At 33.4% G+C, this 56926-nt stretch carries 46 protein-coding genes, 9 tRNA genes, 1 rRNA gene and 3 pseudogenes; 8 read left to right on the top strand and 51 right to left on the bottom strand.

What is annotated here, in order from left to right; genetic code table 11:
* The first annotated feature begins 171 nt into the window (after positions 1-171).
* On the top strand, positions 172-327 hold the full coding sequence (locus V7056_RS06840) for a glycine zipper domain-containing protein (RefSeq protein WP_499700486.1): 156 nt from the start codon (positions 172-174) through the stop codon (positions 325-327).
* Positions 328-565: 238 nt separating this feature from the next.
* Here V7056_RS06840 and V7056_RS06835 read toward each other — a convergent pair whose 3' ends face one another.
* From V7056_RS06835 to V7056_RS06820, 4 genes and pseudogenes are all read right to left on the bottom strand, one after another.
* On the bottom strand, positions 566-1321 hold the full coding sequence (locus V7056_RS06835; protein WP_499700484.1) for an SDR family NAD(P)-dependent oxidoreductase: 756 nt from the start codon (positions 1319-1321) through the stop codon (positions 566-568).
* A gap of 281 nt (positions 1322-1602) precedes the next feature.
* Positions 1603-2442, bottom strand: a complete 840-nt coding sequence (locus V7056_RS06830) for an aldo/keto reductase (protein WP_499700482.1) — start codon at positions 2440-2442, stop codon at positions 1603-1605.
* 13 nt (positions 2443-2455) lie between these two features.
* A pseudogene (locus V7056_RS06825) lies at positions 2456-3414 on the bottom strand (LLM class oxidoreductase).
* A 31-nt stretch (positions 3415-3445) separates the two neighbouring features.
* Complete coding sequence (locus tag V7056_RS06820; protein WP_499700481.1) at positions 3446-4666, bottom strand: MFS transporter; 1221 nt, start codon at positions 4664-4666, stop codon at positions 3446-3448.
* Positions 4667-5108: 442 nt separating this feature from the next.
* Here V7056_RS06820 and V7056_RS06815 point away from each other — a divergent pair, with 442 nt between their 5' ends.
* Positions 5109-5477 carry a winged helix-turn-helix transcriptional regulator gene (locus V7056_RS06815; RefSeq protein WP_499700480.1) on the top strand — a complete coding sequence of 123 codons (369 nt, stop codon included), beginning with the start codon at positions 5109-5111 and terminating at the stop codon, positions 5475-5477.
* 60 nt (positions 5478-5537) lie between these two features.
* On the opposite strand, the gene V7056_RS06810 is transcribed toward V7056_RS06815, so the two are convergent.
* From V7056_RS06810 to bcbE, 5 genes are all read right to left on the bottom strand, one after another.
* On the bottom strand, positions 5538-5834 hold the full coding sequence (locus V7056_RS06810) for a cupin domain-containing protein (protein ID WP_499700479.1): 297 nt from the start codon (positions 5832-5834) through the stop codon (positions 5538-5540).
* A 122-nt stretch (positions 5835-5956) separates the two neighbouring features.
* Entirely contained in the window at positions 5957-6640 is a 684-nt protein-coding gene (locus V7056_RS06805) for a DUF4352 domain-containing protein (protein WP_499700477.1), read from the bottom strand.
* 89 nt (positions 6641-6729) lie between these two features.
* Positions 6730-8097: an alkaline phosphatase gene (locus V7056_RS06800; protein WP_499700475.1), complete on the bottom strand. Its 1368-nt coding sequence runs from the start codon at positions 8095-8097 to the stop codon at positions 6730-6732.
* 374 nt (positions 8098-8471) lie between these two features.
* Complete coding sequence (locus V7056_RS06795) at positions 8472-9824, bottom strand: Nramp family divalent metal transporter (protein ID WP_499700473.1); 1353 nt, start codon at positions 9822-9824, stop codon at positions 8472-8474.
* Positions 9825-10048: 224 nt separating this feature from the next.
* Positions 10049-11287, bottom strand: a complete 1239-nt coding sequence (gene bcbE, locus V7056_RS06790; protein ID WP_499700471.1) for a bacillibactin exporter BcbE — start codon at positions 11285-11287, stop codon at positions 10049-10051.
* Positions 11288-11589: 302 nt separating this feature from the next.
* Between bcbE and V7056_RS06785 the strand changes: the two genes are divergently transcribed.
* Entirely contained in the window at positions 11590-11763 is a 174-nt protein-coding gene (locus V7056_RS06785; RefSeq protein ID WP_088003923.1) for an asparagine synthase, read from the top strand.
* A gap of 33 nt (positions 11764-11796) precedes the next feature.
* On the opposite strand, the gene V7056_RS06780 is transcribed toward V7056_RS06785, so the two are convergent.
* Positions 11797-12351: a helix-turn-helix domain-containing protein gene (locus V7056_RS06780; protein ID WP_499700469.1), complete on the bottom strand. Its 555-nt coding sequence runs from the start codon at positions 12349-12351 to the stop codon at positions 11797-11799.
* Positions 12352-12467: 116 nt separating this feature from the next.
* Here V7056_RS06780 and V7056_RS06775 point away from each other — a divergent pair, with 116 nt between their 5' ends.
* Positions 12468-13049 carry a LysE family transporter gene (locus V7056_RS06775; protein WP_499700468.1) on the top strand — a complete coding sequence of 194 codons (582 nt, stop codon included), beginning with the start codon at positions 12468-12470 and terminating at the stop codon, positions 13047-13049.
* 57 nt (positions 13050-13106) lie between these two features.
* Here the strand turns inward: V7056_RS06775 and V7056_RS06770 are convergent, their stop codons facing one another.
* The 7 genes from V7056_RS06770 to V7056_RS06740 form a co-directional block, all read right to left on the bottom strand.
* The gene (locus V7056_RS06770; protein ID WP_499700466.1) at positions 13107-13865 is read right to left on the bottom strand and encodes a metallophosphoesterase; all 759 of its coding nucleotides are present in this window, start codon (positions 13863-13865) and stop codon (positions 13107-13109) included.
* Between the two features lie 759 nt (positions 13866-14624).
* A complete protein-coding gene (locus V7056_RS06765; protein ID WP_499700464.1) occupies positions 14625-18143 on the bottom strand; it encodes a S8 family serine peptidase in 3519 nt (1172 codons plus the stop codon).
* 602 nt (positions 18144-18745) lie between these two features.
* Positions 18746-19864 (bottom strand): GerAB/ArcD/ProY family transporter, encoded by a 1119-nt coding sequence (locus V7056_RS06760; protein ID WP_499700462.1) that lies wholly within the window; start codon positions 19862-19864, stop codon positions 18746-18748.
* A gap of 230 nt (positions 19865-20094) precedes the next feature.
* Positions 20095-20799 carry a Ger(x)C family spore germination C-terminal domain-containing protein gene (locus V7056_RS06755; protein WP_499700461.1) on the bottom strand — a complete coding sequence of 235 codons (705 nt, stop codon included), beginning with the start codon at positions 20797-20799 and terminating at the stop codon, positions 20095-20097.
* Positions 20800-20835: 36 nt separating this feature from the next.
* Positions 20836-21147: a Ger(x)C family spore germination protein gene (locus V7056_RS06750; protein WP_499700459.1), complete on the bottom strand. Its 312-nt coding sequence runs from the start codon at positions 21145-21147 to the stop codon at positions 20836-20838.
* Positions 21137-22192 carry a GerAB/ArcD/ProY family transporter gene (locus tag V7056_RS06745; RefSeq protein ID WP_499700457.1) on the bottom strand — a complete coding sequence of 352 codons (1056 nt, stop codon included), beginning with the start codon at positions 22190-22192 and terminating at the stop codon, positions 21137-21139. The genes V7056_RS06750 and V7056_RS06745 overlap by 11 nt, the downstream gene beginning before the upstream one ends.
* Before the next feature lie 299 nt (positions 22193-22491).
* Positions 22492-23109 carry a TetR/AcrR family transcriptional regulator gene (locus V7056_RS06740; protein ID WP_499700455.1) on the bottom strand — a complete coding sequence of 206 codons (618 nt, stop codon included), beginning with the start codon at positions 23107-23109 and terminating at the stop codon, positions 22492-22494.
* Between the two features lie 123 nt (positions 23110-23232).
* Here V7056_RS06740 and V7056_RS06735 point away from each other — a divergent pair, with 123 nt between their 5' ends.
* The gene (locus tag V7056_RS06735; protein ID WP_499700453.1) at positions 23233-25461 is read left to right on the top strand and encodes an MMPL family transporter; all 2229 of its coding nucleotides are present in this window, start codon (positions 23233-23235) and stop codon (positions 25459-25461) included.
* Between the two features lie 368 nt (positions 25462-25829).
* Here V7056_RS06735 and V7056_RS06730 read toward each other — a convergent pair.
* Both V7056_RS06730 and V7056_RS06725 read right to left on the bottom strand, forming a co-directional pair.
* A pseudogene (locus V7056_RS06730) lies at positions 25830-26684 on the bottom strand (TnsD family Tn7-like transposition protein); the annotation flags it as partial.
* A 154-nt stretch (positions 26685-26838) separates the two neighbouring features.
* A complete protein-coding gene (locus V7056_RS06725) occupies positions 26839-27177 on the bottom strand; it encodes a hypothetical protein (protein ID WP_499700452.1) in 339 nt (112 codons plus the stop codon).
* Between the two features lie 164 nt (positions 27178-27341).
* Between V7056_RS06725 and V7056_RS06720 the strand changes: the two genes are divergently transcribed.
* Positions 27342-27950 carry a LysE family translocator gene (locus V7056_RS06720; protein WP_499700451.1) on the top strand — a complete coding sequence of 203 codons (609 nt, stop codon included), beginning with the start codon at positions 27342-27344 and terminating at the stop codon, positions 27948-27950.
* Between the two features lie 240 nt (positions 27951-28190).
* Here the strand turns inward: V7056_RS06720 and V7056_RS06715 are convergent, their stop codons facing one another.
* The 8 genes from V7056_RS06715 to V7056_RS06680 all read right to left on the bottom strand — a co-directional run bounded on the left by V7056_RS06715 (position 28191) and on the right by V7056_RS06680 (position 38704).
* A complete protein-coding gene (locus tag V7056_RS06715; RefSeq protein WP_499700449.1) occupies positions 28191-28499 on the bottom strand; it encodes a hypothetical protein in 309 nt (102 codons plus the stop codon).
* A 124-nt stretch (positions 28500-28623) separates the two neighbouring features.
* A complete protein-coding gene (locus V7056_RS06710) occupies positions 28624-29064 on the bottom strand; it encodes a DMP19 family protein (RefSeq protein ID WP_499700448.1) in 441 nt (146 codons plus the stop codon).
* A gap of 200 nt (positions 29065-29264) precedes the next feature.
* Positions 29265-29720, bottom strand: a complete 456-nt coding sequence (locus V7056_RS06705) for a hypothetical protein (protein WP_499700446.1) — start codon at positions 29718-29720, stop codon at positions 29265-29267.
* Positions 29721-29849: 129 nt separating this feature from the next.
* Positions 29850-30506: a DUF4272 domain-containing protein gene (locus V7056_RS06700; protein ID WP_499700444.1), complete on the bottom strand. Its 657-nt coding sequence runs from the start codon at positions 30504-30506 to the stop codon at positions 29850-29852.
* A gap of 188 nt (positions 30507-30694) precedes the next feature.
* On the bottom strand, positions 30695-30949 hold the full coding sequence (locus V7056_RS06695) for a hypothetical protein (RefSeq protein WP_499700442.1): 255 nt from the start codon (positions 30947-30949) through the stop codon (positions 30695-30697).
* A 603-nt stretch (positions 30950-31552) separates the two neighbouring features.
* Entirely contained in the window at positions 31553-31717 is a 165-nt protein-coding gene (locus V7056_RS06690; protein WP_499700441.1) for a Spo0E family sporulation regulatory protein-aspartic acid phosphatase, read from the bottom strand.
* A 352-nt stretch (positions 31718-32069) separates the two neighbouring features.
* Entirely contained in the window at positions 32070-36449 is a 4380-nt protein-coding gene (locus V7056_RS06685; protein WP_499700439.1) for a S8 family serine peptidase, read from the bottom strand.
* Positions 36450-37462: 1013 nt separating this feature from the next.
* Positions 37463-38704 carry a helix-turn-helix domain-containing protein gene (locus V7056_RS06680; protein ID WP_499700437.1) on the bottom strand — a complete coding sequence of 414 codons (1242 nt, stop codon included), beginning with the start codon at positions 38702-38704 and terminating at the stop codon, positions 37463-37465.
* Between the two features lie 616 nt (positions 38705-39320).
* Here V7056_RS06680 and V7056_RS06675 point away from each other — a divergent pair.
* Positions 39321-39746, top strand: a complete 426-nt coding sequence (locus V7056_RS06675) for a spore germination protein (protein WP_499700435.1) — start codon at positions 39321-39323, stop codon at positions 39744-39746.
* Between the two features lie 11 nt (positions 39747-39757).
* Complete coding sequence (locus V7056_RS06670; RefSeq protein WP_499700433.1) at positions 39758-40195, top strand: spore germination protein; 438 nt, start codon at positions 39758-39760, stop codon at positions 40193-40195.
* A gap of 201 nt (positions 40196-40396) precedes the next feature.
* Here the strand turns inward: V7056_RS06670 and V7056_RS06665 are convergent.
* The 24 genes and pseudogenes from V7056_RS06665 to rrf form a co-directional block, all read right to left on the bottom strand.
* A pseudogene (locus V7056_RS06665) lies at positions 40397-40630 on the bottom strand (DUF8617 domain-containing protein).
* A 403-nt stretch (positions 40631-41033) separates the two neighbouring features.
* A complete protein-coding gene (gene arsC, locus V7056_RS06660; RefSeq protein WP_499700431.1) occupies positions 41034-41441 on the bottom strand; it encodes an arsenate reductase (thioredoxin) in 408 nt (135 codons plus the stop codon).
* 24 nt (positions 41442-41465) lie between these two features.
* A complete protein-coding gene (gene arsB / locus V7056_RS06655) occupies positions 41466-42521 on the bottom strand; it encodes an ACR3 family arsenite efflux transporter (protein WP_499700429.1) in 1056 nt (351 codons plus the stop codon).
* A 12-nt stretch (positions 42522-42533) separates the two neighbouring features.
* Entirely contained in the window at positions 42534-42884 is a 351-nt protein-coding gene (locus tag V7056_RS06650) for an ArsR/SmtB family transcription factor (protein ID WP_499700427.1), read from the bottom strand.
* 237 nt (positions 42885-43121) lie between these two features.
* Positions 43122-44384: an MFS transporter gene (locus tag V7056_RS06645; RefSeq protein ID WP_499700426.1), complete on the bottom strand. Its 1263-nt coding sequence runs from the start codon at positions 44382-44384 to the stop codon at positions 43122-43124.
* 60 nt (positions 44385-44444) lie between these two features.
* Entirely contained in the window at positions 44445-45812 is a 1368-nt protein-coding gene (locus tag V7056_RS06640; RefSeq protein ID WP_499700425.1) for an NAD(P)-binding domain-containing protein, read from the bottom strand.
* A 12-nt stretch (positions 45813-45824) separates the two neighbouring features.
* Entirely contained in the window at positions 45825-46322 is a 498-nt protein-coding gene (locus tag V7056_RS06635; RefSeq protein WP_499700423.1) for an arsinothricin resistance N-acetyltransferase ArsN1 family A, read from the bottom strand.
* A 14-nt stretch (positions 46323-46336) separates the two neighbouring features.
* Complete coding sequence (locus V7056_RS06630) at positions 46337-46786, bottom strand: MarR family winged helix-turn-helix transcriptional regulator (protein WP_499700422.1); 450 nt, start codon at positions 46784-46786, stop codon at positions 46337-46339.
* A 14-nt stretch (positions 46787-46800) separates the two neighbouring features.
* On the bottom strand, positions 46801-47934 hold the full coding sequence (locus tag V7056_RS06625) for an NAD(P)-binding domain-containing protein (RefSeq protein WP_499700420.1): 1134 nt from the start codon (positions 47932-47934) through the stop codon (positions 46801-46803).
* Positions 47935-48755: 821 nt separating this feature from the next.
* Positions 48756-50558, bottom strand: a complete 1803-nt coding sequence (gene glmS, locus V7056_RS06620) for a glutamine--fructose-6-phosphate transaminase (isomerizing) (protein WP_499700418.1) — start codon at positions 50556-50558, stop codon at positions 48756-48758.
* 538 nt (positions 50559-51096) lie between these two features.
* Positions 51097-52440 (bottom strand): phosphoglucosamine mutase, encoded by a 1344-nt coding sequence (gene glmM, locus V7056_RS06615; RefSeq protein WP_499700416.1) that lies wholly within the window; start codon positions 52438-52440, stop codon positions 51097-51099.
* A gap of 13 nt (positions 52441-52453) precedes the next feature.
* Positions 52454-53737 carry a CdaR family protein gene (locus V7056_RS06610; protein WP_499700414.1) on the bottom strand — a complete coding sequence of 428 codons (1284 nt, stop codon included), beginning with the start codon at positions 53735-53737 and terminating at the stop codon, positions 52454-52456.
* Positions 53730-54548 (bottom strand): diadenylate cyclase CdaA, encoded by an 819-nt coding sequence (gene cdaA, locus V7056_RS06605; RefSeq protein ID WP_499700412.1) that lies wholly within the window; start codon positions 54546-54548, stop codon positions 53730-53732. Before cdaA ends, V7056_RS06610 begins: the two co-directional genes overlap by 8 nt.
* A 192-nt stretch (positions 54549-54740) precedes the next feature.
* Positions 54741-55640 carry an arginase gene (rocF, locus tag V7056_RS06600; RefSeq protein ID WP_499700410.1) on the bottom strand — a complete coding sequence of 300 codons (900 nt, stop codon included), beginning with the start codon at positions 55638-55640 and terminating at the stop codon, positions 54741-54743.
* Between the two features lie 232 nt (positions 55641-55872).
* Positions 55873-55948 (bottom strand) — tRNA-Ala (locus V7056_RS06595).
* A 20-nt stretch (positions 55949-55968) separates the two neighbouring features.
* Positions 55969-56043 (bottom strand) — tRNA-Gly (locus V7056_RS06590).
* Positions 56044-56057: 14 nt separating this feature from the next.
* Positions 56058-56130 (bottom strand) — tRNA-Lys (locus V7056_RS06585).
* A gap of 45 nt (positions 56131-56175) precedes the next feature.
* Positions 56176-56250 (bottom strand) — tRNA-Gln (locus V7056_RS06580).
* A gap of 8 nt (positions 56251-56258) precedes the next feature.
* Positions 56259-56343: transfer RNA gene (locus tag V7056_RS06575), tRNA-Tyr, on the bottom strand.
* Positions 56344-56360: 17 nt separating this feature from the next.
* Positions 56361-56436: transfer RNA gene (locus V7056_RS06570), tRNA-Val, on the bottom strand.
* Positions 56437-56446: 10 nt separating this feature from the next.
* A tRNA-Glu gene (locus V7056_RS06565) sits at positions 56447-56521 on the bottom strand.
* A 20-nt stretch (positions 56522-56541) separates the two neighbouring features.
* Positions 56542-56614: transfer RNA gene (locus tag V7056_RS06560), tRNA-Thr, on the bottom strand.
* Between the two features lie 8 nt (positions 56615-56622).
* Positions 56623-56697: transfer RNA gene (locus V7056_RS06555), tRNA-Asn, on the bottom strand.
* A gap of 10 nt (positions 56698-56707) precedes the next feature.
* Positions 56708-56823: ribosomal RNA gene (rrf, locus tag V7056_RS06550) — 5S ribosomal RNA — on the bottom strand.
* Positions 56824-56926 lie beyond the last annotated feature (103 nt).

Below are 56926 nucleotides of genomic sequence, written 5' to 3'. Positions count from 1 at the left end.
TGTCAGTATCGTTGTTATAATATATTATAGAGTGTATTTAACATGTTGAAATGAACCTTAGCATGAATTTTTGTAAGACTTAAGTCTTATGAATAGGTATTTTCACATCTATTATAGATAATTGACTACTTGTTGAGCAATTATTTAATGGTGTAGGATTGGAGTGATTTAATGTCTAGACAAAACTGGCAGTCTAGTGGCAAATACATTGCACTAGGTATCGCACTAGGAGCCACATTTGGAATTGCTTTTGACAATCTATCACTAGGTATTGGATTTGGCGTTGTCTTGGGTGCTGCATTTAGCTATATTTATAAAAAGAAATAATTACCTAAAAAATAGAAACGGGAGTAAAAATAGGATCAAACCTACCTCCACTCCCGTTTTTTACAGTTAGCGCTATTAAAGAAGTTTTTAATTATACTGTAGATTCATTACAGTTATTCTACATTTAACATAAAAATGCCTTTTTTCTTCAAAAAAAGCATTGTATTAAAAACTTTTTAACAATTATATCGACATCTTACTTGGTTTAACTGTTTGTCAGATGGCTCAATAGAAATCTTTATATAAGGTCTTTAATTGAATAAATATTACCATTCATTAATTCTTCATTTAATAGTAAATCAATCAATGCTTTACTTACTACTTCAGGTGATCGTAATTCTCCATTCTTTTTATAATCCAAAAATTTGTTAATCTCAGCAAATGCATCCTCTTTTGCTCCACGTATTACACATTGCATATCAGTATCCATAATGCCAGGATTAAATCCAATAATCTTGTGAGTTTTATCATCCTTTTCTTGCTCAAGTCCTGCAACATTTGTGTGCATATTAATAGCCGCTTTTGTACTATTATATACACTCCATCCGTGAATTGAACGGTCAGCAGCACCTGAAGTTACATTTACAATCACGATTTCAATGTTATAAGGTCTTAACTCCTTTATTAATAAATTATTAATAATCATAGGTGCTAAGTAGTTTAGATGTACTGCTTTTTCAATCAAGTTAGCATCTAAGAATCCTAATCGTTCAATTGGTTCAACCATCCCGGCATTATTAATTATATAAACTTTTTTAGGCTGTTTCATAATCAATTTCTGAATGATTCCTTTAAAGATTGTTTCGATTTCCTCCCTATTACAAAGATTTATTTGAAGGTGAGTATATATATTATTTTTCATTTTTTCATAGTAATCTACATGATCATTGGTACTTCGTGATAAGCCAATTACCTCTACGTTAGAATGTACAAGTGTTTTCGATATTTCAAACCCTAGTCCTTTTGATGCGCCAGTCACAATTGCAATATCCATTTCATAACCCTCCGCTTTTTCTTAATATCATTAAACATAAAAGGCTGATATCATCCGTTTGATACCAACCTTTTAAAATTGTAAGCACGTGTTTGGTTATCAATACGTCGCGCTTTATTAACTGTAATTCTTTCATTACCAACATATGATTGTTACTTATATTTTAAAATACGGCCACCTATAAAACAAATTAGAAAACAATTATAATTCGCTCCAAATTAGCAATACATGAAAAAAGTGGAGTCAGACCAATGGTCACTCCACTTTTTATTCCATTCAAATTAGAAATCAAAATTATCAGGGTCTGGACCTACTCGGTGATTTTGATTTAAAGCATCAATTGTTTTCATTTCTTCAGCTGTTAATTTAAAATCAAAAATATTCGCGTTCTCTTGAATTCGGTGCTCTTTAACTGACTTCGGAATGATCACAATTTCGTTTTGTAAATGCCAACGTAAAACGATTTGTGCAATTGATTTATCATGTACTTTTGCTATTTTTATCAGTGTTTCATTTTCAAATAACTGTCCTTGCATTAGAGGAGCCCATGCTTCCACTTGAATTGAGTTTTCTTTTAAGAAGTTTCTTAATTCTACCTGACTTAATAAAGGATGTAATTCAACTTGGTTAACCATTGGTTTGATTTCTGCAATTTCCAGTACATCTTGTAAATGATGAATTTGAAAGTTACTCATACCAATTGCCTTAACTTTTCCTGTTTTATAAAGTGTTTCTAGAGCTTTCCATGATTCTACATATTTGCCTTCAACTGGCCAATGAATTAAATATAAATCTAAGTAATCAAGACCCAGTTTCGTTAAACTTAGTTCAAAAGCATCTAATGTTGATTGGTAGCCTAAGTCAGCATTCCATACTTTTGATGTAATGAATAAATCTTCACGGCTAATGCCATTTTCTACGATTGCTTCTTTGATTCCTTGTCCTACTCCTTCTTCATTTCCGTAAATCGCTGCAGTATCAATACTACGATAGCCATTTTTAATAGCTGCTTTCACAGAATCGATGACAATTTGTCCATCTTCAACTTGGAATACTCCTAAACCAACTACTGGCATTTCAATTCCATTATTTAATTTCACTCGACTATTTAGATTATTCATTTTTATTTCTCCTTTATAATTTGGTTTTTAAAGTAGGAAAATGAGGAAGAACTTCTTCACCTAATTCTTGAATGACTTCTTCAGCAGGTCTTTGACTGTCAAACAACGCAAAGAATAGATGATTGACCCCAATTTCTTTATAGATATCTAATAAATTAATTAATGCATTTCTACCAATCCGATAACCTAATCTGATTGGCGTGGGACCTTCGTTTGGATTTTCCGATAAATCTAAGTGCATCGGTTGCGTAAAAGGTTTAAATGTACCGGGATGATAATGATTTACTAGACTTCGCCAATGCGAAATAGCTCCTTCTTGTTGAAATGGTGACCTAGGATAATACATCCAACCATCTCCATGTTCAGCAAACCATTCCATATCTTGTTGACTAAATCCTGTAATCATGGTTGGAATTCTTTTTGTTGGTTTTGGTACTAGATTCGCTCCATTAATTGCTCCCATTGAAGAATTGGAAAATACTTGTATAAAACATTTTGAAGATATTGAAACGACTCAACAAAACGATTTCCTCTATCCTCATGAAGTATACCCAGTCCCATAAAATCTGCTCTTCGATCACCAGAAGATACACCTATAATAAGTCTTTCAGGAAACAAGTTTTCTATTGTTGCAATCTCTTTCGCTACTCTTAACGGATGTCTCAATGATAAAACAACAGCTGACGTTCCTAACGCAATCTCTTTCGTTTTGCTTGCAAGATACGTAAGATATATGAACATATCATAAATTTGTCCCGCTGCAGGATCCCCAAATGAGGGATCTTGCAGTAGAACATCACGAAACCATAAGCTTGAAAATCCAAAATTCTCTGCAAGTTGAGCTAACTCTACTTGTTTTTCCATTGTAGGTGATTGAAATTGGTAATTTTCCAATGGTATATGCAGTCCGAGCGTTAGTTCATTCTCTTGATACATACGTTGGTAAGCATGATGATCATGAAAGTTGTTCATCAGCTTCACATCCTAACGTTAATTTCAAATATCATGAATTTGATTTTCTACTATTTCTTTTTTCTAAAGATGCACTCCATAAACTTAGTAGTACAGCACCAAATACCATTACTCCACCAATCCAAGGTGTATGAATTAACCCAATTGAATCAACAATCAATCCACCTACAAATGCGCCAATTGCAATGCCAATATTAAAAGCTGCAATATTCAAAGCAGATGCGATATCAACAGCTGATGGAACATATTTTTCAGCTAATTGAACGACATAAATTTGAAGTCCTGGAACATTCATAAATGCTAATAAACCTAAGAAGAAAATTGTTACAATACCTACGATTTTAAACGGTGCTGTAAACGTTAATATCACTAATACAATTGCTTGAATAACAAACATCCAAGTTAATGCTTTTAACGGATTACGATTTGCCGCTTTTCCTCCTAAAGTATTACCTATTGCAACTGCAATCCCATAAACTAATAAAATTACACTCACCGAACTAGGAGCAAAACCTGTAACCTTTTCTAAAATTGGCGCTAAATATGTGAAAGCAACGAATGTACCGCCATAACCTAAAGCCGTAATTGAAAAAGCTAATAATAACGGACCATTTGTTAATATTTTAAAGTTATCACTTAATTTTGAAGGTGGAGCTTGTTTTAACGTTTTAGGAACAAGAATCGAGATTGCAATAATTGCAATTAGACCTAATATCGCTACTGCCCAAAAAGTCGATCTCCAACCAAAATTTTGTCCAATGAAGGTACCTAAAGGAACCCCGGTAACAGTAGCTACTGTTAATCCTGTGAACATAAATGCAATCGCACTTGCTCGTTTATTCTCCGGTACCAAATCCGCAGCTATTGTTGAACCAATGGAAAAGAATACTCCGTGAGAAAACGATGTAATAATTCTAGCAACTAGAAGCAAACCAAAGCTTGTTGACATTGCTGCAACACTATTACCGACGATAAATATTACCATTAACAACATTAAAAGTGTTTTTCTACTCATTTTGTTTGTAAGAGCAGTAATGATTGGTGCACCAAATGCAACCCCCATTGCATATCCAGATATTAATAATCCAGCTAATGTGATCGAAATACTTAAATCATCAGCTAATGTAGATAAAAGACCTACAGGAACAAATTCAGTGGTACCAATTCCAAATGCGCTTATAGCTAAAGCCATTAAAGCCGGAGTTCCACCTTTATTCTCTTGAATATTTATCGTAGAAGTAGTTGAACTCATAAAAGAATCCTCCTTATAAAATTTTATTTTGAAATAAATGACCTAAAGAACACGGCGCCAGATATTATGTGTTCTCGGATGATATACGCAATTATGAATCAAATGAATCATAATTAGAAGTACGTACTTAAAAGTATTGTAGGTACTAAAAAGTAACCATTGTATAAATAAAGCTAAACAGGTGATCTAGAAACATCTTGTGTTCAAATTGATGATCACATTTGCCATTATGAGCGATAGTTATAGAAAAAAGAAGTATGCACTTTCAAGTGATATAGTTACTTTTTAGTAACATTTAAGTACTATAAGTGTTTTCCTTGAAGAAATTTTCATAATGAAAAAGAAAACTACACACGTCAGACATACAGTGTTATGATATGTAAATCACTTTGACGAAATAAAATAAACATAGAAAAAGTAGATCATTTTTGGAGGAAACAGTATGAAAAAATATAACATTCCTGTTGAAGCTTCATTAGATGTTATTGGAGGCAAATGGAAAGTTGTAATACTTTGTCATTTAATGAAAGGTAAAAAAAGGACGAGTGAATTAAAGAGACTAATGCCAGATATCACTCAAAAGATGCTAACTCAACAATTAAAAGAGTTACAAGTAGACAATATCGTAAATCGTGAAGTATTTAATCAAGTACCGCCAAAAGTTGAGTACTCTTTAACTGAATATGGTTGGTCATTAAAAGAGGTATTGGACTTACTTTGTTGTTGGGGAGAGCTTCATATTGAAAAGAAGTATCCAAATAAATGTGATGTTCTGCTTTCACCAGTTGAAGAAGAAAAAGAAACAGTATAAATTACGTGCAAAATAAAAAAGCCCCTTCTTTTTCAATAATAGGGGCATTTCTTATGTTATTTATCCGAATGCAACTAAAATTAAACCATCACTTTCTTTCCCAAATCGATGCTTAACACCTCTTGGAACAGTAATCATTGATCCTTCAGGGATGATGACTTCCTCTGACTCAGTCTCTAAGATAAAACTTCCTTTAAAAGCAATAATCATTTCGTCTACATTATCATGCTGCTCGTATGCATATTCTTGAGGTTTAAGATTGATCAGTAATAAACTTCCTTTTTGGAACTCTTTTAATACATGATCCTTGTCTACTTCTAAAGCTGAACCCAATTCAAAGATATTCGTTATTCTCATTCAATTTATCCCCTAATTTAGTATTTTCCACTTATGTATTGCGATTAAAACACTTAGTCCAAACATAAAAAAAGAGAAAGCCTATGTCAAGTTTATGCAACTATGCCAAGGCGATCTCTTTTCTATTTATCTAGATTAACTTTAATTTTTTGTGCCTTACCAACTACTTTTTTGTTTGAATCTAATACATCACTTGTCGTCAGTTCTAACCACTCAAGACTTGGGGTTGTTTTTTCTACAATAAACCCTAAAGCACCTTGTTTTGAAGCATTTGGCTCAATTTCTCCACCTAAATATTCAATATAGAAGTCATCATGAAATGCTTTTACTTCATTATTGCTTGTTTTTAGATGGGACACTGGTCCAAAGTTTACTTTTTCATCTGAATTGTTCACTAGTTCAACCTCTACCTTTACAAATTGGAAGTTCTCATAATTCTCAGTGTAGTAATGAAAATAATCCATCAAAGAATAGGTTGGAGAGTTTTGTATGAGCTTAACATTTTTAATTTTCATTTCAACAGAACCAATCGTAAATGTCTTATTCAGAGATGCTTTTCCTAGCAACGTTATTTCTCCTTTTTCATCTTTTAACTTTTGTCCTACCTTTAACAAATTTGTATCATCAGAAACTTGTGGGTTAGATACATAAATATCACTTAAAGATTTGGCTCTATTTTTTTCTATATTAGATGCAATTTTTGTCTGTTGGCTTTCGGTTTTCACATCGCCATTATTAGCTTTTTGCATATCACTACATGCAGATAACAACATAATACTCAGTAAAAGTGGAATATACTTTTTCACTGAAAATCCCCCTTCATCCATTACGATTCATTAAAGTAAAAGAGTTCCCATCAAACACAACATTCAATGGGAACACTATTCAAATTTTCCTATTTGCCATTCTTTAAGATCGAAAAGATATTTTTTGCTTGGTCTGTATTATCGATTTTCCCAGCAAAGTACTGACTACCAGGTCCATATGCATATACGTTTACGTCCTCACCAGTGTGTCCGCCTGTTGTCCAACCTGTTACAGAGCGACTATCAAAAATTGTTTCAATTGCATTATCGATTGTTACTAAGTCCTTCTTTTGTGCAGCTGCTTTAACTGACTGAATCTCTTCTGGCTTTAAAGGAAGATCAATATATGATTTAAGCGTTTGTTCTACATCCGCACCTTTTACAATTTGTTCTGCCATAAAATCAGGCGTACGTTTAGCAGCAGAAATTGGTGCACCAAACCAGTTATAGTCCCCTTTTGCACCAACTGAATAACCACCAGTAGAATGGTCAGCTGTTGCAACAACTAATGTATGTTTGTCCTTTTTCGCAAATGCAATCGCAGTTTTAAAAGCCTCTTCGAAGTCTTGCATCTCACTCATTGCAGCTACAATATCATTATCATGACCAGCCCAGTCAATTTGGCTACCTTCTACCATTAAGAAGAAACCGTCTCTATCTTTTACTAGTTTATTAATTGCAGTATTTGTCATGTCTCTTAATGAAGGCATTGTTGCCTCACGATCCATCATCTTAGGCATTCCACCAGGTGCAAATAATCCTAACATTTTCGAATTTTTATCTTTTAACATATCTTGTTTATTTGTAACATAAGAAAACCCATCTTTCTGGAATTCCTTCGTTAAGTCACGGTCAGCTCGTACAAAGTTAGATAAACCACCGCCCAGCATGACATCAATTTTATGACCGCCTTTAATCATTTCATCATAGTAATCATCAGCAATTGCATTCATGTTTTTACGACTTACATCATGTGCGCCATAAGAAGCAGGAGTGGCATGAGTTATTTCTGAAGTAGCTACTAGACCTGTTGATTTTCCTTTTTCTTTTGCAGCTTCAAGTACTGTCTTGACAGTAGAGCCGTCATTATCCACACCAATTGCAGCATTATATGTCTTAACCCCAGCTGACATTGCAGTTGCCGCAGCTGCAGAATCTGTTACGTTTTGTGCAGGATCTTCGGGATATGTCATTTGTTGCCCAACAAGATAATGGTCAAATTCTGTTTGCTCTACTACTTTTGTAGCAGGGTTGTCCTTTAAATAACGATAGGCAGAAGTATATGAAACGCCCATTCCATCGCCAATTAAAAAGATTACATTTCTAATTTCGCTTTTCTTTGTTACTTCTTTTGCTTGCACTTCATTATTAGCAAATGACCCAATCAAAGCACCAGCTGTAATTGTAGAAAGTACAGCCACCGGTATTAATTTCTTTTTAAGTGTATTCTTTAACAAAAGAAAAACCTCCCATACATTTTTAATTTATTTACTATTTAACAGTAACTAAGATTTATTAATCTGTTGTTTAACTGATGTAAACAGTAAATAAAAGAATATGTAGATGAGGTAAAAAATTAAAAGATTTTAATATTAGAAAATACGAAAAATAAGCAAAATATGAAGTATAACTTAGGTTTCCAAATCTCTTTTCCTTTAAGGCATTATTTAATAAACATTAATATTCGCATCAATAATTAACAATTCATTAACATTTAAAATACTTTTCGCTAAAGTCTCATCTTTTCTTTGTAAATAAAAAAAGATTGAGCTCATGTATGAAACTACATGCTTTCAATCTTTTTTGCTATAAACTTGAAAGTTTGTGTTATTTAGTTGAAAAATGTTGCCCAAAGCAAGTAGGCATTTAATAGTGCAATTACAGCTGCGATAATCCATGCAACTACTTTTAGCCAACCCCTATTAACAAATGGACCCATTTTCTTTGCATCACTTGTAAACATGACCAGTGGTATAACTGCGAATGATAATTGTAATGAAAGAATAACCTGACTCAATATTAATAAATCGGTTGTTCCTTTTGCACCATAGAGATACGTTACAATTAAGGCTGGTGTTATGGCAATTAGACGTGTAATTAGTCGTCTTAACCAAGGTGATAATTTAATATTCAAGAATCCTTCCATTACGATTTGGCCAGCTATCGTTCCTGTAAGTGTTGAGTTTTGACCAGAAGCTAGTAATGCTAAACCAAAAAATGTACTCGCTAGAGTGGTACCTAATAATGGTGTAAGTAATTGAAATGCATCTTCAATTGATGCTACTGCAGTATGCCCTGTCTTAAAAAATGTCGAAGCAGCTAATATTAAGATTGCTGCATTTACGAACAATGCGATCATTAAAGCTACTGTAGAATCAATCGTTGCATACTTAATCGCTTCTTTTTTACCTTCATTAGACACTTCAAATTTTCTTGTCTGTACAATAGAAGAGTGAAGGTATAAATTATGTGGCATGACAGTTGCTCCTAAAATACCTAAAGAAATGTATAACATTTTTGGGTCGGTAATAATTTGCGAGCTAGGAATGAACCCATTAAATACTGCTTTTATATCTGGCTGTGACATTGTTAATTCAAATATAAAACAACCAGTAATTAAAATAATTAATGAGATAACAAGTGCTTCAATATAACGAAAACCTTTATTTTGCAATAGTAATACAAGTAAAACATCAAATGCCGTTAAACAAATACCATAAAACAAAGGTATATCGAATAATAAATTTAAAGCGATGGCCGATCCTATTAGCTCTGCTAAGTCACAAGCCGCAATGGCAGCCTCACATAGTAACCATAAAACAAACGAAACAGGTTTACTAAAGTGATCTCGACAGGCTTGAGCTAAATCTCTTCCAGTTACAATACCTAATTTAGCAGATAGTGATTGTAAAATAATTGCCATCATATTCGAAATAAGTATGACTGATAAAAGTGTATAGTTAAACGCAGATCCGCCCGCCAAAGATGTAGCCCAATTCCCTGGGTCCATATAACCCACTGCCACTAAATAACCAGGACCAGCAAAAGCCATAAACTTTCTTAAAGAACTCGCTTTTTTTGGAATCGGTAGCGATCGATGCACTTCTTGTAAACTTGGTTGTGTTTTTTCCCTTCTCCAACCTGAATCGTCATAATTAGATTTTTCCTGTGCTTTTTCTGACAAGTTTCCCACCACCTATTTTATTGAATAAGTCTAATAGTTTTTCCCTAGGGAAAGATTTTAAATTATATGCTGATTTTAACATAATAGTTCTTATTTGAAATAGAAAAATGAATTATTATAGTTTTTTAATGTTTGAAGAAATTTATTAGTTTTTTAGCTGTTATTTATACAGAAAAAATCTATATAAAAACACCACTCTTAAGAAGTGGTGTTTTTCGAATTTCCTATCTATGTTTTACGTGTCTTTGAGGAGTTATATCTTGGTCCTCGTCCTTAGGATTTATATATTTAATTGCGATAAATGCACCTACAATACCAAGTATCAACGATAAAATCATCATATAATTATCTGGACCTTTCATTAAGTATGCAAAGGCAGGCGGTCCCGCTGCAACACCAACAAAACGCAATGAACTATATAAAGAAGTAATTGTTCCTCTTTCTTCTTTTTCAATTCCTTCCGTTACTAATGAATCCAAGCTTGGTAAGGATAATCCAATTCCAATTCCGCAAAAAATAAGATTTAAAATCAGCAAAAAGATGTTTTTTGAAAATAGCGGTATGAGAAAAGACAGACTAACTATGATGAATCCAATGTAAATACATCTTTTCATGATCGTTTTCTGATCACCAATTTTTTTTCCTGTCACATAAGATGTAAGTGATAAGGCCGCTAAAGGAATGGCTAATACTAACCCCTTCATAACACCGTGTATTTGGTAACGATTTTCTAATATTGATGAAAGATAAAAAAGCATGCCAAATAAAATAAACATGATAATGGCACCTAAAATGAAAATTGTATAAAGCCAGCGTCCATTTCGTTTTAAAATCTTCCTTATTGATCGAACAAACTTTTTTACTGATTTTACCTTTTGTTTCTTTTTTTGTTTTGGTTGTTTTACAAAAATTGATATGAAGATGATGGCAATCGCACATAGAATTGGGATTGCAAAAAATGGTAAAAACCAAACAACGGACGCAAGAACAGAACCTAAGATAGGACTTAGTACTTTCCCAAAGGTGTTAGATGTTTCAACTAGCCCTAAGCCACAACTTACCTCTTTTTCATCTTTAAACATATCTCCAACACAAGGAATAACAACTGGCATAGCACCAGCAGAACCGATACCTTGTATGATTCGTCCAATTATGATCCAAAGGAAAGGATTTTCCATTTTCCAAGATGCCCAACCTGTTAGTACGCCACCTAATCCTGCAATCAGTAAGCTAGGTATAATTACTTTTTTTCTTCCCCACTTATCGGACAAATAGCCAGCAATTGGTATGAGAAGTATCGCAAAAATTGAATAAACAGTTATAATCATGGATACTTTAAATCCCGTTATGCCTAGTTGTTTTTCAATTTTTGGTAGGACAGGAATCAGCATTGAATTTCCTAAGGTCATTACCAAAGGGACACTGGAGAGTGCCCACAAACTCATTTTTTGTTTTTTATCCATAATTCCTCCACCACATTCTAAACAAATACACATTACCTGCAATACAATTACTTTACCCTAATCCTTCCTTCTTACAGTTTAAATAATTTTCCAATCAAGTTCATGACATTGAAAAACGTAAGAAATGGATATAACTCCCAAACTTTTTATAATTTGTACGATGTTTAGAATCAGGAAGGTATACTTACATAACAAAAATTGTAATACCCGGTTTTCCTTATTACATATTACTGTTCACGATAGATAATATTAATGATATGGTGATGACTCACCTACTAATTTCGATGTGGAGGGATTTTATCTTGAACATTCGTGAAGGACTCATCCCAACGGTACTTGGATCAGCTGTTACAGCGACTGGTTATGCACTAAAGCAAAAGCGTGGGTCTAACAAAATGATTGCAAACACCGTTTTTGGTTTCGGTTTAGCCCACATTGTCTTAGGTGCAATTGACCTTGTAGAACATCGAAGTTAGAAAAAAGGAGAACATTTTTGTTCTCCTTTTCGTTTAAACCGGATAGTAAATAACCATATTTAAGCGTGTTAATGTTTCTCCAGAATTAAAATAAGTGTGTTCACGATCTGCTTTAAACTGGATTGAATCTCCGGCTCCTATAATATGTTCAGTATCATTAACAGTCAAAGTCAGTTCCCCTTCAAAAACTGTAATGAACTCCTCAGTATCGATTCCATGTGGACTTGCATTTAATATTCCGCCTTTTTCTAACTCAGCTGAATATACTTCAAATCTTCTTTTTTCGTCAAAAGGGAAAAATGGATATACTCTGTATTTTCCATTATCCTCCGTCAAGGCATGTATTTCATTTTTACGAATCACCCTTGCTTCCGGTTGTGGATTTTCAATTAATGAAGTAAATGATATTTTTAAACCATTTGCGATTTTCCAAAGTGTCGTAATTGTTGGGCTAGATTCTCCTCTTTCTATTTGTCCAATCATTGTCTTACTTACACCAGTTAATTCTGCAACTTTTTCCAAACTCAACTTTTTTTTCTCTCTATGACTTTTCAAATTTTTTGCAATGATTAAATTTAGCTCTTCCATTTAGAAAAACTCCTAACTTTTTGTTGTGCGTTATAGTGTCCATAATGTATAGTATAAAATACAATACGTTATATAGACCATTTTGAACATTATAACATAATAAGGGAGAGATTTTTATGCCAGTTCTATCATTTTTACTTTTTGTTTTTGTAGCTTCATTTACCCCGGGACCAAATAATATTATGGCAATGATCTTTGCGAATCGAAACGGCTTCAAAAAATCGATTAGATTTTGCGTTGGTGTAGGAGTTGGATTCTTTATTACCATGTTGATATGTAGCTATTTTAATTTGATACTACATTCTTTTATCCCAAAAATTGAACTATTCCTGACTATTTTCGGCTTTGTTTATATGTTGTATTTAGCTTATAAGATTATGAAAAGCAGCGCTAATCAATCGAACAGTGACGCTGGAAAAACTAGTACTTTTTTTACAGGGATGATATTGCAATTTATTAACCCAAAAGGACTGATTTACGGCTTAACAGCTGTCTCATCATTTATTATTCCGTATTACAAAACGAACTTCAGTTTAATTCTTGCCTCGTTTTTTCTAGCATTTGTCGGTTTCGTTAGCACTGTTTGTTGGAGTGCTTTTGGGTCGGTCTTTCAAAAGTTTTTATCAACATACAGGAAACAGTTCAATATTGTTATGGCTTTATTGTTAGTTTATACTGCCGTTTCAATTATTCATTGATATTTATCAAACAAAAAAGGCAAGTATTCAATATACTTTGCCTTTTTCCTTTATTTATTAACCTTTTATGACTATATAATGAGTCTCAGGCTTTGCACCTAATCTAAGCGGGATACCCGTTGTGCCATATCCATTGCTAATGATTTGGGTTATACCATTTTGAATGTGTACTTTGCCTTTTTCATAAGGACCAAAGCCTAAAATGCGAATCTGTCCACCATGTGTGTGCCCACTCAGTACTAAAGTTATCTTATGCTCGGGCTGTATCAGTTCCATTACGCTTGGATTATGACTAACTAATAATTTAAATCCTGTTTCCTTTTTATCATGAAGCGCATGATTGATATCGATATGACCAGTATTCAAATCATCTACACCAATTAATGTCCACTCGGTATGTTGATGCTTCATAAGCGTTGCATCATTTTTTAAAATACAGACGTCAAATTTCTCGAAAATACCCATTAATTCATTTAGTCCGTTTTCTTGATCATTATTTCCCCATACAAAGTAAATTGGACCAAGACTTCTTAATGTTGCGATATTACTTTCAACCCTATGGAAGGGCACGCCTTTTTCAAGTAAATCCCCACCAATAATCACTAAGTCAACTTCATCTTTCAATTTTTGAAACATATTCGGATGAATCAATCTCCTATGTATGTCTGAAATAAAGAAAATTCTTAACGGTTTATCGAGCATTGTATTTGAAAATGTAAATTCATGCTTCCTAATGATATTTAAATGCGCTTCTTTATACATGTAAAATAAAAGAATCATACAGAATGATGAAAGTATTAGTATTAAGTAAAACATCCCTTGACCTCCTAAAAAGTTGAAAAGTTGAATGACCAATATATTAAATGTCGGATGGTCGCAATCCGGTCCTCAGCTCTCGCCCCACTGAAAGGAGGCATCCTGGAGTTGTCATGAACTAAACCAAACTTAAATAGTGTAAAAAACAGACAAAATAAAAAAGACTCTTTTGTAAAGAGTCAGTCTATATTAGAACATTTTTAACATACAAAAATAGATAGAAAACACCTGTACCTAATAATATGATTGCGGCAACTAGAAAAAAACCATAAACATAACCTTTCATTGCAGAAAGTATATCAAGCAATGCATTTTTTATAAATTCTAACAGTCTCTTCAGATTGATCACCCGCCCGTTTTCACTACAATACATTAAGGTAGCGTTCAAACATTCTAATGGCAACCCACTTGGAATCAAACCATTTTTTATCAATTTTACCGACAACTAATATGTATAATATGATAAATTGCGTTAATGGTAGAATGACTAAAAATAGGTTTTCCCATCCCTTTGGGTCAGTTTCCATGAGAGGTTTAAAAATTTTGTAGCTTATATACAGATCTAAATTTAATAGTAAGCCAAAAACACCCCATTTTAATGAAAAATAAATATCGTAAGCATAGATATTTTTAGTTTCATGATGTCCCGTCAGTTTCTTGAAATGTTGAATTTTTGTTTATTTTACCATATTTACCATGAATACTGACAAAGAAAAATGCACCCCACTTATCGTAAGATGCATCTTCAAAAACATTATCCTATTTCACTATATTTATTGTTGTTGATTTCGTTGTTACTTTAAAGCCTTGTTTATTTTCAACTTCAGCTGATACTGTGTAAGTACCTTCTGGAACATCTTCTTCTGGAGTCCATTTTAAATGGATTTCAGTTTCATTTTCAACAATTAGTGAATCTATCAATTTTCCACTCTCGTCTTTAATTAAAACCTTCCAATTTACACGATTGCTCGCAAATCCATTAATACTTGCTGGGTTACTTGAGCTTACATTTTTATTTGGATAAACACTGAAATAACTAACTAGCATTTCATCATTAATATAAGATGGATCGCCCCAAACTGTGTAACCATGATTTAAGGCATAGTCGGTACCCAATACTACCACACTCTTAGGCTCTTCATTTACAAGAGTACTTGTTTGTCCAGGTTGCAAAGGCTTATACTTCCCGTTATACCAAATGATAGCGCCGTTATATCCACTACCATTTTCATTGTCCGTAGCTTTAAATGATATTTCATATTTGTCATCCTTAGGCTGTACTTGAATATCTGTTACTACAGGAGCGATAGAATCTACTTTGACAGGAATTTTCACAATTTGTGGTTTTGCATCCTTATAATCAAGTGTCGTTTTGATTACATAGTTGTAAGTTCCATCCTTGACGACTTGACCATTATTGTCTTTTACATCCCATAAATAGCCACCAATCATATAGTCTCGGAATGACATAATATTTTTACGGAACTTCCATGGACTTCCAGTGTATTCACTAAAATTACCAAGGTATTGAATCTTTTCACCTTTTACATTCTCTACATACATTTCAGTTTCCTTTAAATTACGAAGTGCTGTAAATGTTGGAAATACACCCGGTAAAGCAGCATTAGGTGAAATAACGATACGACTCAAATCAAACTTTCCTGTTCTTGGGTCATAACCAAGTGGGAATGTTCCTTCAGAACCAACTTCATCATTCCAAAGTACTGTATATCCTAAGAATGCATCTTTATCCCAAGCAACAGGATCAATGTTTTGTGGTTGATCCCATTCTCCATAGTACCCCATATAAGGCACTGTTAACGGTACTGCAGAAGCACTATTTTCCCCAGTAGGTACTAAACGTACAAAGCCCTCAACGAATGTTCCTTTATCTAAATTACTAGGCAGCTTAATTTGTACATCAAGATTTTTTTCCTGTCCAGGTTTAATTTTTAATTTTTTCCCCTGTGAAAACATGACTGTTTCTCCATTTACACTTGCAGAAGCACCAACCAATCTTTCACTTTTTAATGTTAAATATTCTTTTGAATCGATTGTTCCATCATTGTCTAAGTCAAATTCTTTTGTCTCTTTGCCATCTGTCAGTACGTCAACATAGACTGAGTATTCTAGATCTTTGACTCCAATGTTATTTAGCGCTTCTACATTTAATTTGAAGTGGGCGGTACCTTCATTGATTTCTTTTAATGCAACTGCACCCGCTTGCTCTAGCGATGCATTTTTATTTGACACAATTACAGGTGTTTTGATTGCATTTTGAATTTGCATTAAGCCAGAACCCTGCAGACGTGGTGAATATGGTACTTTACTGTTCGTACGCGGATCTTGTACAACTTTTGCGGTATTCATTAAGGCAATTTTTGCTTTTAAAGCAGTTGCTTTTGAGTGAGTTAAGCCTTTATCATATAATGCTTCCAATAATAATGCTGAACCTCCAGCTACATGAGGTGTTGCCATTGATGTTCCACTCATAATCTCATATTCATTTCCTGGTACCGTTGAATAGATATTGCCCCCTGGTGCAGATAACTCTGGTTTAAAATCTAACGTATGTGGCGTTCCATAGGATGAAAAATCTGATATTGTATTTTTTTCTGGATTTTCAACATAAGTGCCTTTCGACAGTTGCACCTTTACAGTATGTCCACTAGTTAATTTAGAAATGAGAGCATTCCCAATCTCTTTACTTGTTGTTACCGCCGGTGTTAAGATCGGACTAAAATAAACAAATGGATAATCAATTTCATCACTAGGTGGAACTAAAATGACAGCTTTTGCACCTTTCTTTTTTGCTTCCGATTGAATATAGGAATATGTTCCGTATTTTTGACTCGGCTTCGCAACGACAATCTTTCCTGTCACATTTTTGCCCGTAAAATCTGCAGTACGTCCTTCTCCTACAAAAACCATTTCATATTGCTCTGATGGAGTTAATACTTTAGAAAGCTTAAAGTTAAATTGTGTTTGATCTTGATAAGGTAACTGCACACCATTCTCATCAACTAAAGCACTCATATGTATTTTCGTATTTTCATAGGATGCTACTGATACAGCAAATGGGCTTACTCCTGGTTCCCCAACTGTACCGATATCTGGATTTTCTGCATATGGTTGTAATGAAGATTGTATTAAATTATTTTTTGTACTGTAAGAAGAGTTCCCACCTGCTACAACAACAAGTGTACCCTGCTCTGTTGCTTCTCTGATTGTTTTTTGAATTGGATCATTTTCCTCACCAACAAAACCCGCATCAGAACCTAAACTCATATTAATTACATCTGCTCCCATGGTTACCGCGTGCTCAATTCCAGCAATTATATCATCCTCATAAGCACCCCCACCATTATCGGAGAATACTTTTTCAGCTAATAACTGCACTCCTGGCGCAACACCTTTTACACCGTCGGACATTTCGTCACCATTTGCACCAACAGTACCTGCAACATGCATACCATGAGGACTGCCATTTTGACCACGTGGAATGACATCTGTATCCCCGTCAGCCCAGTCATATCCAGTTGGAACTTTGTCGCTATACCATGTCTCATTTACTTCGGTATCAGCTAATTTGTCTTGAATCCCTTTTTCAGTCCACTTTTCTTTGGCTTTCCCTTTTTCTGTTAACGTCATATCTTTATGTGTGTAATCTAATCCTGAATCAACGATCGCCACAAGCATTCCTTCACCCTCGTAGCCATACTCTTCCCAAACCTTTTGTGCTTGTACCAATTCCTTACTTGCCCCCATTGAAGGTTGGAATGTCCTAGCAATATGAACATTCGTAACACCTGATGTTGATTGAATATCTTTTACATTCTGGAACTCAGTTTCCACGCTAAATCCATTAAATCCCTCATAGAAACGCTGTTTTACTTTATGCTTAGAACCTTTCGAAATCTCTGAGATTACTTGATCCTGCTTTTCCTTAAATTTTACCTTTTTACTTTTCTCACTTTTCTCTAATACTTCTGGCTGCTCTACTTCAACAATGACACGCACCTTCTCATTTGGCTTATAAGGCGTTGTTTGTCCCTTTTCTTTCAACTCTGAATAACGTAATTTATCTACCGATGCATCAGCACTTTGATTTTGCTCATCAATAAGAATCTTTTGACCTTGTCTTACTATTTCTTCTATACTTGGAGCCTGCTCTTGTTTAACTTCCTTTTCTTCTGCAAAAATTGTTGTCGTTAATAGCGTTGTTACTAAAGTGGTAGTTGCAATTACCCTATAAGGAAAACGTGTTCTTTTTTTCATTTCTTCTCTCCTCATCATTTTCTATTAAGACATATCATTCTATTAATCTATTAAGATCAAATAGAAAAACAATTCAATACTTAAAAACATCTCGGAAATTAACATTTTTAATTACAGAATTTAATGAAATTATAATTGTCTTCTAACCATAATCATATTGGGTTATTCTAAGGGACTTTTATCATACGAGTTGAGATAGAACGAGTCATTAATAAAGATCAATAACGAGAAATCTAGTGTAATGTAGTAGGAAAGAACTGAAATATAAAAATTAAATTGGGTTATTTATGGCAAAAGTGACATAAAAATCCTGTTCTTTAGAATGAGTGACATAATTGGAGATTGTAAAATAAGTGGATTTTCCTATTCGTGGTTACGATTTGGCAGGATATAAGAATATTATGGTTAGCCTTTAAAAAACTTCAAAAAGAAAGAGGCTTTCGTAAAAATTTTTATACTAGCCTCTCTTATATATATTTAAATTTTAATGACTGACTGACTGTTTTGTATAATTGTTGCCTTATGAATGCGTGTTGATGAGTTTATCTTTCCAATTCCAAAAGGGAACAATTTTATTAAAAAAGTCTAATGATAAGAATAGTTTATTTTTTAACTTGTATTTCGTCTTCTTTAAAGCGTCTTTGTATGAGAGCAATTACTAATAAACAAATCGGTATAATAATTTGAAATGGTATATGTAGATAGTAAGGTATGATTTCTAACCTTTCTCTGTCATTTTCAACGATATTCGGCGCAAGCCAAAGTGAGCTTAGTAGAATGATTACACCGATTGGATAAATTAATTGTTCACTTTTCTTTACATTAAATATGTCTGCAGATCCTGAAACTGCACAATAGAAAAAAACCGTAATTTTTGCGAAGCCTCCACAAACCATAAAGATTACAATAAAAACATCTAATCTTTGAAGAAAATTAACAATATTTATATAACTGATCGCTGTTAAAAGTGGAAAAAAGGTTCTCTCTAAAACAGGAACTCCTAATATCGCTATATTTTTCAGTGTGAAAATCAGTAAGATTAAACCTGAAAAGATCAAAGCAGGCATGCCAACTTTTAATGCTTTTTCTTTCTTACTTAAATATGGCATCAACATAATAAATGTAATAACTTCACCAAATGGTAAGGTTAATCCTTGTGGAATAGCTGCCTTAATAATCGGAGTCCATCCATTTTCTAAAACCGGTCTGAAATTATTAAAATTGTACACTTTAGCGACAAACTCAAAGGAAATGATTAATACAATAATTAGCATGATTAAAACAAAAATAACTTCATTTGTACGAACAATTGTTTCAATCCCTTTATTAAGTCCATACATAATTAAAAACAACATTAATATACCAATCAAAATTAAGGATGATGAGCTAAATAGTGTCATGACCAATAGTTCTTCAAATTTCCGTAAAATGAGTGAAGACATATAGATAAAATAAATAATATATGTGAGTACTACAATTTTTCCAGCATACTCTCCTAATATAATTTGAACATTCTCGGTAAACGGGATATCTGGATTTATTTCAAATAATTTAGTATACAAGTAATATAATATACATCCTAAAATAAGAGAAAGTAATAAACCAATCCATGCATCTTGTTTAGCTCTCGGTGCAAGAGCAACAAGAGATGCAGTACCAACCTCGAACAAAAACATCGTACAAAAAAATTGAAAGCCACTTATTAATATCTTCCTATTCATTTCATTACCTTCTTTTAGGAGAGATGTGTAACATAACGTTTATTATTACCTAACATTACCAACATTATGAGCTACAATGGTTAACTTAGATGCGCTCGATCTAAAATAGGCACATGAAAAAGAATATCTTACAGCAGTCGATCATTCTGAATAGTCCTTCATTAATTTCATAATTTACTAAGCTAACAATCGAATTTATAAAAGAATACAAGGATCTAAAAAGTCGTACATTACTCCATATTGGCACGAACTTTAAAAATCACTTTCAGTTTGGGATAATATTCATTCCGCCAATTTTTTAATTCATTGTAAGAAAGCATATGTTGAAATTGTTGGCCAAATCCAAATATATCTGTGTTCCTTCCCTGTGTTTTTTTAAGTATATTGTAAACTCTCTTTTCAATAAGCATTTCAAGTTCTTTTCTAATTCTTTTGTCTGTAATTCCCTCCTCTCTTTCTAAAATATACATTTTTAATTTTAAGTCGCTAGACAAAAACGGCTTTTTATTTTTCATCGAAGTTTTATTTTGGATTGTACTGTTGGTTACCATAATACTAGCAAATCCTAAACTTTCTATTTTTCCTTTTTCATTTTTGTTTTGGAACACTTTGATTAATTGACTTTCATGCGGGCTGATTCTTTCAATAATGCTTCCTTTCTTCAAAATATCAGAACCTTCAAAGATTAATACTGTATCTTTGCCAGAACGAACAACCGGAACAGCTATATCTTTAGTATATAAAAATGTACTTCGATAGACTTCCCAAATAGGGATACTAAACATCTCCGGTGCCCAACCTCCACCTTTATTAAAAAAATCATATATCGAAGTAGCTTGGACACCTAATTTTTCGTTTATGTTTGCTAATACCTTCTCTACACTCTCATCTGTAATGGCTACTAACGCTCTTGACGGAATTTCTTTTGAAACCATTAAGAACTTTATTAGCTCCTTAAATTCCTTTTCACTTTATGCTAAATTACTTTGTATAACGATCAATCTAATTTGTGAGTAATCAACGGCATCTTCAGAGTTCGTACGAATTTGTCCAAGTATACTTGCAACGGTATTGCCTTTACCTGTTACGACTTTTGATATTTGATTCTCATTTTCTAGTATAGGAATTTGTAAGGTTAATTTATATTCTTCACCAACTTCCTTAGAGATCCCCATAACCAAGGGAAGGGAGCGCTTATTTATATCTTTAATATCCCAGCATCCACAGAGAAAAATTGTTGACATGATCATAATCAATAATTTAAATATTTTATTATTTTTCATAACCGAACACGCCTCTTTTCGCTAAGAAACCATATATAAATATAGTAAGTGGAATAACAATAATAAAAAAAGCTTGAGCACTTGTACTCCACAAAAAGTATTTTTCAATCAAAGATTTGTTTGGAATAAATATTGATAAAATAAATGCGATAATTGAGATTGCAATCATCCAGTAAGATAATTCCGCAGTCTGGCGTTTAAAAATTTTCTGTATGATTCGTCCAATCATCCATAGCAAAACAGAATTAGTCAGTATTACTAAACCCACTAAAGATACCCCAAAGAATATCGCTTGTCTGTTGAATGAAAACCAACTTATGTCTACTGAGTCCATAGCTTCGACAAAAGGGTTGGTCAACGTAACAACCGCTTCTTGTCCAAATATAAATAGTGGTATATAAACTACAGTTAAAAAGAACAACGTTATACTAACCCACGGAACAAAGAGATGCCGGAACTTTAATTTTGTGTTGGATGAAATAAAACCCAAAAATATAAATGACGAAAAGCCTAAAAGGTAGAGAAATTTAATATTAAACAAAAACTTGTGAGGTAAATGCAAGCTTGGCGGAACATTATGGACATCAAAATTGACAACAGAAGTAAAAATATTAAGTAACACTAAAGGAATAACGATTAAGAAAATGAATACCAAGGATCGTAAAATCGTGCCTAAACCTTTTATCGCTCTATAAATTGAAATAAAAAGTAACAGGATCATGATTGACCAATAGGGAGTCCGCGGCAAAAATTTAGAAATTATGACTTCTGTATGCAATCGAATATTAAGTGCAAATAACGTAACAAGATTGATTATAAATGGGGTCAAAATGACAAATGAAGACCATCTCCCCATTATTAAATAAATATCAATGACATCTTTTTCAGGAAAAAAGTTTAATCCTTTAAAGTAGATCCAAATTAATAATAATTGCAGAAGAGCCTGACACAAGACAACTTCCCAATGAGCTGTTTTTGCTAAAGCATAAATGACTGGCGCAAAGACTATCCTCGCATGACGATTGAACCGACGTTTGATGTGCATATTGTTAATTCGGATGTTGAATAATATCCATATCACTCCATCCTGTTAAAGACACATCTTTACCAATAATTGTTGAAGTGCCCAAAGATAGATTCAATAGTGTAAATAAAAAGAGGCTATGGTAAACGAATGTTTACTGATAGCCTCTTTTTCTAAGTTATTAAGTTTTAATTGAGACAATTATTCTTAGTTCATTTATTAATTTCATTGTCCCTAGTCTGATTTATATCTATCTATTAATTTTATTTCACCATAGTTTTTAATTTAGTAACTGCTAGCACTAATTTTTATAGGTTGGTTTACACACTTAAACCTCTCCAAAAAAAGTTCACGATTTCATTTGCCATTTCATCTATTGAATTGATGATCGAATGATTATTCATATCTCTAACATTTCCTACTTTTAAAATTGCAAAGAACGCATGAGTTGCGAATTTTGAATTTCCCTGTGGAATTTCACCTTTATTCATAGCATTTTCAATTGCAATTTCAATCACTTCATACATTTTCTCTTCTGCTACATTCATCTGAATCATTTGCTCATCTGTTAATGAAACTTTTGCATCTTTTATAAACGTTTTCAGGTCAATATCAAAAGTGGCTTGTAAATGAATTTTTACAATTTCTAATAAATTATCTTTTAATGGTCTTTCTATCGATAAGATTTCTTTAATTCGGTCACTTATTCTGATCATCATTTGCACCATTGCATCGGTGAAAAGTTCAGCCTTTGTTGAGTAATAATAATATACCGTCGCTTTCGTCACGTCACATTCTTTCGCAACATCATCCATTGAGACGAGTTGGTATCCTCTTTTTAGAAAAAGCTTTACTGCATTCTCTAAAATAATTACTTTAGTAGGTTTTTTTTGATTGCTCATATGAGGTCGCCCTAATGGTCGATTAGATTGTCGCAAGGTACTTCTCTCCTAACTAATTAATTAGCTTAATTATATCATATTAAAGTTCTTGATTAATTAACTGACCAGTATATATAATTAATAAGAACGTTACATAACAATAGAAAGGTGGATCTATTAATGAAAAAACACCCATTTAATTCATGGGGGAAAATGGTTGGAGGACAAAAAACTAGATGGCTAACTATTATTCTTTGGGTATTATTAACGCTGTTTTTATCTATTTCATTTCCATCTGTAAATGAAGTAGTAAATAATAAAGCAGACAACTTACCTAAATCCTCTATGTCACAAAAAACTGATGAAATAATAAAGAAAGAATTTCCTAATGAATCTGGTATTCCTTTATTAATTGTTTGGCACAGGGATAAGGGATTAAATAATGAAGATTACCAAACAATTCAATCACTATATAAGGAGATAAGAAAGAATACATTAGATCAACAGAAATCTCTACCACCCTTTGATACGTTGCCAAAGCCTGCGCTGACCCAAAGTGTATCAAAAGATGGTACGACTCTCATTACACCAATATTCTTTGATGAAAAAGCAGAAGATAAGACATTACAAAATAACTTAAAGAAGATTAAATCGTTAGTAAATCCCACTAGCGGAGAAAAACCGTTTGATAATAAACTTGATGATCCTGGGTTACATGTTCGCTTTTCAGGACCTGTTGGTATTCAAACAGATGCCGTTAGCCTTTTCTCTCAGGCTGATGTTAAATTATTAATATCTACTGTATTACTTGTATTGGTATTTTTAATTCTTCTATACCGCTCACCTATCATGGCGATTGTTCCATTAATAGTTGTTGGTTTTTCTTATGGAGTCATCAGTCCATTATTAGGAATTTTAGGAGATAAAGGACTCATTACAGTTGATTCACAGGCAGTTTCCATCATGACCGTCCTTTTATTCGGTGCTGGAACAGATTATTGTTTATTCTTAATTTCTCGGTACCGTGAATACTTACTGATTGAAGAAAGTAAATTTACATCATTACAACTTGCAATAAAAGATTCAAGTGGTGCAATATCAATGAGTGCACTAACAGTTGTGTTAGGTTTGGCAACATTACTACTTGCTGAGTACGGTGCATTTCACCGTTTCGCTATTCCATTTAGCTTGGCTGTTCTGATCATGGGAATTGCAGCCATTACTCTTCTTCCCGCTATCCTTGTTATTTTAGGAAGAATCTCGTTTTTTCCATTTATACCAAGAACTACAGAAATGGAAATTAAACGAGCAAATAAAAAAGGCAGACCTTTGAAAAGTAAAAAATCAAAAGTGAGCCTTAATCAAAAAATTGGAACTTTAGTTACACGTAAACCATGGAGGGTCATACTTGTTTCAGTCGTACTTTTAGGTGGGTTAACTTTCTTTGTACCCAAAATTCAGTACACTTATGATTTGTTAGAGTCTTTCCCTAAAGACATGCCATCTCGAGAAGGATTTGAGTTAATTTCGGATCACTATTCATCTGGTTTATTAGCACCTGTTAAAATTGTTGTTGATACAGAAAATAAAAATATTCCTTTGAAAAAAGAGCTCGAAAAGCTTTCCTATATTAAGAATGTATCTGGTCCTCAAGTAGGTAAAAATAAGAATAGCCTACAACTATATGAGGTTTCACTAGTAGATAATCCTTATTCTAATAAGGGCATGGAACGCATACCGCAACTTGAAAAATATTTAAAAAATACGCTAACTAAATACAATATTTCGAGTCAAAAATATTGGCTAGGTGGAGAAACCGTTACAAATTTAGATACGAAAAATACAACAGAAAGAGATCAAAAAATAATTATTCCAGTCATGATTGGATTAATTTCATTGCTATTACTATTCTATTTACGTTCTATAACGGCAATGGTTTATCTAGTATTAACTGTCATTTTATCGTATTTCTCAGCATTAGGTGCAGGTTGGCTTATTCTACATTACGGTCTAAATGTACCAGCAATCCAAGGGTCAATTCCTTTATATTCATTTGTATTTTTAGTTGCCTTAGGCGAAGATTATAATATTTTTATGGTATCTGAGATATGGAAAAATAAAAGAAAACAAAACCATATTGACGCGATTGCTAACGGGGTTTCCAAAACTGGTTCAGTCATATCATCGGCTGGATTAATATTAGCTGGAACATTCTTGGTACTTGCAACATTGCCAATACAAGTTTTAGTACAGTTTGGAATCGTTACTTGCGTGGGTGTTTTAATAGATACATTTATTGTCCGTCCCCTCCTAGTTCCTGCAATTACTACCGTGTTAGGAAGATTTGCTTTTTGGCCTGGGGAACTTTGGAAGAAAAAAGAGGATCGTCAGATTGTTGAAAAAGGCTAATTTCGTTTAATTGTAAATAATAAAAAAAGAGGCTATAGTATAAATTAATTTACTAATAGCCTCTTTTATATTTTTAAGCCTTAATTGGTTTTCTAATGACTACACGCTCATCAATTTCACTTACATGAAAATCTTCTTTAGTGGGAATATTTTCATTTTCGAAATTCATCATTTAATCCAACTCCCATATTGGTTTTGTTATCGTGTGCAGGAATAAAAAAGATGTACACCAATTATTACGTAAACCCTTGCAATTTTTAAGAATGCAATTAAATTTTTCTAAAAAAGTTACACACTTTAACAGAATCATTAATCTATTTCAATTAAACTTTGAATAAAAAAGTTGTACACAAACCATTTATCTTTTGTTAAGTATGAACAATTTGATATTCACCATTTAACACTTCTTCTACTACATCCTTTACTTTATTGGAGGAATCATTAGTAAGCATTGCAGCTTTCATTAATTTCCACTTTGTTATAGTTTCACCTTTAGAAACGAATTCTTGAATTACAAGATTTAATCTCCTCAATTGAAACTCTTCAGTAGTTTCGATAATACTATTAAGATACTGTTCAGTTTTTGGTAAACGATTCAAATACTTCGAAGAGAAATTATGGAGATTACTAGTTTCTCTAGCAATACATATTAATGTCATTCTAGTGGGCTTTTCCTTATTTAAAATAATTTTCCTAGCTTCGATTACCTCTTTTAACAGTACTTCATCCCTTTCTTCCCAATCAACATTTTTCCTACCTACGTTCTTTATATTAGGAGAGTTTTTCGTGAACCATTCGTTATCATGTCGTTTCAAATATGCATAGACTTTTCCATCAATTGATTTTAATTTATCTTTTGAAAAGTCCTTATTTATGTCCATTAAATTTAACCATTTTATACGATACTCGTAAACTAGTAATCTCTTTGGTTTTGCATTATTTCTTCCAACTTTATAATAACCATACTTTTTCTTATAATTTATTATTTCTTTTTCAGATAATTGAGGTATATATAAATTCCCCTCCGAATTATACATGTTCTCAAAGGAATCTTCCCAATTCTTAACGGATCTTATCTGATATAACTCTAGATTTTCTCCGTGGAGTCTTGTAAATTCAAATCCACATTCACACTTAAAGAAACCTATTTGCGACTTTAATTTTCTGTCATGAATTATCTTTACTACCTTAATAGTCTTTTGCATGTAGTGGTTTGCAAAAGGATTGAGACATTTTCATTACTGTAAGCCCATTCTCTTATTTCTTTTGGTTTGGGGTTCCAAATATCATTAAAAAAAATCTTCATCATCCCCTATATTTTCTTTTATGTTTGCCTAATTTTATTCAACTATCGCGCCAGTTAGTTTAATTAGAAATTTAAAAATTTATAACCTTTTGTAGTGTTTTATAAGGTTTCTTAATTAACTTTGCAACTTGCTTCCCTTTGTTGAACCTTACATTATTTAACCAGTAAACATATGCATCTTCATTGAAACGAACAACAATGTGTTTAGTTCCATCATCTTCTTCAAATTCTTCCCAATAAGGATGATTGTTTTGTCTATCATATAACCATCTATCAAAATCTCTCTGTAGCGTACGAATATTTCTTCCTACCTTTGAATGACATTTTATATATTCGGTGGCTGCCTCGTGACAAAAATCGATTTTAACAATCGTGATCGCATAATTGAGTAATAATCCATCGCATATCATCCAACTGTTATATAAGCAATTATACTGTTATACCCCTACTTTAATATAATTCGATTAATAAAGAGTAGTTGCTTTGTGTTAGACGGGATAAATCAATTAAACAGCGAATCGTTAATAGTTATATTTTCAAATTATTGAAAAGTACACAAAAAAGGAGCATCAATATGACCGAATACACAGTTTTTATGTTGGCCTTTGCTGCATCTGCAGCTGCACCAGGTCCAGAAATAGCTGGACTAATTTCAAGGTCTCTTTCTAGTGGAATTTTATCTAGTATTCCACTCTCCATTGGGATAATACTAGGTAAATTGCTAATGCTCACGGGAGCAGTTATTGGACTCACAGCCCTTGTAGAAGCACTCGGTCCGATGTTTGAGATGTTAAAATATTTAGGTGCTACTTATCTTGTTTGGCTAGGTATCAAAAAATGGCGAAAGGCAGGGCAAGTATTTGATGAAAACGTGAAAACAAAATCTGTCGACTTCGTTGCTGAAATCGGTCTTGGACTCGCAATGACCCTCTCAAATCCAATTGCAATCGTTTTCTACATGGCGCTTCTTCCTGGTGTAATTGATGTATCTGGTATAACTTTGAATACCTACACAATATTATGTTTGATTATTATTATCGTGATGAGTGTAGTTGTATCCAGCTACGGTTTAATGGCTGAGATTGCAAGAAAACTATTTTCCTCTTCTAAATCCAAAGCACATATTGATCGCATATCAGGTGCGATGATGTTTGGTGCCGCACTCTGGATTTTAACGAGATAAGCAATTTTATGATTTGAAAATGATAGTAGATTTTTACCATTCTGGCTTTAAATAAAAGGAACAGCTCTCTTTTATACCTATCTACCTAAAGTGGATAATATCAAAGTACAACTTACTCTATAGATAAAAGCTTGTATGGAAATGAAAGGCCATTTACCATACAAGCTTTTTTTGCTTATGTAACTAATGCGCCATTTAGTTGTACAACAAATGCTAATTTAATAGGGTTTCACATCATATCTAACTGTTCTTTATATCTTTTCTGTTATAAAAAAAATAGATGATAGAAACCATAAGTGAGAGTAACGGAATTCCTTGTACAAATAAAAATCCTAAGCAAAAGTCTGACATAGTACTATCAGGTGAGTCAGTTGCCATCCCACCAATAAATAGGGAAATAGGAATGGCATATACGTTTATCGCTAGACTAATGAATATATATGATAATTTCTTATCTTTCTCTTCTAATTTTTCTCCTTTATTGAAAAGAAGGGACCCAATTAGAATGATAAGTGCAATAACCCCGTAAAAAACTATCGTTTCTAACATGTAAATACCACCTTAAGAAAATATTTTAACATTTTATTTATACATTCTCTTGTTTACCAAATCTGTTATCTACTTCAATAAAAATCTTCGATTATGAGTCTATGATCTTCAACTATAGCGCCAGTTAGTTAATTAAGCGTTTTACTACTTCGTCTAATTTCGCTTCTAGTTCTTCTTCAATATCTTCTTCAAATTTTTCATTCGTCTCGTCTAAGAACTCAAGAAACTCTTCAGATTGGTCGCCTAATTCAGCAAAAATATCACTAATTTCATCTATATCCTTTAGATGAGTTCCTTCAGGTAAAAACTCGTTAATTTGTATTAACATCTCAATAACTTTATCAGCCTCAAGTTTTTTTAAATCCTCAAATGTGTCATTCATATTTTCAAACCATTTATTTATATAATAACTTCCTATTCCGCCACTATTAATCGCATCAATCACACTTCTAGTGTTGTACCATATTCTTTCATCAGGAGTTAAACTGTTATATCCCTTTTCTTCTAATTTATCACAAAGTTCTTTCCACTTTTGTTCCCAATCTTCATATTTCAATCGTCCCATGCTGAACCTCCCGTATATAAATTTATGTACAAATTTTTATAATAGGTTAATTCAATGAAGATATGAAAATCCCTCCTTGAGTTATCTTGACTACTTTAGTAGTAAAAAAAAACGATACTCCTTATGGAAGTATCGCGCCAGTTAGTGAAACAAGCCTAAGACAAATTAAAGAGTAATTGTCCTGTTATAAAAACAAATCGTTATTTGACTGAAGTAATTTCAGAATCCTTTGTTCCATGATTTATATTCATCAGCAAAAGTAAATGATAAAAAACATTTGATGCGATTAAACCAAGTAGAATATATTCAAATACTTGACTATACAAGATCTTTGAAACACCCTGTGAAATTAAGATATAAAAAAGTGCTCCAACAATCATACCGACTATTGAATACATTCCAACTTTAACAATGTACGAAGTGTATTTTGAATTAAAACTATATTTCTGATGCCAATACTCAATCCCAATAGATAATGGAATACCTGCTACAAAATAAATTGGTGATGAATAAATTAAAATAATAATAAATGTCTCGAAGAAGCCAAAATAATAGGTACCATTTATTCTTTGAGAAACGGGAACGTAATCTAGAAATGAAAATATTAAAGAAAATATGATTGCAGCTACGGAAGCGACAATAATTCTTTTCAACATATTCACTGTACCTCCATTTTTACAGAATATCATTCTTTTTTATTCTGCTTTTTAATTTAGATTCATTGTTTCATCTAAATATAACTAACGCGCTCGTTAGTTGAATAAGAACTTTAGTACCTGAACAATTTATGTACTTAAATCAACTGCATCCCAATCTACACTTGGATTAATAACCCATTCTAAGGCCTTTCTTCTCTCTAATACTAATCCTTCATTAAATGAGTTTAATAACATCCCTCGTAAACGTGAATCAACTACGTACCAGTGTGTCCTATAATATAAATCAGTCATTTCATAAATTTCGTTTTCTGGTTTTAATCTAATCGAGCTTTCTAAAACATTAAAATTTTCATTCTTTTTGATATCCGGAACCATCTGAATTAAGTTATCACCAACTGGTTCTTTATAGTTATAGTCATTGTTGATACCTAAAATCCATACTAGTGTCCAAAGACTTTCAACATACCATTTTAATTGAAGTTTCTCTGTACTAGTTACATAAACTTCACTTTTGTTTAAAATACTTTTTTCCCACTCAGAAACATAATCATATAGACCTTGTTTTTTAATCCAATCCTTTATATCTTTTGTGGGTGCCTCAAAAGCAATATAAATCATCCCCGCCATTATTGTTACTCTATAAATAAGTTCGTTAATATTTCGTGTTCCTGCGTAGTCAAGAATTGGCAAATCTCGATTTACCTTACCACCAGATTTTATAATTTTAGTTTCCGAATTATCTTTAATTTTGTTAAAGTCTATACTTACTTTTTGATCTGACATATTTCACCCCATGTGATTATTTCCAACAGGAACACCTTAAATGTAAAAATAAGTTATTAAGTAAATTATAATTTTTTTGAATTATCGATAAGACCACTGCAGTTCGATCGTTGTGCAACTAACGTGCCAGTTAGTTCAATAAGGAAAATCATTTGTTTTTTTGCAAAAATGAAAAATCCAGCCTTCTTTTAATCTACTACGAATCTAGCATGGAACCAATGATTTGAAATCTTCTTTGTCTTAAAAGTACCTTTTGTATACGAGGTATTAACAAATTTAGGTTTATGATCATCTTTTCTATATATCAAAGAATATTGACCATTTTCGATTTCGAATTCTACCTGATTTTTATACACTCTAATTAAAGATAAATATGCCATATCCCCTTGATGAAAAGCTTTTGCTACAATTTTGTCTAGAGATTTTTGTTCTTTTCGACTCATCTTTATCTCACTATTATCTCTAGTCATATCTATTAAATTAGCATCTATTATTTCGTTAAGATCATAATCTACATACAAAAAATATTCTTTTTAGGATTTTTTATTAAATTCTCGATAGGCGACATTCGCTATAGTGTGGAAATCATTCTAATAAGTATCAAATTCATCTACTTTGTACTCCCAAAGTCAAGTGTAGTACATAATAGTCCCTGGTTTGTAGGGAGAAATCATAAATAGTACACTAAATGAAATGATGGATATCAGTAATAATTTTATTTTTTTCATTAAATCCATTTATCCTTTCATTCAAATTCCTTGAACAATTAATCTTTTGCATACAAGCCTACATTATCACAATACTTTTATTCGAAATAGAAAAACTCATTTAACTATATATCGAGTTAATTAATTTTTTAATTCAAAACCATAATCAATTTATTGCATATTAAAAAGGCTACTAATGCAGCCTTCTTGTTGTACAACTAATACGCTCGCTCGTTCGTATTAGTTATTCCCTGTATAGTTCAAAGAGTCCTCTTACATAATACATTGCTTCAGTCATTGGCCCCCCATTATAACCTTTATATAAGATGGGTTTGTACTTCAACCAACATACCTTACTTTGAATAACTGATTTAATAAATTGTCTAATTCTTGACTACATTGAATGGTTTTGTAATGAAGAAATCCATACCGTTTATTAATATCAACTAATTCATATCTCTTTTCCTCTATCTCTTTTGATATCTGTTGTAATAAAGTTGCCATCCCGATATCCCTCCATTTTAATAACACTCAGTAAGAATTCAATCCTGATGTGACTTCCAATTAGTTGACGATTTGCTACTTTTGCACATGTTGCAGTTTAATGAACAAGAAAGTGAATATCCTTAATTTTTAATGTAATTTTATGATTAATTGAAAGCCGCGCTTGATTTTGTCAACGCTTATGACAAATGCCTGGTCAACTCCCAATTCAAAAATCCCTTCTCTAGCCCTGTTTCTTTGCTTATTCCTAAAGAATAGAGTTATAAAAGTGTAAAAAACCAGCAACGTCATAATGAAGCGTCACCGGTTCTTGGTTATAGTGCCAGGCAAAATACCTGACATTTTTTCATAATTATTTCTTAATTGGTTTGGAATTCACATATAGCTTTCCTGCTGCCGTGGAACTTAATGAATTTCCATAAATATCTTCTACTTTTACCACTATTTGTGCACCGTTTAATGTAAGCTTCTTAGTTGCTGTCCAGTAGCCCTCATAGTGTCCAGTACCATTTCCATTTGCATCTTTTACTTCGGTCATAACTACTTCAAAGGTGCTTAAACTTGCTATTGGCACAGATACTGCACTTGTTATGCCATTAATTGGAGCGTTAATTGTAAATACTGCCTTTTTTAATCCAGTCTCACTGTCGAACTCAACCTTTAATTTTTGATCTGCCTTTATTATTACATCACTCGATGGCATTATATTTTTAATTTCACGTATTGAGTATTTTACATTAACTGTTATGCTCTTAGCAGTTTCATTTCCTGCCTTGTCTCTAGCAACAACATTTATTACATTTTCCCCTTCCTTGGACATAATCTTTGCTGTCCAATTTCCATTTGAATCTATGTCTGTCTTTGTTCCGTTAACTTCAACATAATCTAAATAATCATCTTTAGCTGCTCCTGTTACAGTTATAACCTGATCATTTATATTAGCGTTATTTTGTGGGCTTGTAATTTCTACAACTGGTGCTACCTTGTCTAATATAACCTTTAATTCCTTCGAATAAGGAGTAGATCCGATTCCTGTAATAGTTTTTGCCTTCAGAATATTAACTCCTTCTTGAAGTACAGCATCAATTAAGAAACTTCCATCATCATTTGTCTTTCCATTTGCTATATCCTTATCACCGCTAAATATATGAACGTCCATTCCTGGAGCTGCCATACCTTTTATTGTTGCGTTTTGATTATTTAAATATGAGTTGTCCACTGGTGAGGTTATAACTGGAGCTAGTGCCCCAAGCTTAACTGTTGCTCTAATCATCATATTTCCAAAATCTTTATTTGCTAAAGTGAATGGGCCACCTTTTACAAACTGCCATGATCTTTGTGCTGCTATTGAATTTTTATCCAATGAAATTAGTGGACTTACAGGAGCCATCTTATCCTGTATTAAAACCATATAAAAATCGCCTGTTACAACTATTTGTTGCGCGGATAAATCAACGACTGTCCATTTCCCTGCTTCTCTAATAGCATTTCCATTGAATGGCCCTGCTATCATTTTTCCAGGGGTGCCATCTTTTCCACTTGCGTCATAAACTGCCACCTTAAATGTAGTTCCACCTGATGTTGGATCAAACATAAATATTCCAGAGGTTACTATTGCCGAGGTCTGTCCCTCCGGAAGTGACATTCTTACTGCATAGCCGCCTCCTGCTTCCCATTGACCCACTGAATATTCTGGTGTTCCATCATCATAGCCTATCTCTCCTGAAAAATTTATAAATGGTTTTAGCTGAAGATCATGTGTAACATTTTCATTTTTTGTAATATCTACAGTAAATCTCTCATCAAAATAGTTCTCTGCTATAACCTGTACTGTATAGTTACCTTCATATCCAGCTATTGAGTAATTACCCTCTGCATCAGTTGTAACTGGTGCTACTGCTGCATCCTCAATTAGGTAAACTTTAGCGTTTTTCACAGGATTTCCTGTTTGTGAATTAGTGATTTTACCTGTTAATGTTCCCTTAGACATTGGAACCAATGTAATGTTTGTATTTTCAAGAACTTGGTTAGCTGCTACTTGAACCTTCTTATCGCGTGGATAGTATCCATACTTTTCAGCTCTTAATGTATACTCACCTTCTTTAACCTTAAAACTATATGATCCGTCTTGCGGATTTGTTTTTGTTGAACGACCATTTTCAAGAATAGATACTGTAGCTGATAGTGGAATTACTGCTAAATTAGCATTTGTCTCTACAGAATTTATTTCTTGTTCTTTTGGGCTGTTGATTAAAGCAGATGTTGCACCTGATGCTACAGATTGGCTTGTTAATCTAAACTGTTCTTTAGGTCTGCTGCTTAAAGCTGATGTGCCACCTGGTGCTACAGATTGGTTTGTTAGTCTAACATCATCTATAAACCATCCCTGCTTATTATTGGATTCATTAGATATAAAGGCAAATGCGATATTTATTTTCTTTCCTGCGTATTCGCTTAGATCTATTTCCTCATTTGAATATCCTTCTGTCTTAGTGCCTCCATATGATGCTAATATATACCAATTCTCATCCTCGTCACCTTTAACTAGAACAAATGCACGGTCAATATTTTCTTCTACATCATACCAATTTTTAAACTGTAAATAAGCACTTCCTTTTGGCAGGACAATAGGGGGTGATTTTATTAGCATTATTTCATTTTCTGAATAAGTTCCTTCAAGATTAGTAGCTAAAACCTTCTCTCCCGAGGCTGGTGCATTAGGTCCTGTTATTGGTTTTCCCCACTTCCATTGATCCTTAAATGGAGCCTCCAAGTAGTTTTCCCATCCTGTCATTTCTGTTTCAAAATCATTAAAGTATCCTATTGTAATTGCAGGTTTAACAAGTATTGTATAGATATCACTTGTAATCTCGTTCTTTCCAAAGTCAACTATTCTCCATCTGTAAGATAGATTTGATTCTGCTACTACTCTATCAGCTGGAATTACAACTTCATAGCTTCCTGACTTGTAGTCCCCACTCTTCCTTTCAGCTGCAACGGTTGTCCACTCATCCGATGGATTATTTTTATATTGAAGCTCAACTGTCTCAACGCTTACATTATCCTGTACATCTATTTTTACTTTTTGTTCCAATCCTTCGAATATCTCTTTAACAGGTATATGGTTAAATGTTGGTAGAACTGTATCCTCGGCATTTTCTGATACTTGGCCTTTAATCTCAGATATTCCTGTCATAACTGATGTTACAGCCTTAAATGCATTAATAACACCATATCCATATCCATTGTTAGGGGTTTCAGGATATTGAGAGTCAGTACAAGGAGTTGCTGTTTCCTTTATTATTTCTTCCATTTCATTAACTGTTAAAGATGAATTGGCTTGAAGTAATAATGCTACAAGTCCTGATGTATGTGGACCTGCCATGGAGGTTCCATTCCATCCACCTTCATATTCACTTCCTGGAACTGAGGATCTTATATTAACTCCAGGTGCTGAAACTTCTGGCTTTTGTATTCCACCATATGGTGATGGACCCCTTAATGAGAAATTGGCTAACTTGTTGTTTATGTCAGTTGCTCCTGTTGCAAAGGATTCTGGATAGTTTGCAGGATTAGCAACTGATCCTGGTCCACCAGGATTGTAAGGGGTTGTATTTCCTGCTGAAAATTCTGGGAATATATCTGCTGCTCTCCAGTTTGTTATTATAGTTTTATACCAATCATCTACTCCAGGAGCGCCTCCCCATGAGTTATTAATAACATCAGGAGCCATTTCTGGATGTGGTACTCCAATACTATCTTTAGGAGCAAGCATCCATTCACCAGCTTCTATTATATCAGCATCTGTTCCGCCATCTTCAGTAAACGCCTTAACAGCTATCCACTTTGCTCCTGGTGCAACGCCGATCTTATTTGTACCATTTGGTTCTGAACCAACCATAGTACCTACTGTATGGGTTCCATGACCAACATCATCGTATGGTGCTGAACCATTATTTGCAGTTGCATCAAACCAATTGTATTCATTATTTGGATTATCTGGATTAGCTGGGTCATATCCTCTATATTTTGTCTTTAATGCAGGGTGATCCCACTGAACTCCTGTATCTATGCTACCAACAACTATTCCTGTTCCATCAATTCCTAAACCCCAAACATCTGGCGCTCCAATTTTTTCAAGGTTCCATTCTATATTATTAGCCGCTGGAACAGCAGCTACAGTAGTTTTTGCAGGCTCAATTAACTTTGTAATTCCATTAGGTTCTATACTTTCAACCTCCGGCATAGCCGCTATGTTTCTCATAACTTCCTCTGTTGCTGTAACTGCCATACCATTTACGATATAAAATGAATTATAATCCTTTACATTTCCGTTACTCTTTTCTTTTTCTATATACTTCTTTAAATTTCTCTGTGTTGAATCAGATTTAATTTTTAATTCAGAAACGATTGATGAACGAACTACTAACTCTTTTTTTACATTTGATAGTTGCTTATTCTTAGCCTTAGCTTCATTAGCGACCTTTACTGCATCTACCTGATCCTTAAATTTTACAAGAAAGGTAGTTTGAGAGTTATTTACAAATTCTTTTATAAGTTCTGCACTTATTTTATTCTCTATTACTGCTTTAGCTTCCTGGTTATAGCTTGTCTCAATATTGTCCTTTGCATAAGCAGCCTTAACATAATTTCCAGCTGGTGCAGCAAATGAACTTACGGTAAGTATGAAAGTTGTCGACAATGCAAGCAATTTTTTGGTGATTTTTTTCATGTTTAATACCTCCATATTTAGATTGAATTTACATAAAAAATCTTTTTCTCTCCTTTCCCTTAACTGCTTGACCCATTTACTTATAAAATAGGTTTTTCGATGAGTCTTACATCATTAACTGCATGTTCATCAATTTGTAAAGCATCGATAGCCGTGGATAATGTTACAGCTAGTAAGTCTTCAATTTCTTTTTTTACCAAACATCCCCCTAGTAGGATATAAATTAAGATACAAATGTTAAGAAATATCCTACTGTATGATTCATAGTTGAATAGGGTAAATTAAGAGATTGCTAACAAGATGAACGGGTCACCTCCTAAACCAATTACCGATTCTGTATTAAAGTTATGTTGTTTCTGGCTGTGGATTAAACGAATAGGTAATATTGAATTTTAACAGAATTATATATTTGCTAGACTAGCATGACAAATGGGGTTTTAAGGGGGGGCACGACCTGCTTTATTACAACTTTTTAATATTTTTTAATATTATGACAAATTATGACAATGCAAATCTATATTAATCGTACTATTAAAATAGATTTTGACTTATGGTTATAATTCAATAGATTGACTTGGGGTTATAAATCAATTTGTTGACAATTAAGGTATTGTGTGACGGGGATAAGAAGTGTAGATACGGAGCATTGGAAAGTATAAAAAAGAAGAGAGGATGCTTTTTTCCTCTTGAAAAACATCTTCTCCCCATAAACAAATGTATAGGTGTTGTTACCACATATTTTTAAATCTTTAGGTTCCGTTTAATGAAGTGAACTCTTCCGTTTTTCTTTAGGATTTTTTTGCATTGATAATTGTTTTTGACTATAAATTTTGTCCGTCGATTTCAGCTACAGGCACTTACTTTCCATGGGGAGGGATAGAGTTCCTCAGTGCTACCGTCTGTGGAGTTAAATGATTCCTTACGTGAATCATTTAACTAGGTTTCCCATTTCCCTCAATTTCCCGAAGGAGAAAAGTGCCTAAGATACAATCAACTCTCATGATAAGGTAAAATCAAGCAAATTTATCGTTTCTACGGTATTTTTCCACGAGATACGCTGCGTATTGATTTGCTTCTTCGACATTGCTTTTTTCCATATGATAGTCGAACAACTTTATCGCATAATGTTCCAATAAGCGAACATGTGCCATTTTCAGATAATAAGGAAATGCTTCTTTTTCAAGGTAATGGTAATAAAGCTCTTTTTCGTTTTGAAGATTATATTTATGTAAATAGAAGAAATGTATATAGATTGGATCGGTTATTTCTTCAGAAAGAGCAATACCCTTTTCCACCAATTGGAGCAATTCTTCGGTTGATTTCGTTCCTTGTTTCGTTAATGCATTTATATAGCCTTCCAGAGAGGCTATATGAAGGGCTGTATGGGGGTCTTTTATGTCCATAGATTGTTTATAATATTCACAAGCTTTATCATAATTTCCTTGGCGAACTTTCTGGTATGCAAGATTGTGTGTCAGCATTGCTCTTTGATGGTCTAATCCAATGTTTTCGGTCATCTCGATTAATCTTTGATATTCCGTATCTTTTGGATCGTAAAACTCGTCCCGCTCTACTTGGACCAGCATAAGCATTTCTGCTTCAATCATTCGCGTAAGACTGCGCACTTCGGTGAAAAAGCGCAGTGACTTTTCGGCAAAATAATAAGCCAATACTCGTGAATTCAGAGAATGATAAGCAAAAGCCAAATGATAATAGTACTCTTGGTTGTTGTAATAAGTTATATCGATTCCTTGAAAATATGAAATTGCCTTATAATATTCCTTATTTATCAATGCATTGATCCCTTTAATGTGAAGAAGCATGTTTTTTTCATATGGTGAAAGATTAGACCATTTGTCCATTTCAGCAATTAGAGATTTAGCGTGATGCCCCTGCCCTATCAATAAATAATATCTTGTAAGTATGAGCTTATAGGAACGATAAATAAGCGGCATTTGTAGAAGAGCAATAGCCTCTAATTGTTTCTTAATTCTCTTAGCCTTTCTTTTCAATTTTAAAATGATCGATTCATGCCATTTTTTTAAAAGGGAATCTAGGCCAATGTAAGTTTTAATTTCTGTTTCCATATCAATACAAAGGCGCTTTGACAGAAAGTTTATCGTTTCTTTAGAAACTTCTGTTAATCCTCGTTCAATTTTGCTAATATGTGTACTCGAACAGATTCCAATTCCTAAATCCTTCTGCATCATGCTCTGACGTTCACGATAGAATTTGATTATTTGTCCCTCAAGCATGGTGAACACCTCACTTTATCCCACAAATATGAATTTTTGGTTCTTATTTTACTAAAGAAAACCTCACTCGAAATAATACAATTGAGTCTCTATGATTAAAAATAACACAAAGAGAAACGACTGCGCCTAACCATTTTTTTCCAATTAATTAACCAAATCGTAGGTTTCACTAATGGATAATGAGTAACCGATAGAGCTTAAGCGTTTGTCTGTTTATGTTTTGCTGAGCTCAAGGGAAAAGGAAAGGACTATAATGATCTTCTTCCTAGGTCGATAGTTTATGTTTTTGATATAAATATTCCGCCTGAAAATACTGCCATTCAATAAGTGAAAGTTGCAGGAAGAGAATTTATTTGATTCAAATATACGTGAATAAAACCACACTCTTCAAAAAGCTCTTTCTTAATTTAATAAGATTGATACTTTAACACCTGAATTATTACATCTGATAATTAAAATGATTGAAATTAAAACAGATGGATCAGCTAGAATCTTTTATAGATTCACGGTTCCATCTGCTTTAATTTAACGTTGTTCAGTAATAATAATTTCCTGTTACTCTAACCCTCTCCAATCCACATTCTTACGTTCCATTTTTTCATATTCAAAATAAACCTTGGATGAGGTACGAAAACGAATTGATTTACTTGATGTTGAATACGTCTTGGAATCAAGAGTGGTAGAAGATGCGTTGGAAGGAAGAAAAAAAACAATCTTTCCACTTGTTTATAATACAGAAATGCCTGACGTGGTAGCTTCTGCATTGTATGAAGGGCGTATTGCTGTTATTGTGAATGGCACACCAATGGCTTCCCTTGTACCTTGTTTGTTTGTCCAATATATGGAAGAACCGAATGAATATTATTCAAAGACTGGTAGACTTTCAAACCGATTGGTTTTGGCATTTTGTTACTTTCTGGCAAGTTGCTTACCAGGTATTTATCTAGCAATTAGGAATTTTCACCAGCACTGGTTTCCGAATAAATTTGCCGAAGCATACTTTTCTTTTCAGAGTCAAAGACAATTTTACCATTTTTCTTAGAAGTCACATTGTTGCTATTCATTTTATATGTCTTAAGTTTGGTATCATTTCGTATTCCAGTGGACATGATCATTGTTGCTTCTTTGGTCGGAACAACAGTGATTGGTTCAACAGCAATAGAAGCAAAACTTATTCACCCATTAAGTTTAATCATTGTTGGCATTTCATTTCTAACGAACTTATTATTTTTGACAGGCGGGATGAGTAGCGCATCTCTTACATTGAGGTTTGTATTTTTAATTTCAGGCAATTTTTTAGGATTAATTGGAATAGGCATTGCGCTAGTAATTCTCATTTTCTATATGTCAAAATTACGATCGGTTGGCGTTCCATATTTAGCACCAATTATTCCGTTTCGACCTCAAGAGTTCAAAGATGTGTTTTACCGCGGGAATTTAAAGAAGCTAATTAATAGTCCTCACAAATTTCCACACGACGATAATGAATAATAGAATTTGCGACTTGATAAAAACAACATTGAAAAAAGATCTTCTAATGAAGATCTTTTTTCATGAATTCTTTTAAATATTAATTCATGTTGAACTTAACTGCCATTTACTTCGATAAAAAAAGCCGACCGCGTTAGCGACCATTGTTTCTTTTAAACTAACGCGCCAGTTAGTCATATAAAACTCTTCCACAGCAGGCCATTATTCTGTAAGCTTATATCCTTCTGGAACACTACCAAAACCGTTCCAATAAACCCATAACATTTTACATTTAGGACATTTTAAAAAGCTCTTCATATTCAAATAAAGTTCCTCGGCATCTATTTGCCCTTGATAATTATCCTATTTGTCATCTGATATAAATTTATATTCTATTTTACATGGAATATCTCCATACCTCAGAATTTCTCCACAATCACATAATATTTTTGGCACGTAATACACTCCTTAGATAATTGAATTAATAATATCTATTCAATTTCTAATAGAGTTTTTCCTTTTCACTAGTTTAACTTGTATTCCAGTTAGCACAAAAAAACTGCCGAAGCAGTCCATCGTTGTGTAACTAACGCTATCGTTTGTTGAACAAGTAATATTCTTCTATATTAAATGTAAAGGCTGTTTAATCCTTTTTGGGCTATAAATTCATTCCCCACATATTACACTAAACTTACAAACTCATTGTAATTTTTATTAGGATCGACAATTGGACCAAATAACCAAATAATCCAGTTGAACAACACCTCGCTGGATCAAATTTGGATTTTTTTTCATTTCAGAAAATCCCACTATAGAAAATAGCCGAGAATATTCCTCGGCTATTTAGTTCAATTATTGATTACTCACCAATTTCAGCGAACTTTTTAATACGATCACCAATTTGATCACGTACGTTTTGAAATACTGTCCATTCTTGACCAGCTGGATCATCGAATCCCCAATGCTCGCGTTTTACATGTGGTGGTGTTACTGGACAAACATCGTTCGCGTGACCGCAAAGTGTAACTACTAAATCTGCATTATTTAAGATTTCAATATCAATTACGTCTGAAGTTTGGTTACGAATATCAAGTCCTACTTCGTCCATTGCTTTAATTGCATTCGGATTTACACCATGTGCTTCAATCCCTGCTGATAAAACATTCCACTCGTTTCCTAAATATTTTTCACCCCACGCTTCTGCCATTTGGCTGCGGCAAGAGTTACCTGTACATAAGAAGTAGATTGTTTTTTTGTTGTTTGTCATGATTTATTCCACCTTTGGTGTTTGTTAGATTGATGTTTCTTTTGTAAAATATTTTCTTCTCATCCATAATGCTGCATTAACTAATGCAATCATTACTGGCACTTCAACTAATGGACCAATTACAGCTGCAAATGCTGCTCCTGAATTAATTCCAAAAACACCTACTGCTACTGCAATTGCTAATTCAAAATTATTACTACCAGCTGTGAAAGCTAACGTCGTTGAAACGCCATAACTTGCACCTGATTTTTTTCCTAAGAAGAAAGAAATGAAGAACATTAAAAGGAAGTAAATTAATAATGGAATTGCGATACGAACTACATCTAAAGGAAGCTCAACAATCACTTCTCCCTTAAGTGAGAACATCACAATTATTGTAAATAATAAAGCGATTAATGTAATTGGACTAATTTTTGGAATGAATTCTTTTTCGTACCATTCTCTACCTTTTGCCTTTACAAGAATTAGCCTTGTAAAGAATCCAGCTAAAAATGGAATTCCTAAGTAGATGAACACTGATTTTGCAACTTCTGGCATTGTGATATCTATTTCCATTCCTTCTAAGCCAAAGTACTTCGGCAATACAGTTACGAAGAAATATGCGTAAACTGAGAAAAATATCATTTGGAAAATGGAGTTAAAAGCAACTAAACCAGCTGCATATTCACGATCGCCATCAGCTAAATCGTTCCATACAATCACCATCGCGATACATCTTGCTAATCCAATCATAATTAGACCAACCATGTATTCAGGATAATCTCTTAAAAAGAGAATTGCTAATAAAAACATTAAAACTGGACCGATCAACCAGTTTTGAATTAATGATAAAAATAATACTTTTACATCTTTAAATACTCTTCCTATTTCTTCATAGCGAACCTTTGCCAAAGGTGGATACATCATTAGGATTAATCCGATAGCTAAAGGTATTGAAGTTGTTCCAACTTGTAATTTATTAAGACTTTCTACTACACCAGTATTTGAGACACCTAGAATAATCCCAATCCCCATGGCTAGGAATATCCATAATGTAAGATATCGATTTAAAAAGCCTAATCGTTTTTTTGATGTTGTCACTTAATTTCCCCCTTACTCACAACATTTTTGTCTAACAGGACTGTTTTTGATTAATTTTTCGATTAGTTCTGTTTGTGCTGGTGTGTGTACTAGAATACTGTGAATCATTGAGTAGAAGCCTGATTCCTTGTTTAAAGAATAGTAAACCCATTGACCTCTTTTTGATTCATTCAGAATTCCACCAACTTTTAATTTACGTAAATGCTGGCTAATAGCTGGTTGACTCATATCAAATGCTTCTACGAACTCACATACACAACATTCTTGTTGATCTAAAATTGCAACAATTGATAAGCGAGTTTTATCACTTAACAATTTAAGTACATCAGATACATCTTCTATCAATATTGTTGAAGTTACCATATTTACTCTCCTCCACTATATAACCATTCGCTTATATAAATATGTGCTTATATTAACAAGAAAAAAAATGAATAGCAACTATTCCGTATTTAATTTAGGCAAAATTTACATAGAAATACATTAATGTTCAACTTTTATCTAGATTTAGATTGTTTTTAAAATTCTTTAGAAACAAATACCCAAACTGATAAAAATTTAGTAAGTAGTCTCAATAAAATTACCAAAATACAGGCTCTTTTAAAATATAGAACTCTTTTTTTCCTGTTTATTTTGTGCAAGTATCGTTGCCCTCTCCATATATCTACTTGGAAAAATCCAAGTAATCTTTAGTATTAGGCAAACACACGCGGCTGCTAAGAATAAATTTGTCATGCCAATTTTATGTTCAAGGATATATCCAGTTATCGGTCCAAGAGCTGCACCTAAATCAGTGATAATTGTAAAAATAGTCATAATAAAAACAATGTTTGATACTTTAGAAGCAAAATCAGTGATAATAGCATCTATTATTGTTGTAATTATTGAAGCAATTAAAAGATGAATTAGTAATACTATCAACCAAGATGTTAGTCCCAATGGCAAAGCAATTAATACTAATAGTACAGATGCACACCCTAAAAACATAATTAGTATATTACTTTTTTGTTTTGCTTTATCAAGCACGTTCCCAATCTTAGGGATAACAAAGGGTAATATAACCCATCTAAGTGATTGCATTACTCCAGCAAGCGTTGCTGCACCTATCATAACCCCTATAATATCTATCTTATTTGTAAATTTCATATCAATAATATGACTTAATGTCGCTGTTAACATGCCGTCAAGAATCAAAATTAATAGAAATGCTGTAATGAGTATCAAAATTAGTCTTTTATTTTGAATCCCTTTATTATTTATTAATGAAGTGTTGTTATTTCTTTCTTCCCCTTTATCAGTTTGTATCCTATTAGGAATGTATTTAAAAATAAAAGGTATGCTTATAAAAGCAAGAGAACCTAAGACTATACTAATTACTTTTATTCCAAATAAATCTGCGAAAATACCTCCTAAAAGCATTCCAAATAAACTTCCTAAACGATAGAGTCCATTATAAGTACCCATCATGTTACCACGGTTACTGTCTGTAGAGAATTGCAAGACTAGTAAATATGCACCGAGTTTAAATATTGACCACGAAAGTCCCCAAACAGATCGGAGAATTAACCACAAACTAAAGTCTTTTATTAAACTGTAGCTAATTGTAGTAATACCACTCAAAAGTACAGCAAGCAAAATTCCTTTTCGAAAGCTGACTTTCTTGAAAAGAAACCCAATTAGTGGGTTTAAAGGTAGCCTTACAAACCTGTTAACTGATAGTAAAACCCCGACTTGAATTAAGGATGTTAATCCAACTTCTTTCCAGTGAGTTGGTAGAACAATATAAAGCATGGAATCACCGGCTAAACATATTGCAGTTATTAATGCAATTGCTATAATCGAATCCTTATTTGAATTAGCCATGTCTCACCTCTTATTTAAGAAAAAACCAGTCTGATATTTTTTTCAGACTGGTCTTCCTTATTATCCGCAACAAGAATTCTTTTTGATCTCAATTTTTACAGGTACACTACAACAAGAGCTTGTTTCTACATTTTGTTTTTCCCTTTCCCCATCGCAACAGCTAGTCACTAAATTCGTACTACATACACCTGTTTCAGGCAATTCTAAATGAACTTCTTTAGCTCCTACTAAATCCCCCGTTAAATAAGCTACAACTGATCGGACTTGTTCATATCCAGTTGCAAGTAAAAATGTTGGTGCCCTCCCATAGCTTTTCATTCCAACAATATAAAAGTCCTTTTCAGGTTGTCGTAATTCTTTTTCTCCGTGAGGTCTAACAGTTCCGCAACTATGAATATTAGGATCAATAAGTGGAGCAAGTGCTTCTACACTTTCAACAGCTGAATCTATACTTAATCGTATTTCCTTAAGAAATGAATCATCAAGTCTAAAACCTGTGTTTACAACAATTTCATCTATATCACTTATTGTAACTTCTTCCCCATTTAATTCTCCTGTTACACTAATTTTCCCATCAACTTCTTTTAGTTTAGTGATGTAGAACGGTGTTATAATTTTGATTTGTCCGGATTCTACCAATTTTTGAATCTTTATCCCTAGTTCTCCACGTGCTTGTAATCCGTCATTTTCTTGACCACCATATACTTCTTTAATATGTTTTTTACGTAGTACCCAATATACTTGTGTATCAGAATTGTTTTCCTTTATATTCGCGAAGTCTAATAGAGAGTTAATAGCTGAATGTCCACTACCTATCACCATAATTGTTTTATTTATATATCGGTTTTTTAGTTCGTCAACATTTGGAATACCGTAATAGATTTTTTCTTTTAATGATCGTTCTGAATTAGTCCATATTCCGTTTGAAAGTGTTGGATTCGGATTTCTCCAAGTACCTGATGAATCGATAACAGCCTTTGCTTCAAATACTGTTATATCTCCTTCAACTTCAACAAACAACTGAAAAGGAACATTGTCTCTATTCGCAGATTTTAGTTTGTCGATTCCCTTTCTGCTAACTCCTACTACCTTTGCGTTCAAGATAATACTTTCTTTAATCCCTTTAAGGTTACTTAAAGGTAACAGATATTCATTAACTAGTTCGCTACCCGTAGGAAGCAGATCTTTATTAGGTGACTTCCAGCCTGTTTCCTCAAGTAATTCATTTGCAATTTTATCTATATTGTATTCCCATGGAGAAAACATTCTTACGTGACCCCACTCAAGTATGCTTGATCCAACTTCACTACCAGATTCAAAGAGTATAAAATCCTCACCTTTTTTTAATAAGTTTGCTGCTGCAGCAAGGCCTACTGGTCCTCCACCAATAATTGCAACAGGAAGTGAATTTTCTTGTACTTTCACCATAATCTATTCCTCCTAAAATAATAATTTTTCCATCAACATAACATCAACATATTTACCGTCTAGCAAGCCTTGATTTTGAAATACGCCTACTTCGCGAAATCCATTTTTCTTATATAAACCTTGCCCTAGTTGGTTAAAAGGGAATGTAGATAAAACCATCTTGTGAAACTCATTATCTTTTGCATGCTCTTCAATTGAAGATAGAAGTTTTCCACCTATGCCTTTACCACGGAATTCCTTTTTTATATAGACTGATAAATCAGCAACCCCTCTATATGCATCACGAGGATTATATTGATTTAAACTTGCCCACCCTACTACCTTATCTTGTAGTACAGCAACAATAACTTTATACCGCCCTAAATGACTGTCAAACCATTCCATCATATATGACTTATCTTTTAATGTTGTTTCTAATGTAGCAATACGATCAATAATGCCTTCATTATAAATCTGAAGAATATCATCAATATCAGTAGTAGAAGCGATACGAATAATTAAATTATCCACTTTATACACCTCTCTTAACATTTACTATCATCATTAGTTGCACAGCAAATTGGCGATTTAGTCATAACGTCAGCAAGTAATTTAATTGCACTCTGAGTCGTTTCACGTTCAAAGTCTGTCATTTCATTGAAAATATTTTCTAAATATCCATTCACTTGTTTATCTATTCCTTTTGCTACTTTTTGACCTTTTTCAGTTAACGCTAAAATAAAAGATCTTTTATCCAACTTTGAAGCTACTTTAGTTACTAACTCCATTTTTACTAATGTTTGGATTTGTCTACTGAACGTAGTAATGTCAATCCCTAATAAGTCTGCTAGTTGTTGGATAGAAGGCCTTTCATTATTTTCAATTTCGTAAAGAATGTGACTTTGAATTACAGATACGTCTACACCATCTACTGAACAACATGTTTTATTTAGTAAACCAAAACTTCGGACAATTGCTTGAAATGAATTTCTCATATAAAACACCAACCTTATTTTTTAACTAAGCTATTTTCTCTTTTCCTAACTATTGAAGGAACAATCGAAAATGCTGTCTTTTTTAATCCTAAAATAAATCGAAATGTTGGTCCATGACTATGCGAAGACAACGGACCAGCAAAGTAAAGACCAGGTATACTCGATTCGAATGAATCGTTCAATTTTGGAAATTGTTTATAATCCTCTTCTCTTTCAATCATAGATATTAATTCCTGATCAAAAAATGGAGCCTTTTCTATATTGATGCGGAAACCTGTTGCAGCAATAACATGATTAACTGTTTTTTCTAACCCATTAGATAAGGAGATAAGAAGATCTTCATCGCTTATCTGTTTTATTTGTTCAATACTTACTTCTCCTATTTGAGGTACTAGGCCTTCAACATAAGGTTTTAAGAAATGTGCAACACTTCCTGGTGATTGACCCCATCCTTCCTTTTTTTCTTCTAATGATAAATTAAAGAAAATATCCCCGAGGTCTCGAAGAGCAATTTCATTTTCCCTACTGCCTGCATAATTTGGTCCTTCTTTACGATAAATTAATTCGACATCTGCACCATCTCTATAAAGTAAACCAGCTGCTTCCCAAGCACTTTGACCACTTCCTAGAACCACTACTTTTTTGCCTTTAAATTTAGAGAAGTCGGTATATCCTGAAGTATGGGAAACAAGGTGTGTTGGAAATTTAATTAAAAATTCAGGTAGATATTTATAATGTTCTACACCAGTGGCAACAATTACATTTTTAGTTAGATATAGATCACCACTTTCAGAAGTTACCTCAAAAAATTCATCCTTTTTTTCAACATTTGTTATTAATTCAGTTGTAAATTCAATTCCTGCCTTTTCAGAAAACCAATTTGCATATTCTACAAATATAGGTCTAGGTAATGGAGTTACAAGTTCAACTCCCGTTTCGTATGAGAATTGTTGAACAGTAAGTTCATTTTTTGCATCTGAAAAACTGACAAATTCATGTGGTGTACGAATGAACATATCTTGGGGCATTGTATTTTTCCAAAAATCCATCGGATAGCCAAATAATTTGTAATCCAGATTACTACTAACTGCATGGGCTGCTAACGAAATACCAAATGGTCCCGAACCAATAATAATTACATCCAACATATCTAACCTCTCCCTTTTAATTGCATTTTTCAAATAAAAATAATTAGATTCATGTGTTTATTATACTGTTTATAATATATTTATATTCTATTTATTTGCATTTTGCAATTAAAATTAATCATTTTTTTTGATTTAAGTGAAAATATGTATTTTAAGTATTTATAAACAAAAAGAAACCAAAAACTGCCAAATACTTAAAAAGGAATCAATTATCATCGATTCCTGAAATTATGCTACTACTTATCAGTTAAGTTTAAATACTTCTAATTAATGTTAAAATAAATTACTACCTACAATAATAATTTGTCTAATCGTAGAAAAACGAGGATGAATTTATGGTTTACAAATATTAAAATACGCAACTATTTGTGAAAGTTTTCACTTAAACTAATCTGCCATTTAGTTTAAGTGTAATCCTTCACAATCGTATGTTGATTTTAACGTAATTATCAAATTTTCGTTTAATCAAGTCAGTATTTTTTGTGAAAAATATCCATTTTTTTAAGTCATTTTAGCATTTTAAAGATATTTATTATAAAAAATAGCTTGCTAGGATTTTGCATCTAACAAGCTGTTTTTTATAAACTTTATTTAATTGGTTTTCTTATTACTACACGCTCATCTATCTCACTTACATGAAAATCTTCTTTTGTTGGAATATTTTCATTTTCAAAGTTGTTCATTTTATCCAACTCCCAACACATTATTTAATGAAATAATTAAAATGTTTCCCAATAACATTAATGTGAATTTTTTCTAACTTACAATGAACTTTCCAACTTTATTGTCCTTTTACATATCGAACATTCTTCAAAAAAATATTATTCAACTGTAACAGATTTCGCTAAGTTACGTGGTTTATCAACGTCACAACCACGGTGTAATGCTGCGTAGTAAGAAATTAATTGTAATGGTAGTACAGATAAGATTGGTGATAATTCTTCTTGTACTTTTGGTAGTACGAAGCGATCACCTTCCATTTCTAAACCTTCCATTGAGATAATACATGGGTTTGCTCCACGAGCTACAACCTCTTTTACGTTTCCACGGATGTTTAAGTTTACTGCCTCTTGAGTTGCTAATGCTACTACTGGCGTACCTTCTTCAATTAAAGCAATTGTTCCGTGTTTTAATTCTCCACCAGCAAATCCTTCTGCTTGGATGTAAGAAATTTCTTTTAATTTTAAAGCACCTTCTAAACATACGAAGTAGTCAACGTTACGGCCGATGAAGAATGCATTACGAGTAGTTGCTAAGAATTCAGATGCAATTTTCTCCATTTCTTCTTTTTGACCACAAATAGATTCCATCGCATTTGCTACGATACCTAATTCTTTTACAAGGTTAAAGTTAACAACTTTACCTTTAGCTTTTGCTAAGTCATTTGCTACGATTGCTAATACTGCTAATTGAGCTGTGTATGCTTTTGTTGATGCTACAGCGATTTCAGGACCTGCATGTAATGGAAGTGTATAGTTAGCTTCACGAGATAATGTAGATCCTGGAACATTTGTAATCGTAATTGCTTTATAGCCTAATTTATTTGTTTGTACTAATACCGCTCTGCTATCAGCCGTTTCACCACTTTGTGAAATGTAGATAAATAATGGTTTTTCTGATAGTAATGGCATATTGTAAGAAAACTCACTAGCAACGTGCACTTCTACAGGAACACCAGCCATTTTTTCGATAAATTGTTTACCCACTAAACCAGCATGGTAACTAGTTCCACAAGCAACGATATATAATCTATCTGCTTCTGCTAGAGCTGCTTTAATCTCGCTATCTATTACAAGTTCGCCATTTTCATTTTGATACTTTTGAATAATGTTACGAATTACTAATGGTTGCTCATCAGTTTCTTTTAACATGAAATGAGGATACGTTCCTTTTTCAATGTCACTAGCATCAATTTCAGCTGTATATGGAGCACGCTCAATTTTATTACCGTTTAAGTCCATTAATTGAACTTCGTCTTTTGATACTAAAATTACCTCTTTATCATGTAACTCGATAAATTGATCAGTAATTTGTAACATTGCCATTGCATCTGAAGCAATAACATTAAATTCTTCACCAACACCTACAAGAAGTGGGCTTTTATTTTTTGCAACATAGATTACGTCTTCATTTTGTTTGTCTAACAATGCAATTGCATAAGAACCTTTTAGAAGTTTTAGTGTTGCTGTAAATGCTTCTAAAACTGTTAAACCTTTTTTAATATGAAGCTCTACTAACTGTACGATAACCTCAGTATCAGTATCACTAGTAAAGTTAAAGTCATTTAAATAATCGTTTTTTAACTGTACATCGTTTTCAATAACACCATTATGAACAAGTGTAAAACGTTCAGTAGAACTTTGGTGAGGATGCGCATTACGTTTACTTGGAGCTCCGTGTGTAGCCCATCTAGTATGTCCGATCCCAACATGCCCGTCTGCCTTTGCTGGAATAGCTTCACGTAAAATTGCAATTCTACCTTTTTCTTTATAAACTTCTACACCATTATCTGTTAAAAGAGAAATCCCAGCAGAATCGTATCCACGATACTCTAATTTCTCTAAACCTTTTAACAAAATTTCTTTAGCATTATTATTTCCAATATATCCAACGATTCCACACATAATATCTATTGCTTAGTAAGTCCTCAACAAGACGTACAAAAGTTGCCTAGGAATGGAATGCTGTTTCCCTAACCGTTTATTATTTAATTTTCGATTCCCTCGTCATGTTTAATAGCGGTAGAGGACTTACAAGCAATATCCACCTACCTTTCGTATTATCGCAATTAGCGAGTTCATTTTATAATTTTTAAACGGTGCATCAGATTATTTACTTTTGTCCACTCGGTCACCCGCGTGTTTTACGTAAATAATTTCGGTTGTGATACATCAACCGGGAGTCATCCGCCGAAACTTCGATAAAACTCCACCTCGTCAACTACACATTCTCGTCCTGTGTAGTTCTGGCGCTTTGTTTAAACCTTTAATAATTCATATCCTCCTCTCATGTTAGGAAAACAATAAAACAACTATACTATAATTCAAAAGTCATGGTCAACAAAAATTTTTTTGGAAGTTTTGAAAGTATAGCCGCTTATATAACAAAAATATGCATAGAAGGACACATTAGTGCTCATCTATGCATATAAAATTTAATTTATTATTCGCCTACTTCTTCTTTTACAACAGATACAATTCTTTCAACAAATAATTTACATTCTTCTGCTGAAGGAGCTTCTGCCATTACACGAATTAATGGCTCTGTACCTGAAGGACGTACTAAAATACGACCATTACCATTCATTTCAGCTTCTACTTCTTCAATTGTTGCTTTAATTCGTTCGTTGTTCAAAGCTTCGTTTTTATCTGTAACACGAACATTAATCAATAATTGTGGATATTTTTTCATTTCTCCAGCTAATTGTGATAATGTTTTACCAGTTTCTTTCATGATGTTTACAAGCTGAATAGCACTTAACATGCCATCACCAGTCGTAATATAATCTAAGAAAATGATATGACCTGATTGTTCTCCACCTAGGTTAAATCCATTTTTTCTCATTTCTTCCATCACATAACGGTCACCTACACCAGTTACTGCACTTTTCATCCCATTAGATTCTACAGCTTTATAAAAGCCTAAGTTACTCATAACAGTCGATACAACAGTATTTTGTTTTAAGCGTCCTTTTTCATTTAAATACTTCGCACAAATATACATGATTTGATCACCATCAACGATATCACCATTCTCATCAATTGCAATTAAACGATCTCCATCGCCATCGAATGATAAACCTACATCGGCACCTTTTTCTTTTACTAACGCTGCAAGTGCTTCTGGATGAGTCGAACCTACGCCGTCATTTATATTAAATCCATTTGGGTTTGTTCCCATTGTTACGATATCTGCTTCTAAGTCCGCAAAGATATAAGGTGCTAATGAAGATGTAGCTCCATGAGCACAATCAAGAGCAACTAATAAACCAGAGAAGTCCTCATCAATTGAATTTTTAAGGAATTGTAAGTACTTTTGACCACCTTCAAAGTAATCGCTAACTTGGCTAAGGTCACTTCCTGTTGGTCTTGGCAATTTATCTACTTCGGCATCCATAAGTTCTTCAATTTCATCTTCTTGCTCATCTAATAATTTAAATCCATCAGGACCGAAAAACTTAATTCCATTGTCCTCTACAGGATTGTGAGAAGCTGAAATCATAACACCAGCCTGTGCACCTAATGCTTTTGTTAAATATGCAACTCCAGGAGTCGAAATAACACCTAAACGCATTACTTCTGCACCGATCGATAGTAAACCAGCTACTAGTGCACCTTCTAACATATGTCCTGATACACGCGTATCACGGCCTACTAAAATTTTTGGTTTCACATTATTTTTTGTTAAAACATATCCACCGCAACGTCCAATTTTATATGCTAACTCTGGAGTTAGCTCCTTGTTTGCTACCCCTCTTACACCATCAGTTCCAAAATATTTACCCATTATGATTCTCCTTCTAATTCGATGATTGTCCTACTATTTCTGTATCCTTATCAGATTCGGCCGTATTCTTATCCGTTATTTCAACGATCACAGTATCGTAATTTAATCTATAAATTACACCTTCTGGCGCACTAATCGATAGTGTTACTTCATGTGTACCCGCTTCTAAACCACTTACTTTTGCAGTGATAATAAGATCTTTCGGATCTATTGCATTTAAATCTTCATCAAATCCCCTTGCAGAGACTGTTACCTTACCTGAAGATGGTTTCGAAATTTTATATGTAAAATTGTCATTTTCTCCAGTAAATTGAATTGGTATATCACTAAATTTTTGTTCTGTTTCTTTTGCTAATTCAACTACAACCTCTACTGTACTTGGATCAACTTTAAAAGCACCATCTGGTGTTGGAACAGTAATTTCGTATGTACCACTTTTATCAAATGATGATAAATCAACTGGCACCTGAATCGGTCCTCTAAAATTATTTAACCAATCTTCAGATGCATATATCTTAACTTCATCAGTATTAGTTATCATACTTTTTAATTTTAACCCATCCTGCAAAGTACCATTTTCGATAATCTCAATCGGAAAATAAGCACTTTGTGAAACAATTGGGACAGTTACTTCAACATTCTTTGGGACACTACTGATCGCTAATTGTGTACCCTTTTTATTATATAGTTTCACAGGAAGTACCTGACTAAACGTTTGATTTGCGTCTGATACGTCTATATCTACCTTTGCGTATGAAACTTGGGCTACTTCCTCAGCAGATCCTACTATCTTTACTTCATTTGGTTTAATAATGGCGTCCTCTGCTTTATAGCCATGTTTAATTTTGTTTTCGTTTATATAAACAGCTTTTATTGAGACTACTTTTTCTACTTTTTCTTTAATCGTAACTGTAACAGTCCTTGGTTTGATCGTCGCTTTAATCTTTTCTGATAAATTGCGCACTTTTAAAGGTACTTCATATGTCCCTAAAGCATAAGACGTTAGATCAATGTAAACTTCAAAATCTCTTTTCATTTCAGCTGTTTTAACGATACTATTGGGACCATCTAACTGTACTGATACAGTTTTTGGAATTCCATTTACAATTAAATTTTCTTGATCATAGATCGGTGTTACAGGAATATCTCTAAGTAGCTCTTTTTTATTCATCATGGGTAGATCAATAATATTGGAACTACTCGATTGTGGAACTAAATTAACAGACATAAAAAGTAATAAAGTAACTAATAATGCGATTCCTCTTAAAATCCAACGGTTATCCATAAAATTATCCATTACGTTTTACCTTCCAATTCCATTTTGATGTAGTGGACTCTTCTGGTGATTTTAGTTCCGTATTCAATAAATTTACTAGTTCATCTTTTGATAATTCTCTATATAAGTTCCCATTCCTTGCAACTGAAACAGCCCCTGTCTCTTCGGAAACAACAATGGTAATACTGTCTGTTACTTCACTAATACCAACTGCCGCTCTATGTCTTGTACCTAGCTCTTTAGAAATGAATGCACTTTCTGAAAGCGGTAGGTAACATGCTGCTGCAGTAATTTTTTCGCCTTGAATAATAACTGCACCATCATGTAATGGTGTATTTGGAATAAAAATATTTATGAGCAGTTCTGATGATAAATTAGCATTTAGTGGGATACCTGATTCAATATAATCCCCCATACCCGTTTGTCTTTCAAACGATATAAGAGCACCTATTCTTCGTTTTGCCATGTATTCAGTAGCTTTTGCAATGCTTTCCACTACGTCGGTTCGATCATTTCCACCACCAGGAGAAGTTCTTGAGAAAAAGCGACCTCTACCAAGTTGTTCTAATGCTCTTCTTAGCTCTGGTTGGAAGATAATGATTACTGCTAAGAATCCCCATGTTAGTGCTTGATCCATTAAAAATTGCAATGTATGTAAGCCAAATAAGCTACTTAATACTTTCACAACGATTATGATCGTAACACCTTTTAATAATTGAACAGCCTTTGTCCCTTGTATAATGATAATTAGTCGATATATAACAAACCAAACTAATAATATATCTAATCCATTTTGTAAGTATTGTAAAAAATTTATATGTAAAGAAGGCACCTTTTACCCTCCTAATTATTAATTTTAAAACCCGTATCTTCAGTATTATACCATATTTTCGTTATACACAAAATTTGAGAATTATTAACTATCTTAACAATTATTTAAATATGTGATATTACAATGAAATATAAATGAAAAAAAGCTAGCAAATCATGCTAGCTTTACAGTTATAACATATAATTATTTGTTTTATAATAATTTTTCTCCAAGTAATGATCCAATTAACGCCACAGCCACGATTGCTGTTTTATTTTTTTCATCTAAGATTGGATTAACCTCTACAAATTCAATTGATGTAATGATATCTGAATCTGATAACATTTCCATTGCTAAATGACCCTCTCTGTAAGTGATCCCACCAGGAACAGGCGTACCAACACCAGGTACATGAATCGGGTCTAAACCATCAAGGTCTAATGATAAATGTACACCATCACAGCCTTTTAAGTGGTCAATTGTTTCTTCCATCACTTTTGTCATACCTAATTTATCAATTTCATGCATTGTATAGACTTTAATGCCTAATTCCTTAATTATAGCTCTTTCACCTTCGTCAAGATCACGAGCTCCTATAATGATTACATTCTCTGGTTTTACTTTAGGAAAGTAACCACCAATCTTCGTTAATAAATCATGTCCATGACCTAATGACACAGCTAGTGACATACCATGGATATTTCCAGATGGTGAAGTTTCTGCTGTATTTAAATCTCCATGAGCATCAAACCAAATTAAACCTAAATTATTATAGTGCTTTGAAACACCTGCTAATGTACCAATCGCAATACTGTGATCTCCACCTAACACTAAAGGCATTCTGTTATTTTTAATAACTTCATCAACTTCAACTGCAAGCTTTTCGCAAGTATCTTTTACTGATTTTAAGTTTTTTAGATTATGTTCAGTGTGATCTTCTTTTACTAATGTACGATCTACTAAGATATCCCCTAAATCTTCAACATTATATGAAAGATTTTCAATACGTTCATGAAGCTGTGCATATCTAATTGCACTTGGTCCCATATCTACTCCACGTCTTGTTTGACCTAAATCTAATGGTACGCCGATGATCGAAATTTCTTTTTTCATGTTATTTCCCCCTATGTCAATTACGTAAGAAAACGCTTACTTTATTTTTTAAATAAAGAACCCTAAATTAGATTCTTAAAGTTATTAATTATACTAATAGTTTAAATCTTTTGAAACGAATGGGTCAACTCAACATTTTTTTGTATACATATGCATTTTTCTCTTCTATATTTTATGTTTTTAGACAAAAAAAAACCTTAGTCAAAAGACTAAGGTAACACTTTATGTATATTGGTGGAGCCTAGCGGGATCGAACCGCTGACCTCCTGCGTGCAAGGCAGGCGCTCTCCCAGCTGAGCTAAGGCCCCATTATATATTTATACAGAAATGGAGCGGAAGACGGGGCTCGAACCCGCGACCCCAACCTTGGCAAGGTTGTATTCTACCACTGAACTACTTCCGCATAAAAAAAAAGAGTGAGCCATGAAGGATTCGAACCTTCGACCCTCTGATTAAAAGTCAGATGCTCTACCAACTGAGCTAATGGCTCGTAATGAATATTACGATCAATTTGAATGAAATTGTGTAAAAAAAATGGCTGGGCTACCTGGATTCGAACCAGGGCATGACGGAATCAAAATCCGTTGCCTTACCGCTTGGCTATAGCCCAACAATAAATGGTGGAGGGGGACGGATTCGAACCGCCGAACCCACAGGGAGCGGATTTACAGTCCGCCGCGTTTAGCCACTTCGCTACCCCTCCGGAGTTATTAAATTAAATGGTGGAGGATGACGGGCTCGAACCGCCGACCCCCTGCTTGTAAGGCAGGTGCTCTCCCAGCTGAGCTAATCCTCCATAATATAAATGGTGACCCGTACGGGATTCGAACCCGTGTTACCGCCGTGAAAGGGCGGTGTCTTAACCGCTTGACCAACGGGCCATATGTATAAGTTTTTCCCAAGCTTCCAACCGGGCTCGAACCGGTGACCTCTTCCTTACCATGGAAGTACTCTGCCTGCTGAGCTATGGAAGCATAAAAAATGGCTCCGCAGGTAGGATTCGAACCTACGACCACTCGGTTAACAGCCGAGTGCTCTACCACTGAGCTACTGCGGAATGGTTTTGAACCAAGCGACGTTCTACTCTCACAGGGGGAAACCCCCAACTACCATCGACGCTGAAGAGCTTAACTGCCGTGTTCGGTATGGGAACGGGTGTGACCTCTTCGCCTTAATCACCTGATTTATTTTCTTTGGACAATGATTATTATATCAAAATATCAATCAAAGTCAACATTTTTTGAAGATTTTCTTGGAATGTTATTCCATTTTATACCTTCAAAACT

This window comes from Bacillus sp. JJ664 (genome assembly GCF_036962205.1).
Classification (GTDB): domain Bacteria; phylum Bacillota; class Bacilli; order Bacillales; family Bacillaceae_G; genus Gottfriedia.
The sequence above is the reverse complement of the archived record's forward strand: the minus strand, read 5'-3'. Positions and strand labels throughout refer to the sequence as shown.

Bases quoted from the DNA above. Each gene is read 5' to 3' on its own strand.
- V7056_RS06840 (WP_499700486.1), top strand. From the start codon at position 172: ATGTCTAGACAAAACTGGCAGTCTAGTGGCAAATACATTGCACTAGGT.
- V7056_RS06835 (WP_499700484.1), bottom strand. From the start codon at position 1,321: ATGGATATTGCAATTGTGACTGGCGCATCAAAAGGACTAGGGTTTGAA.
- V7056_RS06830 (WP_499700482.1), bottom strand. From the start codon at position 2,442: ATGAATAATCTAAATAGTCGAGTGAAATTAAATAATGGAATTGAAATG.
- V7056_RS06820 (WP_499700481.1), bottom strand. From the start codon at position 4,666: ATGAGTTCAACTACTTCTACGATAAATATTCAAGAGAATAAAGGTGGA.
- V7056_RS06815 (WP_499700480.1), top strand. From the start codon at position 5,109: ATGAAAAAATATAACATTCCTGTTGAAGCTTCATTAGATGTTATTGGA.
- V7056_RS06810 (WP_499700479.1), bottom strand. From the start codon at position 5,834: ATGAGAATAACGAATATCTTTGAATTGGGTTCAGCTTTAGAAGTAGAC.
- bcbE (WP_499700471.1), bottom strand. From the start codon at position 11,287: ATGGATAAAAAACAAAAAATGAGTTTGTGGGCACTCTCCAGTGTCCCT.
- V7056_RS06780 (WP_499700469.1), bottom strand. From the start codon at position 12,351: ATGGAAGAGCTAAATTTAATCATTGCAAAAAATTTGAAAAGTCATAGA.
- V7056_RS06775 (WP_499700468.1), top strand. From the start codon at position 12,468: ATGCCAGTTCTATCATTTTTACTTTTTGTTTTTGTAGCTTCATTTACC.
- V7056_RS06770 (WP_499700466.1), bottom strand. From the start codon at position 13,865: ATGTTTTACTTAATACTAATACTTTCATCATTCTGTATGATTCTTTTA.
- V7056_RS06765 (WP_499700464.1), bottom strand. From the start codon at position 18,143: ATGAAAAAAAGAACACGTTTTCCTTATAGGGTAATTGCAACTACCACT.
- V7056_RS06760 (WP_499700462.1), bottom strand. From the start codon at position 19,864: ATGAATAGGAAGATATTAATAAGTGGCTTTCAATTTTTTTGTACGATG.
- V7056_RS06755 (WP_499700461.1), bottom strand. From the start codon at position 20,799: ATGGTTTCAAAAGAAATTCCGTCAAGAGCGTTAGTAGCCATTACAGAT.
- V7056_RS06750 (WP_499700459.1), bottom strand. From the start codon at position 21,147: ATGAAAAATAATAAAATATTTAAATTATTGATTATGATCATGTCAACA.
- V7056_RS06745 (WP_499700457.1), bottom strand. From the start codon at position 22,192: ATGCACATCAAACGTCGGTTCAATCGTCATGCGAGGATAGTCTTTGCG.
- V7056_RS06735 (WP_499700453.1), top strand. From the start codon at position 23,233: ATGAAAAAACACCCATTTAATTCATGGGGGAAAATGGTTGGAGGACAA.
- V7056_RS06725 (WP_499700452.1), bottom strand. From the start codon at position 27,177: ATGATATGCGATGGATTATTACTCAATTATGCGATCACGATTGTTAAA.
- V7056_RS06720 (WP_499700451.1), top strand. From the start codon at position 27,342: ATGACCGAATACACAGTTTTTATGTTGGCCTTTGCTGCATCTGCAGCT.
- V7056_RS06715 (WP_499700449.1), bottom strand. From the start codon at position 28,499: ATGTTAGAAACGATAGTTTTTTACGGGGTTATTGCACTTATCATTCTA.
- V7056_RS06710 (WP_499700448.1), bottom strand. From the start codon at position 29,064: ATGGGACGATTGAAATATGAAGATTGGGAACAAAAGTGGAAAGAACTT.
- V7056_RS06705 (WP_499700446.1), bottom strand. From the start codon at position 29,720: ATGTTGAAAAGAATTATTGTCGCTTCCGTAGCTGCAATCATATTTTCT.
- V7056_RS06700 (WP_499700444.1), bottom strand. From the start codon at position 30,506: ATGTCAGATCAAAAAGTAAGTATAGACTTTAACAAAATTAAAGATAAT.
- V7056_RS06695 (WP_499700442.1), bottom strand. From the start codon at position 30,949: ATGAGTCGAAAAGAACAAAAATCTCTAGACAAAATTGTAGCAAAAGCT.
- V7056_RS06690 (WP_499700441.1), bottom strand. From the start codon at position 31,717: ATGGCAACTTTATTACAACAGATATCAAAAGAGATAGAGGAAAAGAGA.
- V7056_RS06685 (WP_499700439.1), bottom strand. From the start codon at position 36,449: ATGAAAAAAATCACCAAAAAATTGCTTGCATTGTCGACAACTTTCATA.
- V7056_RS06680 (WP_499700437.1), bottom strand. From the start codon at position 38,704: ATGCTTGAGGGACAAATAATCAAATTCTATCGTGAACGTCAGAGCATG.
- arsC (WP_499700431.1), bottom strand. From the start codon at position 41,441: ATGACAAACAACAAAAAAACAATCTACTTCTTATGTACAGGTAACTCT.
- V7056_RS06650 (WP_499700427.1), bottom strand. From the start codon at position 42,884: ATGGTAACTTCAACAATATTGATAGAAGATGTATCTGATGTACTTAAA.
- V7056_RS06645 (WP_499700426.1), bottom strand. From the start codon at position 44,384: ATGGCTAATTCAAATAAGGATTCGATTATAGCAATTGCATTAATAACT.
- V7056_RS06640 (WP_499700425.1), bottom strand. From the start codon at position 45,812: ATGGTGAAAGTACAAGAAAATTCACTTCCTGTTGCAATTATTGGTGGA.
- V7056_RS06630 (WP_499700422.1), bottom strand. From the start codon at position 46,786: ATGAGAAATTCATTTCAAGCAATTGTCCGAAGTTTTGGTTTACTAAAT.
- V7056_RS06625 (WP_499700420.1), bottom strand. From the start codon at position 47,934: ATGTTGGATGTAATTATTATTGGTTCGGGACCATTTGGTATTTCGTTA.
- glmS (WP_499700418.1), bottom strand. From the start codon at position 50,558: ATGTGTGGAATCGTTGGATATATTGGAAATAATAATGCTAAAGAAATT.
- glmM (WP_499700416.1), bottom strand. From the start codon at position 52,440: ATGGGTAAATATTTTGGAACTGATGGTGTAAGAGGGGTAGCAAACAAG.
- V7056_RS06610 (WP_499700414.1), bottom strand. From the start codon at position 53,737: ATGGATAATTTTATGGATAACCGTTGGATTTTAAGAGGAATCGCATTA.
- rocF (WP_499700410.1), bottom strand. From the start codon at position 55,640: ATGAAAAAAGAAATTTCGATCATCGGCGTACCATTAGATTTAGGTCAA.